At 67.8% G+C, this 42,609-nt stretch carries 8 protein-coding genes; 6 read left to right on the forward strand and 2 right to left on the reverse strand.

The genetic code is table 11. The annotated features are described in order from the left end of the window. Positions 1–67 precede the first annotated feature (67 nt). From A5747_RS23740 to A5747_RS23815, 6 genes are all read left to right on the forward strand, one after another. Positions 68–6,727, forward strand: a complete 6,660-nt coding sequence (locus A5747_RS23740; protein ID WP_369805187.1) for an amino acid adenylation domain-containing protein — start codon at positions 68–70, stop codon at positions 6,725–6,727. After that, entirely contained in the window at positions 6,724–35,316 is a 28,593-nt protein-coding gene (locus A5747_RS25840; RefSeq protein ID WP_142245714.1) for a non-ribosomal peptide synthase/polyketide synthase, read from the forward strand. Before A5747_RS23740 ends, A5747_RS25840 begins: the two co-directional genes overlap by 4 nt. Next, complete coding sequence (locus A5747_RS23800) at positions 35,316–35,666, forward strand: nuclear transport factor 2 family protein (protein ID WP_076128880.1); 351 nt, start codon at positions 35,316–35,318, stop codon at positions 35,664–35,666. The genes A5747_RS25840 and A5747_RS23800 overlap by 1 nt, the downstream gene beginning before the upstream one ends. Positions 35,667–35,689: 23 nt before the next feature. Next, entirely contained in the window at positions 35,690–36,826 is a 1,137-nt protein-coding gene (locus tag A5747_RS23805) for a branched-chain amino acid aminotransferase (RefSeq protein ID WP_083700612.1), read from the forward strand. Then, entirely contained in the window at positions 36,823–38,091 is a 1,269-nt protein-coding gene (locus A5747_RS23810) for a glycosyltransferase (RefSeq protein ID WP_076128882.1), read from the forward strand. Before A5747_RS23805 ends, A5747_RS23810 begins: the two co-directional genes overlap by 4 nt. 90 nt (positions 38,092–38,181) lie before the next feature. After that, complete coding sequence (locus A5747_RS23815) at positions 38,182–39,081, forward strand: FkbM family methyltransferase (RefSeq protein ID WP_158070289.1); 900 nt, start codon at positions 38,182–38,184, stop codon at positions 39,079–39,081. Between the two features lie 8 nt (positions 39,082–39,089). On the opposite strand, the gene A5747_RS23820 is transcribed toward A5747_RS23815, so the two are convergent. Beyond that, positions 39,090–39,890, reverse strand: coding sequence for a GAP family protein (locus A5747_RS23820; protein ID WP_076128884.1), 801 nt, complete (start codon positions 39,888–39,890; stop codon positions 39,090–39,092). 198 nt (positions 39,891–40,088) lie between these two features. Beyond that, positions 40,089–42,609, reverse strand: a 2,521-nt coding sequence (locus A5747_RS23825) for an SDR family NAD(P)-dependent oxidoreductase (protein ID WP_142245715.1), incomplete at its 5' end; no start/stop codon positions are given.

Genomic DNA, 42,609 nt, shown 5'->3' on the forward strand with positions numbered 1-42,609 from the left:
GGATCGCAACCGCCTCGACAACCTGACAACGCTCGTCACCGGAGGCGAGGCCTGCCCGGGAGGTTTGGTGGCGGCCTGGGCGCCGGGCCGGCGGATGTTCAACGCCTACGGTCCGACCGAGACCACCATCTGGGCTACCTGTGCGCCGCTGACGGCGGGACAGCCGGTGAATATCGGCGCCCCCGTTGCCGGGGTGTACGCGCTGGTGCTCGACACGCGGCTGAACCCCGTGCCGGTCGGGGTGGTCGGCGAGTTATACGTCGGTGGGCCGGCGCTGGCGCGCGGCTACGTGGGCCGGGTGGGATTGACCGCGGAACGGTTTGTGGCCAACCCCTTTGCCGGCGCGGGAGCGCCCGGAGCACGCATGTATCGCACCGGGGATCTGGTGCGCTGGACCGCCGCCGGTGCCCTGCAGTATCTGGGCCGCGCCGATGCCCAGGTCAAACTGCGCGGGCAACGCATCGAGCTGGGCGAAATCGAAAGCACCCTGCTGGCCTGCCCACAGGTCACCCAGGCCGCCGCCGCGGTGCACGAGGCCGCCACCGGCTCCCACCTCGTCGCCTACGTCACCCTCGAGCACACCGCCACCGCACAGGACGACGCCGAGGTCGTCGACCAGTGGCAACACCTGTACGACGAGCTCTATGGCGCCGCGGGAGAGGCACCGGAGTTCGGCATGGATTTCCGGGGCTGGAACAGCAGCTACACCGAGGAGCCGATTCCGCTGCAGGAGATGGTGCAGTGGCGCGGGGCCACCGTGGATCGGATCTTGGCCCTGCGGCCGCGGCGGGTGTTGGAGATCGGCGTTGGTTCGGGGCTGGTGTTGTCCCAGATTGCGCCGCACTGTGAGCAGTACGTCGGCACCGATATGTCGGCGGTCGCTATCGACAAGCTTGCCCGCTCGCTCGAGGACTTGCGGGTCGCGTGGCGTGATCGGGTGCAGTTGCTGGCCCAGCCCGCCCACGTCACCGAGGCGCTGCCGCAGGGCTATTTCGACACCATCGTTCTCAACTCGGTGGTGCAGTACTTCCCCAACGCCCCATACCTGCGCGAGGTCATCGACAATGCCATGCGGTTATTGGCGCCGGGTGGGTCGGTGTTTCTCGGCGATGTGCGCAACCACGCGCTGCAAGGTGCGTTTCAAACGGGGGTCGCGCTGGCGCGCACCGACAGCGCCGATGCCGCCGAGATCCGCCAACGCGTCCAGCGCGCGACGCTCGGTGAGACCGAATTATTGTTGGCGCCAGAGTTTTTCACCACCTTCGCCGCCGAGCATCCGGAGGTGGCCGGAGTTGACATTCAAGTCAAACGCGGTACGGCCGACAACGAACTGACCCGGTATCGCTACGACGTCGTCGTCCACAAATCCCCGGCAGCCGTTCGTTCGCTGGCCGACGCGCCCAGCTGGGCGTGGACCAACTGTGCGGGAGTGCGCGACCGGTTGGTATCGCAACATCCGGCCGCCGTTCGCGTCACCGGCATCCCCCGTGCGGGGGTGATCGGCGACGTTCAGGTCGAACACGCCCTCGCCGCAGGGGTATCGGTTGCCGACGCCCTGGCCCGAGCCCTCGCCACCGCCGATGCTGTTGTCCCCGAAGAGTTGTACCGCCTCGGTGAAACCGCCGGATACCGCGTCGCGGTCACCTGGGGCGCCCAACCGGGCACCCTGGATGCGGTCTTCATCGCGCCGACCGACGCCGACGGCCAGCACATCGCGCCGCTGGTGGACCTGTATCTGCCCTCCGCCGGAGCCGGGCAACAAACCGCTCACGCCAATGATCCCGACACCAATACCAAGATCGGAGCGGTGCGGCAGCGGTTGAGCGCATGGTTGCCCGACTACATGGTGCCCGCACACATCGTCGTGCTCGAGAAATTTCCGTTGACCTCATCGGGCAAGGTCGACCGAAAGGCGTTGCCGGCGCCGGTTTTTGCCGCCAGGGCGTTTCGGGCGCCGCAGACCCAGACCGAAAAGATCATCGCCGAGGCGTTCGCCGAGGTATTGGGCCTGGCCCGGGTCGGGCTCGACGACGACTTCTTCGCCCTGGGTGGCGATTCCCTGAGCGCCACCCGTGTCAGCGCGCGCCTGCAGCTCGCGTTGGGCAGGGAAGTGCCGGTGCGGTATCTGTTCGAGGCCGCCAAAGTCGCGGACCTCGCCGAGCACTTGCGACGGCATCGTGGCGCTTCTCCCCGCCCGCCCCTGGTGCCGATGGCACGCCCGCAACGGATCCCGTTGTCGTATGCCCAGCAGCGGCTGTGGTTCATCGACCAGCTGCAGGGGCCTTCCCCGATCTACAACATGGCGGTTGCCTTGCGGCTGTGTGGGCGGCTCGACGTCGAGGCGTTGGGGGCGGCGGTGACCGATGTGGTGGCCCGCCATGAGAGTCTGCGCACCCTGTTCGCCGCGCCCGATGGCGTACCGCAGCAGGTGATCATCCCCTCGGAGCGGGCCGATTTCGGATGGCAAGTCATCGATGCCACCGGCTGGCCGGGAGACCAGCTGTATGAGGCAATCAGCGCCGAGGCGCGTCACACATTTGATCTGGCCGCCGAGATCCCCTTGCGGGCAAGGCTTTTCCGCATCGGCGACGACGAACATGTGCTGATGGCCGTGGCCCACCACATCGCCGCCGACGGCTGGTCCATTGCCCCGCTGGTGCGTGATCTGGGCGTGGCCTATGCCAGCCGCTCTGCGGGACACGCTCCCGACACGCCGCCGTTGACGGTGCAGTACGTCGACTACACGCTGTGGCAGCGCGAGCACCTCGGTGATCTCGACGATCCCGAGAGCCCCATCGCCGCGCAGCTGGCCTACTGGCAGGAAGCCCTGGCCGGGATGCCGGAGCACCTGCAGCTGCCCACCGATCGCCCCTACCCGCCGGTCGCCGATTACCGAGGCGCCACTCTGGCGGTGGAGTGGCCGGCGGCGCTGCAGCAGCGGGTGGCTCAGGTAGCCGGTGAGCACAACACGACCAGCTTCATGGTGATCCAGGCCGCCCTGACGGCGCTGCTATCCAAACTCAGCGCCAGCCCCGATGTGGCGGTGGGGATTTCGATCGCCGGGCGCCGCGACCCGGCGCTCGATGAGCTGGTGGGGTTCTTCGTCAACACGTTGGTGCTGCGTGTCGATCTGGCCGGTGATCCCACCATTGGTGAACTGCTGGCCCAGGTGCGGGCGCGCAGTTTGGAGGCTTTCGAGCATCAAGATGTGCCCTTCGAGGTGCTCGTCGAGAGGCTCAACCCTTCTCGGTCGCTCACCCATCACCCCTTGATCCAGGTGATATTTGCGTGGCAGAACTTCACCGGTCAAGACAGTGACCCCGCCGTCGAACCGGCTCTGGGTGACGTGCAGGTCACGCCGCTCCCGGTGGGCATCCAGGCGGCCCGGATGGATTTGGTGTTTTACCTAGGGGAACGCTGGAACGAGGCCGGTGAGCCCGCCGGGATCGGCGGGGCGGTGGAATTCCGCACCGACGTGTTTGACGCGGCCAGCATCCAAACACTGATCGAGCGGTTGGAGCGGGTGTTGGCGGCGATGACCGCCGAGCCCACCCGGCGGCTGTCGTCGGTGGACCTGCTCGACGAGCCCGAGCATGCCCGCCTGGAGGGGTGGGGTAACGGGGCGGTGCTGGCGCGGCCCGCACCCGCCGCGGCGTCGATCCCGGCGTTGTTCGCCGCGCAGGTGGCCCGCACCCCGGATGCGGTGGCGCTGGTGTGCGAGGAGCATTCGTGGACCTACCGCGAGCTGGACGAGACCGCCAACCGGCTGGCGAATCTGTTGGCCGGATCTGGTATCGGTGCGGGACAGCGTGTGGCGCTGCTGTTTTCGCGGTCCGCCGAGGCGATCGTGTCGATTTTGGCGGTGCTGAAAACGGGGGCGGCGTATCTGCCGATCGACCCGGTGGTGCCGGATGCCCGTATCGCCTTCATGCTCGCCGATGCCGCCCCGATCGCCGCGATCACCACAGGCGAGCTGGCCGACCGACTCGACGGACGCGACCTGCTGGTCGTCGATGTCGACGATCCCCGCATCGAGGCCCAACCCAGCACGGCGCTGCCGGCGCCGGCCCCCGACGACATTGCCTACCTGATCTACACCTCCGGCACCACCGGTGTGCCCAAGGGCGTGGCGACCACCCACCACAATGTCACCCGGCTGTTCGACGGCATGGATGTCGGCGTGGAGCTAGCGCCGGGACAGGTGTGGACGCAGTGTCATTCCCTGGCCTTCGACTACTCGGTATGGGAGATCTGGGGTGCGCTGCTGCATGGTGGGCGGCTGGTGGTGGTGCCCGAGTCGATCGCCCGCTCGCCGCAGGACTTCCACGAGTTACTGGTCACCGAAAAGGTCAGCGTCCTAAGCCAGACCCCCTCGGCGGTGGGGGTGCTTTCGCCGAAGGGTCTCGACTCGGCGGCGTTGATGGTGGCCGCTGAGCCCTGTCCGGCCGAGGTGGTCGATCGGTGGGCGCCGGGGCGGGTGATGATCAACGCCTACGGCCCGACCGAAACCACGGTGTACGCGACGATCAGTGCGCCGCTGACGGCCGGGTCGGGCGTGGTGCCGATCGGCTCGCCCGTGCCCGGGGCGGCGCTGTTCGTGCTCGACGGCTCACTGCGGCCAGTGCCGGCCGGTGTGGTCGGTGAGTTGTATGTGGCCGGTACCGGTGTGGGAGTTGGGTATTGGCGGCGGGGTCCCTTGACGGCGTCGCGGTTTGTGGCGTGTCCGTTCACCGCGGGAGCACGGATGTATCGCACCGGGGATCTGGTGTGTTGGCGTGCCGACGGGCAGCTGCAGTATCTGGGGCGCGCCGACGAGCAGGTCAAAATCCGCGGCTATCGCATCGAGCTCGGTGAGGTCCAAGCGGCGCTGAATGCACTGGACGGGGTCGAGCAGGCGGTGGTGATCGCCCGCGAGGACCACCCCGGCGACAAACGCCTCGTCGGCTATATCACCGGACCGGCAGACCCAGCCCATGCACGTACCGCGCTGGCCGAGCGGCTCCCGACCTACATGATCCCCGCGGCGGTGGTGGCACTCGACACGCTGCCGCTGACACCCAACGGCAAGCTCGACACCCGCGCCCTGCCGGCACCGAGCTACGCGGACGTCGATGGGTACCGCGCCCCCGCCACCCCCACCGAGGAAATCTTGGCCGGCATTTATGCCCAGGTACTCGGGCTCGAGCGGGTCGGGGTCGACGACTCCTTCTTCGACCTGGGCGGGGATTCACTGTCCGCGATGCGGGTGATCGCCGCGATCAACACTTCCCTCGATGCCGGACTTTCGGTGCGCACCTTGTTCGAGGCGCCCACGGTCGCCCAGCTGGCGCCGTGTATCGGCGACGAGGGGGGCCGGCGTCAGCAGCTGGTGCCGGTCGAGCGGCCGGCGAGCGTTCCGTTGTCGTTCGCGCAGAGCCGATTGTGGTTCCTCGACCAATTGCAGGGTCCCTCACCGGTTTACAACATAGCGGCGGCGTTGCGGCTGAGCGGGGCCCTGGATGCCGCTGCGCTGGGTGCGGCGCTGGCCGATGTGGTCGGCCGGCACGAAAGCCTGCGCACCCTGTTCCCCGCGGTCGAGGGGACACCCCAGCAGCTGGTGGTGCCCCCCGAGCGCGCCGAGTTCGGTTGGGAGGTCGTCGATTCCACCGGCTGGCCGGCGGACCGGCTTGATGAGGCGATCAGCCACGCGGTGCGTCACAGCTTCGACCTGGCCACCGAGATCCCGTTGCGGGCAGTACTTTTCCGTGTCGCCGACGACGAGCACGTGCTGGTGGCCGTGGTACACCACATCGCCGCCGACGGCTCGTCGATCACCCCGCTGGTGCGCGATCTGGGCGTGGCCTATGCCAACCGGTGCGCCGGGCGCGCCCCCGACTGGGCGCCACTACCCGTGCAGTACGTCGATTACACGTTGTGGCAGCGCGAGCACCTCGGGGATCTGGCCGACAGCGAGAGCCCCATCGCCGCACAACTGGCCTACTGGGAAGACGCGCTGGCCGGAATGCCCGAACGCCTGCCCCTGCCCACCGATCGGCCCTACCCACCCGTTCCCGATCCGCGCGGGGCCAGCGTGCCCGTGGAGTGGCCGGCCGAGCTGCAGCAGCGGGTGCGCGATCTGGCCCGCGAACACAACGCGACCACGTTCATGGTCGTTCAGGCCGCGCTGGCGGTGCTCTTGTCCAAGCTCAGCGCCAGCCCCGACGTGGCCGTGGGAATCGCGGTCGCCGGGCGCGGCGATCCCGCCCTCGATGAGCTGGTCGGGTTCTTCGTCAACACGTTGGTGCTGCGGGTCGACCTGGCCGGTGACCCCACCGTCGGCGAACTGCTGGCCCAGGTGCGACAACGCAGCCTGGCCGCCTACGAGCACCAAGACGTCCCGTTTGAAGTGCTGGTGGAACGGCTCAACCCCACCCGATCGCGCAAGCACCACCCACTAATCCAGGTGATGGTGGCCTGGCAGAATTTCGCCGGGCACAACGATCCCGTGGCCGGGTTGAGTTTGGGTGATGTCCAGGTCGCGGCGCTGCCCGTGCGGCTTCAGACCGCCCGCATGGATTTGACCATTTCGCTCGCGGAACGGTGGACCGAGGCCGGTGAGCCCGCCGGGATCAGCGGGGAAGTGGAATTTCGGACCGACATTTTCGACGCGGCCAGAATCCAGGCCCTGATCGAGCGGTGGCAGCGAGTGTTGGTGGCGATCACCGCCGAGACGGGGCGGCGCGCATGACGGCCGATGCGGGGCCGCGGCTTTCGTCGATCGACCTGCACGACGAGGGTGAGCATGACCGGGTGGAGGAGTGGGGTAATCGTGCGGCGTTGACCGCGCCGGCCGCCGCTCCGGCGTCGCTTCCGGTGCTGTTCGCCGCGCAGGCGGCGCGGGCCCCGGGCGCGGTGGCGCTGACCTCTGCAGGCCGCTCCATGACTTACCTGGAGCTCGACGAGGCCGCCAACCGGTTGGCGCACCTGTTGGCCGGCCAGGGAATCGGCCCGGGAAAGTTTGTGGCGCTGCTGTTTTCGCGGTCAGCCGAGGCGGTCGTAGCGATTTTGGCGGTGCTGAAAACCGGGGCGGCGTATCTGCCGATCGACCCGGTTGTGCCGGATGCCCGTATCGCCTTCATGCTCGCCGATGGCGCTCCGGTCGCCGCGATCACCACTGCCGAGTTGGCCGATCGGCTGGACGGGCATGGGCTGCTGGTCATCGATGTCGACGACCCCCGTGTTGACACCCAGCCCGGCACGGCATTGCCGGCGCCCGCCCCGGATGACATGGCCTACCTGATCTATACCTCGGGCACCACCGGCACCCCCAAAGGCGTTGCGGTAACCCACCATAACGTCGCCCGGCTATTCGACTCGCTGGACGCCGGCTTCGAGCTGGGGCCGGAAAGCGTGTGGACGCTGTCTCACTCCTTGGCCTTCGACTACTCGGTGTTGGAGATCTGGGGCGCGCTGCTGCACGGCGGCCGGCTGGTGGTGGTGCCCGAAGAGGTGACGCGTTCTCCCGAGGACTTCCATGCCTTGTTGGTTGGCGAGAAGGTCAACGTTTTGGGCCAGACCCCGTCATCGGTGGGGACGCTGTCGCAGCAGGGTCTGGAGTCGGCGGCCTTGCTGATCGCCGCCGAGGCCTGCCCGGCCGACGTGGTGGATCGGTGGGCGCCGGGGCGGGTGATGGTCAACGCTTACGGCCCGACCGAGACGACGATATTGGCGACGATCAGTGCGCCGCTGACGGCCGGCTCGGGTGCGGTGCCGATCGGCTCGCCGGTGCCCGGGGCGGCGTTGTTTGTGCTCGACGGCTCGTTGCGCCCGGTGCCGGAAGGTGTGGTCGGTGAGCTGTATGTGGCCGGTACCGGTGTGGGAGTTGGGTATTGGCGGCGGCCGGGGCTGACCGGTTCGCGGTTTGTGGCATGTCCGTTCGGCGGTGCGGATGCGCCGGGAGCGCGCATGTATCGCACCGGCGATCTGGTGTGTTGGCGTCCCGACGGGCAGCTGGATTATCTGGGGCGCGTCGACGAGCAAGTCAAGATCCGCGGCTATCGCATCGAGCTCGGTGAGGTCCAAGCGGCGTTGAGCGCACTGGACGGGGTGGGGCAGGCGGCCGCGATCGTCCGCGAGGACCGCCCCGGCGACAAACAGATCGTCGGCTACGTCACCGGCGCCGTCGACGTGACCGACGTACGCGCGCGCCTGGCCGAGCGGCTCCCGGCTTACATGATCCCCTCGGCGGTCGTGGCGCTGGATCGAATGCCGTTGACCCCCAACGGCAAACTCGACAAGCGGGCCCTCCCGGCACCCGACTATCAGAACGCGTCCCGCTACCGCGCCCCCTCCAGCCCGGTCGAGCAGGCCTTGGCCGATATCTACGCCCGGGTCCTCGGGCTGGAACGGGTCGGGGTCGACGACTCCTTCTTCGATCTGGGCGGGGATTCACTGTCGGCGATGCGGCTGATTGCCGCCGTCAACACCGCCCTGGATGCCGGTCTTGCGGTGGGCACCTTGTTCGACGCACCGACGGTTGCCGAGCTGGCGCCGCGGATCGGTGAGGACGGGGCCCGCCGTAAACCGTTGGTCGCGGCCGATCGGCCGGCGAGGATTCCGTTGTCGTTCGCCCAGAGCCGGTTGTGGTTTTTGGACCGGTTCGAGGGCGGGGTGGCGACCTACAACATGCCGACCGCGTTCCGGATCGACGGACCGCTGGATGCCGAAGCACTCGGGGCGGCGCTGGACGATGTGATCGCCCGCCACGAAGCGCTGCGCACCATATTCCCCGACGTCGACGGGGTGCCGTGCCAGCAGGTGTTGCCGGCGCAGCCGGGAATGTGGCGGCACAAGGGCGCGGCGGTGCTGTCGCTGCCCGAGCGCGACGTGGCCGGCGAGTTGGTGGCGCTGGCCGGGTATCGGTTTGACCTGTCGACCGAGATCCCCATCCGTGCCCAGATCTATGCCGTGGGCCCCGAGCAGCATGTGGTGGGAATTGTGGTGCACCACATCGCTTTTGATGGCTGGTCGTTGGCTCCCATGTTCCGCGATGTGGCCGAGGCGTATCGGTCCAGGCGAGCTGGCCGCGCCCCCAGCTGGCCCGGTTTGGCGGTGCAGTACGCCGATTACACGCTGTGGCAACGGGATTGGTTGGGAGAGGAGACGGATCCCGACAGTGTGATCTCTTTGCAGTTGGCCTACTGGCGCCAGGAGCTGGCCGGGCTGCCCGAGGTGGTGTCGCTGCCGACCGACCGGGTGCGACCGCCGGTGCCCAGCTACCGCGGTGATCAGGTGCAGGTGCGCATCGACCCCCAGCTGTGGGCGGGGGTCAAGGCGCTGGCCGCGGCGCACAACACGACGGCCTCGATGGTGTTGCAGGCCGCGTTGGCTGTGGTGTTGCACCGCGCCGGCGCCGGTGAGGACATCGCGATGGGCACGCCGATCGCCGGGCGGTTGGACGAGGCACTCGACGATCTGGTCGGGTTTTTCGTCAACACCTGGGTATTACGGGTGGGCGTCACCTCCGCGCAGCGGTTCTCCGACGTCCTGGCGGCGGTGCGGCACAAGGCGCTGGCGGCTTACAACAGCCAGGACGTTCCCTTCGAGCGGCTGGTCGAACAGCTCAATCCGGTCCGCTCCACTGCGCATCACCCGCTTTTCCAAGTGGGCATGGCCTTTATGAGCAATGTGCGCCCCGAGGTAGCGCTGGACGGAGTCAGCGTCGAGCCGCTCGGAGTGTCCACCCAAACGTCCAAGTTCGACCTGGATTTCAACCTGGGTGAGGTGCTTGCCGAGGATTCGGGCGCCCCGATGGCCGCCGGGGTAGTGCTGTATGCCACGGATTTGTTCGAGCGGGCCAGCATCGAGCGGTTGGTCGGCTGGTTTGGCCGGGTGATCGAGGCGGTGGTGACCGATGCCTCGGTGATGGTGGGAGAGGTGTCGTTGCTGGATCGCGGTGAGCGTGATCTGGTGCTGCAGCGGTGGTCTGGCGTCGAGGTGGAGGCGCCGGTTGGGGTGGCGCCGCAGATATTGGCCGCGGCGGTGGCGGCCGCGCCGGCGGCGCCGGCGGTCATCGACGGCAGCCGCTCGATGTCGTATCGCGAGCTTGATGAGTGGTCGTCGCGCTTGGCGCGGGTGCTGATCGAGGCGGGGGTCGGTCCCGAGCGCGCGGTGGGCGTCGCGATGGATCGGTGTGCGGAGTTGGTGGTGGCCTGGTGGGCGGTGGTCAAGGCCGGTGGGGTTTATGTGCCGGTGGATCGGAGCCATCCCGTCGAGCGCATCGCCGCGGTGCTCGATGCCGCGGGGGCGGTGTGCGTGCTGACCTGTGGCGCCGACCCGATGGCCGGGGCGGGCCCGGTGCTGAGGGTCGACGATCTGGATGTCTCGGGGTATCGCGCGGATCCGGTCACCGACGCCGATCGGCTGGCGCCGCTGGGGCCCGACAACGGCGCGTACGTGATTTTCACGTCGGGCTCTACCGGGGTGCCCAAGGGGGTGGCGGTCAGCCACGCCGGTTTGGCGGGGATGGCCGCGGCGCAACGGACGGTGTTCGGCCTCGGCGCGGATGCGCGGGTGTTGATGGTGGCCGCACCGACCTTCGATGCGTCGGTGTTCGAAATGTTATGGGCGGCAGGATCGTCGGCGGCGGTGGTGGTGGCGCCACCGGACGTGTATGCCGGGCAGGCGTTGACCGAGTTGCTAGAGGACAACCAAGTCAGCGCGGCGGTGGTGACCCCGTCGGTGGTGTCGTCGCTGGACCCGGTCCGCCTGGAAACACTCGACGCGTTGGCCACCATGGGCGAGGCCTGCCCACCCGAGGTAGTGGCCGCTTGGGCGCCGGGCCGGCGGATGTTCAACCTCTACGGTCCGACCGAGACCACCATCTGGGCTACCTTTGCGCCGCTCGTGGCGCGGCAGCCGGTGAATATCGGCGCCCCCGTCGCGGGCGTACATGCGTGGGTGCTCGACGCGCGGCTACACCCCGCGGCGGTCGGGGTGGTCGGCGAGTTGTATGTCGGTGGGCCGGCGCTGGCGCGCGGCTACGTGGGCCGGGCGGGGTTGACCGCGGAACGGTTCGTGCCCAACCCCTTTGGGGCCCCGGGGGCGCGCATGTATCGCACCGGGGATCTGGTGCGCTGGACCCCCGCCGGCGCCCTGGAGTATCTGGGCCGCGCCGACACTCAGGTCAAACTGCGCGGGCAGCGCATCGAGCTGGGCGAAATCGAAAACACCCTCCTGGCCAGCCCGCAGGTCACCCAGGCGGCCGCCGCCGTACACGAAACCGCCACGGGTTCGCATTTGGTCGGCTACGTCACCTTCGACGACACCGCCACCGTCGAGGACGATGCCGAGGTCGTCGAGGGGTGGCAGCGGCTCTACGACGAGCTCTATGGCGCCGAAGGACAAGCGCCGGAGTTCGGCATGGACTTTCGGGGCTGGAACAGCAGCTACACCGAGCAGCCGATTCCGATCGAGGAGATGGCCGAGTGGCGCGCGACCACCGTGGATCGGATCCGCGCGCTGCGGCCACGGCGGGTGTTGGAGATCGGCGCCGGGTCGGGGCTGGTGCTCTCGCAGGTCGCTCCCGCGTGTGAGCGCTATGTGGCCACCGACATGTCGGCGGCGGCGATCGAGAGCCTGCGGGCGGCGGTGGCCGCACAGCCGTGGGGTGATCGGGTGGAATTGCTGTGCCGGCCTGCGCATGTCACCGATGCGCTGCCGGACGGATATTTCGACACCATCGTTTTGAACTCGGTAATCCAGTACTTCCCTAACGCCGCGTACTTGCGCGAGGTCATCGACAACACCATGAGGTTGTTGGCGCCGGGCGGGGCCCTGTTTCTCGGCGATGTCCGCAATCACAGCCTGCAGGGCGCGTTGCAAACCGGGATCGCGCTGGCCCGCACCGAATCCGCCGACGCCGCCGACATCCGTCAGCGTGTCCAGCGCGCTGTGCTCGGTGAACCCGAATTACTGTTGGCCCCAGAGTTTTTCACCGCCTGGGCCGCCGACCATCCCGCGGTGGCAGGGCTTGACCTCGAAGTCAAACGCGGGGTGGCCGACAACGAACTGACCCGGTATCGCTACGACGTCACCGTCTACAAGACGCCCGCAGCGGTGCGCTCGCTGATCGCCGCGGATAGCTGGGCGTGGGCCCGGTGCGCCGGGCTCGACGGACTGCGGGACCGGTTGACATCACAACGTCCGGGCGCGGTTCGGGTCACCGGGATTCCGCGTGCCGGGCTGATAAGCGAGGTCCGCCTGGAGGCCGGCCTGGCCGCGGGGTTGTCCGTCACCGACGCGTTGGCCGATGCCGCCGCCACCGCCGATGCCGTTGTGCCCGAAGTGTTGTACCGCCTCGGTGAGACCACCGGATACCGGGTGGCGGTCACCTGGGGCGACTCACCGGGCACCCTGGACGCGGTCTTCCTCGCACTCACCGACCCCGACCAGCGCGCCGCGTTGACCGACCTGTATCTGCCCCCGGCCGGGGCGCCCCAAGGCGGCGCCTGCGCCAACGATCCGCAGACCAACACCAAACTCGGCACCGTGCGCCAATGGCTCAGCGCATGGTTGCCCGACTACATGGTGCCGGCCCAGATCGTCGTGCTCGACGAGTTCCCGCTAACGTCGTCGGGCAAGATCGACCGTAAAGCTTTGCCGGCGCCGATTTTTGGTTCCACCGCGTTTCGGGCGCCGCAGACCCAGAACGAAAAGATCATCGCCGAGGTGTTCGCCGAGGTGTTGGGCGTTGCCCGGGTCGGACTCGACGACGATTTCTTCGCCCTGGGCGGGGATTCGCTGATCGCCACCCGGGCGAGCGCGCGCCTGCAACTGGCGCTGGGCCGACAAGTGCCGGTGCGGTACCTGTTCGACGCCGCCAAAGTCGGAGATCTGGCCGATTACCTGCACTCCCACCGCGGGGGCCCTGCCCGCCGGCGGCTTGAGGCGACGGCGCGGCCACCCCGAATCCCGCTGTCCTACGCCCAAAACCGGCTGTGGTTCCTGGACCAATTGCACGGGCCCTCACCGATCTACAACATGCCGACCGCGTTCCGGATCGGCGGGGCGCTGGACATCGACGCGTTGCGCGCGGCGCTGTCCGATGTGGTGGCCCGCCACGAGAGCCTGCGCACCCTGTTTCCCGCGACCGACGGGATACCCCGGCAGGTGGTGGTGCCCGCCGAGCGGGCCGACTTCGGGTGGGACGTCGTCGATGCCACCGGCTGGCCGGCGGAGCGGCTGGGCGAGGCCATTGCTGCCGCGGCTCGTCATCCGTTCGATCTGGCCGCCGAGATCCCGTTGCGGGCAAGGCTTTTCCGCGTCGGCGAGGACGAGCATGTGCTGGTGGCCGTGGCCCACCACATCGCCGCCGACGGCTGGTCGGTCGCTCCGCTGGTGCGTGATCTGGGTGTGGCCTATGCCAGCCGCTGCGCGGGACACGCTCCCGACACGCCGCCGTTGACGGTGCAGTACGTCGATTACACGCTGTGGCAGCGCGAGCACCTCGGCGATCTCGACGATCCCGACAGCGCGATCTCCGCGCAGCTGGCCTACTGGCAGGAAGCCCTGGCCGGGATGCCGGACCGGCTGCAGCTGCCCACCGATCGGCCCTACCCGCCGGTCGCCGATTACCGCGGCGCCAGTGTGGCCGTCGACTGGCCGGCGCAGCTACAGGAGCAGGTTGCCCGGATAGCCCGCGAGCACAACGCGACGAGCTTCATGGTCGTGCAGGCGGCCCTGGCGGTGCTCCTGTCCAAGCTCAGCGTCAGCAGCGATGTGGCGCTGGGCATCGCGATCGCCGGACGTGACGACCCCGCGCTCGATGACCTGGTCGGCTTTTTCGTCAACACCTTGGTACTGCGGATCGACCTGGCCGGTGACCCCACCGTCGCCGAGCTACTGGGCCGGGTCCGACAGCGCAGCCTGGCCGCCTACGAACACCAAGACGTGCCCTTCGAGGTGCTCGTCGATCGGCTCAACCCGACACGATCGCTGACCCATCACCCGCTGGTTCAGGTCATGCTGGCCTGGCAGAACCTGCCCGGGCAGGGCACCAACCCGGCCGCAGAGCCGGCCCTGGGGGATCTGCAGGTTAGCCCGTTGCCCGCCGAGACCCACACCGCCCGAATGGATCTGACGTTTTCGTTGGCCGAGCGCTGGAACGAGGCCGGGGAGCCCGCGGGGATCGGCGGGCTGGTGGAGTTTCGCACCGACGTGTTCGATGCGGCCACCGTTGAGGCGTTGGTTGAGCGTTGGCGGCGGGTGTTGGCGGCGATCACCGCCGAGCCCACCCGGTCGTTGTCGTCGGTGGATGTGCTTGATGCCGCCGAGCGGGCCCGCCTTGATGGCTGGGGTAACCGTGCGGTCTTGAGCGCGCCGGCGGCCGCGGGGGCGTCCATTCCGGAGTCGTTCGCCGCCCAGGCGGCGCGCACACCCGATGCGGTGGCGCTGACATGCGGGGAGCGTTCGTGGAGTTACCGCGAGGTCGACCAGGCGGCCAACCGGTTGGCGCACCTCTTGGCCCGCCACGGGGCGGGGCCGGGACAGTCTGTGGCGCTGCTGTTTTCGCGGTCGGCCGAGGCGGTCGTGGCGATGTTGGCGGTGCTCAAATCTGGGGCGGCTTACCTGCCGATCGACCCGGCACTGCCGACGGTGCGCATCGAGTTCATGCTCGGCGACGCCGCACCGGTTGCCGCGCTCACCACCGCCGGGCTGGCCGAGCGGCTCGACGGGCGCGGGCTGCTGGTCATCGACATCGACGAACCCGGCATCCAGACCTATCCGTGCACCGACCTGCCCGCACCGCAATCCGACGACATCGCCTACCTGATCTACACGTCCGGTACCACCGGGACGCCGAAAGGGGTGGCGGTCACTCACGGCAACGTCACTCGACTGTTAGAGACGCTGCATGCCGGCATGCCAGGGACCGGCGTGTGGTCCCAGTGTCATTCGCTGGCCTTCGACTACTCGGTGTGGGAGATCTTCGGTGCGCTGCTCGGCGGTGGGCGGCTGGTGGTGGTGCCCGACGCGGTGGTGCGCTCACCCGAAGACCTCTATGCCTTGCTCGTCACCGAACAGGTCAGCGTCTTCAGCCAGACGCCGTCCGCGTTTTACGCACTGCAGGCCGTCGATGCGGCAGCACCCGAAACGGGACGGCAGCTGAAGCTTGAAACGGTGGTTTTCGGCGGGGAAGCGCTGGAACCGAAACGTCTTGGGCCGTGGCTGCACAACCATCCGGGATCGCCCCGGATGGTCAACATGTACGGCATCACCGAGACGACGGTGCACGCCTCGTTCCGGGAGATTGTCGACGGCGACGTCGAAAGCAACGCCAGCCCCATCGGGGTGCCGCTGGCCCACCTCGGCTTTTTCGTGCTGGACGGCTGGTTGCGCCCAGTGCCGGCGGGGGTGGCCGGGGAGTTGTACGTGGCCGGCGCCGGGCTGGCGTGTGGGTATCTGCGCCGGGCGGATTTGACGGCGTCGCGGTTTGTGGCTTGCCCGTTCTCCGGAGCGCCAGGAGCACGCATGTATCGCACCGGGGATCTGGTGCGTTGGGGGGCCGATGGTCAGCTGCGGTACGTCGGCCGCGCCGATGAACAGGTCAAGATCCGCGGCTACCGCATCGAACTCGGTGAAATCCAGGCGGCATTAAGCGGTTTGGCCGGGGTGGAGCAGGCGGTGGTGATCGCCCGCGAGGACCGCCCCGGCGACAAGCGCCTCGTCGGATATGTCACCGGAACGGTGGATCCGGTCGGGATCCGCGAGCAGCTGACCGAGCGGGTGCCGGCGTATATGGTGCCGGCCGCGGTGGTGACGTTGGAGGCGCTGCCGCTGACCCCCAACGGCAAACTCGACACCCGGGCCCTGCCGGCGCCGGACTATGCGGACGTCGATCGCTATCGCGCCCCTGCCACCCCCACCGAGGAGATTCTGGCCGGCATCTACGCCCAGGTGCTCGGGCTCGAGCGCGTCGGGGTCGACGACTCGTTCTTCGAGCTGGGCGGGGACTCACTCTCGGCGATGCGCTTGGTCGCCGCCGTCAACGCCAACCTGGAGGCCGGGCTTGCGGTACGCGCCGTGTTCGAGGCGCCCACCGTTGCCCAATTGGCGCCCCGCATCGGTGGGGACGCGGATCGGCTGGGGCCGGTGGTGCCGGTTGAGCGGCCCGCGGTGGTGCCGTTGTCGTTTGCGCAGAGCCGGTTGTGGTTCCTGGACCAGTTGCAGGGGCCGTCACCGATCTACAACTTGTCGGTGGCGTTGCGGCTGGGCGGGCGCCTTGATGCCGACGCGTTGGGTGCGGCCCTGGCCGACGTGGTCGACCGGCATGAGAGCCTGCGCACGCTGTTCCCGGCGCCCGACGGGATACCCCGGCAGCTGGTGGTGCCGGCAGACCGGGCCGACTTCCGCCTCGAAGTCATCGATGCCACCGGCTGGCCGGCAGAGCGGCTGGGCGAAGCCATCGGCGCGGCGGCGGGTCACAGTTTCGATCTGGCCGCCGAGATCCCGTTGCGGGCAAGGCTTTTCCGCGTCGGCGAGGACGAGCATGTGCTGGTGGCGGTGGTCCACCATATCGCCGCGGATGGACTCTCCATCGCCCCGTTGGTGGGCGACGTGGGGGTGGCGTACGCCAGCCGGTGTGCCGGCCAAGCCCCCGGGTGGGCGCCATTGGCGGTGCAGTATGTCGACTACACGCTGTGGCAGCGTGAGCAGCTAGGGGACCTCGACGATAGCGAGAGCCCCATCGCCGCGCAGCTGGCCTATTGGGAACAGGCCCTGGCCGGGCTGCCCGAGCGCCTGCAGCTGCCTACGGATCGGCCCTACCCGCCGGTTGCCGATCACCGTGGCGCCAGTGTGGACGTGGAGTGGCCGGCCGAGCTGCAGCAGCGGGTGCGTGATCTCGCCCGCGCGCACAACGCGACCAGCTTCATGGTGGTTCAGGCCGCGCTGGCGGTGCTGCTGGCCAAGCTCAGCGCCAATAGCGATGTGGCAGTGGGGATCACGATCGCCGGGCGGCGTGACCCCACGCTGGATGACTTGGTCGGGTTCTTCGTCAACACCTTGGTGCTGCGCGTCGGCGTGACGGGCGATCCGACCGTAGCCGAGCTGGTGGACCAGGTGCGCCAGCGCAGCCTGGCCGCCTACGAGCACCAAGATGTGCCCTTCGAGGTGCTGGTGGATCGGCTCAATCCGACCCGGAGCCTGGCCCATCACCCGCTGATCCAGGTGCTGCTGGCCTGGCAGAATTTCGCGAAGCAGGACACCGAACCCGAGGGCTCGGCCTTCGGCGATTTGCGGGTCACGCCGCTGCCGGCGCGCACTCAGACCGCCCGCATGGACCTGGTATTCACCTTGGCCGAGCGTTGGGACAAGGCGGGCGAGCCCGCCGGGATCCGCGGGGCGGTCGAGTTTCGCACCGACGTGTTCGACCCAGCCAGCATCGAAACGCTGATCGACCGGTTGGAGCGGGTATTGGTCGCGATGACCGCCGATCCCGCCCGGCGGATCTCCTCGGTGGACCTACTCGAAGAGGGCGAGCGCACCGGCTTGGATCGGTGCGGTAACCGGGCGGCGTTGACCGCGCCGGCAGACACAACGGGGTCGATTCCGGCGCTGTTCGCTGCCCAGGTGGCGCGCACACCCGAGGCGGTGGCGCTGGTGTGCGGGGGGCGCTCTTCGACATACCGCGAGCTTGACGAGGCGTCTAACCGGTTGGCGCACTTGCTGATTGGTCAAGGCGTGGGCCCGGGACAGCGGGTGGCCCTGGTGATGTCGCGCTCGGCCGAGGCGATCGTGTCGATCTTGGCGGTGCTGAAAACCGGGGCGGCCTATCTCCCGATCGACCCGATGGTGCCGGCGACACGGGTGCGGTTCATGCTCGACGACGGCGCGCCGATCGCCGCGCTCACCACCACCGAACTGACCGACCGGCTGGACGGCCTTCAGTTGCCGGTCATTGATGTCGACGACCCCCGCATCGATGTCCAGCCCAGCACGGCGCCACCGGCGCCGGCCGCCGACGACATCGCCTACATCATCTACACGTCGGGCACTACCGGTGTTCCCAAGGGCGTGGCGATCACCCACCGCAACGTGACCCAGCTGCTGGAGTCGGTGGACGGCGACGTCGAGCGCGCGGGCGTGTGGACGCAGTGGCATTCTTTGGCCTTCGACGTCTCGGTGTGGGAGATGTGGGGCGCGCTGCTGGACGGGGGACGGCTCGTCGTCGTGCCCGAAGAGATCGCCCGCTCGCCGCAAGACTTCCACGCCTTACTCGCCGCTGAACAAGTCACCGTCCTCAGCCAGACGCCATCGGCGTTCTACGCGCTGCAAACCGCCGAGGCCCTGCAACCTGAGGTGGGACGGCAGCTGAAGCTCGAGACCGTGGTGTTCGCCGGCGAAGCGCTGGAACCTCAGCGGCTTCGCACCTGGCTCGACAACCACCCCGGACTGCCGCGGCTGATCAACATGTACGGCACCACCGAGACGACGGTGCACGCCTCGTTCCGCGAGATCGCCGACGAAGACGTCGAGGGCAGCGCGAGCCCCGTCGGGGCACCGTTGGTCCGTCTCGCCTTTTTCGTGCTCGATGCGTGGTTACGTCCGGTGCCGACCGGTGTGGTCGGCGAGCTGTACGTCGCCGGTGCCGGTGTGGGAGTTGGGTATTGGCGGCGGCCGGGGCTGACCGGTTCGCGGTTTGTGGCATGCCCGTTCGGCGGCGCGGGTGTGCCGGGAGCACGCATGTACCGCACCGGGGACGTGGTGAGTTGGGGCGCCGACGGGCAGCTGCGGTATGTGGGCCGCGCCGACGAGCAGGTCAAGATCCGCGGCTACCGCATCGAACTCGGCGAAATCCAGGCGGCACTAAGCGATTTGGCTGGGGTGGAGCAGGCGGTGGTGATCGCCCGCGAGGACCGCCCCGGCGACAAGCGTCTGGTGGGTTATGTGACCGGGAGCGTCGATGTCACCGGCATACGTGCGCAAATGGCCGAGCGGCTCCCGGGATACATGATCCCCGCGGCGGTGGTGGCGCTGGACACCTTGCCATTGACGGTCAACGGCAAACTCGACAAGCGGGCCTTGCCGGCACCGGAATACAGCGATGTCGATCGTTATCGCGCGCCGTCGGGCCCCACCGAGGAGATCCTGGCCGGTATTTATGCCCGAGTCCTCGGGCTGGAGCGGGTCGGGGTCGACGACTCCTTCTTCGACCTGGGCGGGGATTCGCTGTCGGCCATGCGGGTGATCGCGGCGATCAACACCGGTTTGGATGCCGGCCTTGCCGTGCGCACCTTGTTCGACGCGCCCACGGTGGCCGAGCTGGCACCGCGGATCGGTCAGGATGGCGACCGGCGCAAGCCATTGGTCGCGGGGGCGCGGCCGGCACGGATTCCATTGTCGTTCGCGCAGAGCCGGTTGTGGTTCTTGGACCGGTTCGAGGGCGGGGTGGCGACCTACAACATGCCGATCGCGTTCCGGATCAACGGGCCGCTGGATATCGAGGCGCTCGATACCGCACTGGACGATGTGATCGCCCGCCACGAAGCGCTGCGCACCATATTCCCCGACGTCGACGGTGTGCCCTGCCAGCAGGTGTTGCCCGCTCAGCCGGGAATGTGGCGGCGCGGCGGCGCGGCGGTGGTGTCGTTGCCGGAGCGCGAGGTGGCCGGCGAGTTGGTGGCGTTGGCGGGGTATCGGTTTGACCTGTCGGGCGAGATTCCGATCCGTGGACAGATCTATGCCGTAGGCCCCGAGCAGCATGTGGTCGGGATTGTGTTGCACCACATCGCTTTTGACGGATGGTCGATGGCACCGATGGTCCGGGATGTGGGCGTCGCATATGCCAGCCGGTGCGCGGGGCAAGCCCCCAGCTGGCCTGACTTGCCGGTGCAGTACGCCGATTACACGCTGTGGCAACAGGATTGGCTGGGAGATGAATCCGATCCCGACAGCGTGATTGCCTCGCAGTTGTCCTATTGGCGTCAGGAGCTGGCCGACCTGCCCGAGGTCATCTCCCTGCCCACCGACCGGCCTCGACCGCCGGTGGCCAGCTACCGCGGCGATCAGGTGCAGCTGCGCATCGACCCGCAGCTGTGGTCGGGGATCAAGTCGCTGGCGGCGGCGCACAACGCGACCCCCTCGATGGTGTTGCAGGCGGTGTTGGCGGTGGCGTTGCACCGCGCCGGAGTCGGTGACGACATCGCGATCGGCTCGCCGATCGCCGGGCGGTCGGACGAGGCACTCGATGACCTGGTCGGGTTTTTCGTCAACACTTGGGTACTGCGGCTGAATGTCGATCCGGCGCAGCGGTTTTCCGACGTCCTGGCGGCCGTGCGGCACAAGGCGCTCAACGCCTACAGCAACCAGGACGTTCCGTTCGAGTTGCTGGTCGAGCAGCTCAACCCGGTGCGCTCCACCGCGCATCACCCGCTGTTCCAGGTTCTCACGGTCCTCCAAAACAACGCGCGCCCCGAGGTGTCGCTGGCGGGGGTCGACGTCGAACCCCTGACGATGTCTACCGGCACCGCCAGGTTCGACCTGGATTTCGATCTGCGGGAGGTGCCCGGCGAAGATGCGGCGGCACCGATGGCCGCCGGGCTGGTGACCTATGCCACGGACTTGTTCGAGCGGGCTAGCATCGAGCGGTTGGTCGGCTGGTTTGGCCGGGTGATCGAGGCGGTGGTGACCGACGCCTCGGTGACGGTGGGAGAGGTATCGCTGCTGGATCGCGGTGAGCGTGATCTGGTGTTGCGGCGGTGGTCTGGCGCCGCGGTGCAGGCGCCGGTGGGCGTGGCGCCACGGCTGTTGGCGGCGGCGGTGGCCACCGCCCCCGACGCATTAGCGATCATCGACGGTCCGCGAACCATGTCCTATCGCGAGCTTGACGAGTGGTCGTCGCGCCTGGGGCGGGTGCTGATCGAGGCGGGCGTCGGTCCCGAGCGCGCCGTGGGCGTCGCGATGGATCGGTGTGCGGAGTTGGTGGTGGCCTGGTGGGCCGTCGTCAAGGCCGGCGGGGTCTACGTTCCGGTGGATCGATCCCATCCCGTCGAGCGCATCGCCGCCGTCCTCGATGCCGCGGGGGCGGTGTGCGTGCTGACCTGTGGCGCCGACCCGGTGGCCGGGGCCGGGCCGCGACCGCTGCTGCGCATCGACGATCTGGATGTCTCGGGATACCGCGCGGATCCGATCACCGATGCCGATCGGTTGGCGCCGCTGGGGCCCGATAACGGCGCGTATGTGATTTTCACGTCGGGCTCCACCGGTGTGCCCAAGGGCGTGGCAGTGAGCCACGCGGGTCTGCTGGGCTGGGTTGCGGCGCAACGCGAACTGCTCGGGTTCGACGCCGATGCGCGGATGTTGATGGTGGCCACCCCGACCTTCGACGCATCGATCGGAGAGTTGCTGTCGGCGACGGGATGTCGCGCCCCCTTGGTGGTGGCGCCACCGGGAGTGTATGCCGGGGAAGCGTTGACCGACTTGCTGCAACGCCAGCGAGTCAGCGCGGCCATATTGACCCCGACGGTGGTGGCGTCGCTGGACCGGAACCGCCTCGACGACCTGACAACGCTGATCGCCGTGGGGGAGGCCTGCCTGCCGGGATTGGTCGCCGCTTGGGCGCCGGGCCGGCGGATGTTCAATGGCTACGGTCCGACCGAGACCACCATCTGGGTGACCTGCGCGCCGTTGGTAGCCGGGCAGCCGGTGGCCATCGGCGCCCCGATTGCGGGGGTACGTGCGCTGGTGCTCGACGCCCGGTTGAACCCCGTGCCGGTCGGGGTGGTCGGCGAGTTGTATCTGGCCGGACCGGCGGTGGCGCACGGCTATGTGGGCCGGGTGGGGCTGACGGCGGAACGGTTCGTGCCCAACCCCTTTGGGGCCCGGGGGACTCGGATGTATCGCACCGGGGATCTGGTGCGTTGGCGTACTGATGGGCAACTGCAGTATCTGGGCCGCGCCGATGCCCAGGTCAAATTGCGCGGGCAGCGCATCGAGCTGGGCGAGATCGAAAACACCCTGCTGGCCTGCCCGCAGGTCGTCCACGCCGCTGCCACCGTCCACCACGGCGACGCCGGCACCAACCTGGTTGCTTATGTCACTCTCGAGCACAACGCCACCGCCGATGACGACGCCGAGGTCGTCGAAGAGTGGCAACACCTGTACGACGAGCTCTATGGCGCCGAGGGCGAGGCGCCGGAGTTCGGCATGGATTTCCGGGGCTGGAACAGCAGCTACACCGAGGAGCCGATTCCGCTCGAGCAGATGGTGGAGTGGCGTGCGGCCACGGTGGATCGGATCATGGCCCTACGGCCGCGGCGGGTGTTGGAGATCGGCGTTGGTTCGGGGCTGTTGCTGTCCCAGATCGTCCCGCACTGTGAGCATTACGTCGGCACCGATTTCTCGGCGGTGGTTGTCGACCGCCTGGCCCGTTCGCTGCAGGAGACGAAGTGGCGTGATCGCGTCGAGCTGCTGACCCAGCCCGCCCACCTCACCGAAACTCTGCCGCAGCACTATTTCGACACGGTCGTTCTCAACTCGGTGGTGCAGTACTTCCCCAACGCCACATACCTGCGCGAGGTCATCGACAACGCGATGGATCTGCTGGCCCCCGGCGGTTCGGTGTTTCTCGGCGATGTGCGCAACCACGCGCTGCAGGGCGCGTTTCAGACCGGGGTCGCGCTGGCGCGCACCGACACCGCCGATGCCGCCGAGATCCGCCAACGCGTCCAGCGTGCGATGCTCGGTGAGACCGAATTGTTGTTGGCGCCAGAGTTTTTCACCACCTTGGCCGCCGAACATCCGGAGGTGGCCGGAGTTGACATTCAAGTCAAACGCGGTACGGCCGACAACGAACTGACCCGGTATCGCTACGACGTCGTCGTCCACAAATCCCCGGCACCCGTGCGGTCGGCGGCCGACGCACCCAGTTGGACGTGGACCAACTGCGCGGGACTGCGCGACCGGTTGATATCGCAGCGCCCCAACATTATTCGCGTCACCGGCATCCCCCGCGCCGGAGTGATCGGCGACGTCCACATCGAAGGAGCCGTGGAGGCCGGACTGCCTCTAGAGGCAGCCCTCGCCGAAGCGGCCGCCACCGCGGATGCCGTTGTCCCCGAAGAGTTGCACCGTCTCGGTGGAACCGCCGGATATCAGGTGGCCGTTACCTGGGGGGCCCAGCCCGGCACCCTGGACGCGGTTTTCACCATGCTCTCCGATCCCGAGCGCACGGCGTCGCTGACAGATCTGTATCTGCCCGCTGCCCAGCCCGATCGCCGCGTCGCCTACGCCAATGATCCGCAGACCAACACCAAGCTCGGCGCGGTCCGTCAGCGGTTGAGCGCGTGGTTGCCCGACTACATGGTGCCCGCACACATCGTGGTCCTCGACGAATTCCCGTTGACCTCGTCGGGCAAGATCGACCGTAAAGCGTTGCCGGCGCCCGTTTTTGCCGCCACCGTATTCCGGGCGCCGCAGACCCAGACCGAAAAGATCATCGCCGAGGCGTTCGCCGAGGTATTGGGTATGGCCCGAATCGGGCTCGACGACGACTTCTTCGCCCTGGGTGGCGATTCGCTGACCGCCACCCGGGTCAGCGCGCGGCTGCAACTGGGACTCGGCCGGGAAGTGCCGGTGCGGTATCTGTTCGACGCCGCCACCGTCGCGGGCCTCGCCGAGTATCTGCACCGGCATCGTGGCGGTCCTGCCCGTCCGCCGTTGCAGGTGATGGCGCGCCCGGAGCGGGTGCCGTTGTCGTTTGCGCAAAACCGGTTGTGGTTCCTGGATCAGTTGCAGGGACCCTCACCGGTCTACAACATGGCGACCGCGTTCCGGATCAGCGGGACGCTGGACGTCGACGCGTTGGGTGCGGCGCTGGCCGACGTGGTGGCCCGCCACGAGAGCCTGCGCACCCTGTTTGCCGCAACCGACGGCATACCCGAGCAGGTGGTGATGCCCGTCGAACGGGCTGACTTCGGCTGGGACGTCGTCGATGCCACCGGCTGGACGGCCGAGCGGCTGAGTGACGCCGTCAATGCGGCCGTGCGTCACAGTTTTGACCTGGCCGCCGAGATCCCCCTGCGGGCAAGGCTTTTCCGCGTCAGCGACGGCGAGCACGTGCTGGTGGTCGTGGTGCACCATATCGCCGCGGATGGCTGGTCGGTGCGGCCGCTGGTGACTGATCTGGGTATGGCGTATGCCAGCCGGTGCGCGGGGCGGGCCCCCGACACGGCGCCCTTGGCGGTGCAGTATGTCGACTACACGCTGTGGCAGCGTGAGCACCTCGGTGATCTCGACGATCCCGACAGCGCGATCGCCGCACAGCTCGCCTACTGGGAGCAGGCCCTGGCCGGGCTGCCCGAGCGGCTGCAGCTGCCGACCGATCGGCCCTACCCACCGGTCGCCGACTACCGCGGCGCCAGTGTCGCCGTCAATTGGCCGGCCGGGCTGCAGCAGCAGGTCGCCCGGGTGGCCCGCGAGCACAACGCGACCAGCTTCATGGTGATCCAGGCCGCCCTGGCGCTATTGCTGTCTCAGCTCAGCGCCAGCAGCGACGTGGCGGTGGGTATCGCGATCGCCGGGCGCCGCGACCCGGCGCTCGACGACCTCGTGGGATTTTTCGTCAACACGTTGGTGCTGCGGGTCGATCTGGCCGGCGATCCCACCGTCGGCGAACTGCTGGCCCAGGTGCGGGCGCGCAGCCTGGCCGCCTACGAGCACCAAGACGTCCCGTTTGAAGTGCTGGTCGAGCGGCTCAACCCCACCCGAAGTCTCGCGCATCACCCGCTGATCCAGGTGTCGTTGTCCTGGCAGAACCTTCCCGGGCAGGACGACAAAGCCGCCGCCGAGCCGGCCCTGGGTGACCTTGAGGTCACGCCGCTGTCCGTGGAGACCCAGACCGCCCGCATGGACCTGACGCTTTCCCTCGGCGAACGCTGGGACGAGGCCGGTGACCCCGCCGGGATCAGCGGAACGGTGGAATTTCGCACCGACGTGTTCGACGCGTCCAGCATCCACGGGCTCATCGAACGCTGGCAGCGAGTGCTGGCGACGATCACCGCCGAACCCACCCGGCGGCTGTCGTCGGTGGACCTGCTCGACGACGTTGAGCGCGCCCGCCTGCAAGGGTGGGGTAACCGGGCGGCGTTGACCCGGCCCGCACCCGCCGCGGCGTCGATGCCGGCGTTGTTTGCCGCGCAAGTGGCACAGATACCGGATGCGGTGGCGCTGGTGTGCGGGGAAAACTCGTGGACCTACCGCGAGCTGGATGAGGCCGCCAACCGGCTGGCGCACCTGTTGGCCGGCCAGGGGGCGGGCCCGGGTGAGCGTGTGGCACTGCTGTTTTCGCGATCGGCCGAGGCGATCGTGGCGATCTTGGCGGTTTTGAAAACCGGGGCCGCGTACCTGCCGATCGACCCGGTGACGCCGGATGCCCGGATCGCCTTCATCTTCGCCGATGCCGCCCCTATCGCCGCGATCACCACCAGCGAGCTGGCCGACCGGCTTGACGGGCATGACGTCGGGGTCATCGACCTCAACGACCCCCGCATTGACGCCCAACCCAGCACCGCACCGCCCGCGCCGGCTCCCGACGACATCGCCTACCTGATCTACACCTCGGGCACCACCGGTGTCCCCAAAGGCGTTGCGGTCACTCACCGCAACGTCACGCAGCTGCTGGCCTCATTGGCCGCGGGCCTACCGGCGGCCGGGGTGTGGACGCATAGTCACTCGTTGGCGTTCGACGTTTCGGTGTGGGAGATCTTCGGCGCGCTGCTGCGTGGCGGGCGGATGGTGGTGGTGCCCGACGAAGTGGTCCGCTCACCGGAAGACTTCCACACCTTGCTCATTGGTGAAGGGGTCAGCGTCTTGACCCAGACCCCGTCGGCGGTGGGGGTGTTGCCGACTGAGGGCCTGGAGTCGGTGGCTTTGGTGGTGGTCGGTGAGGCTTGCCCGGCCGAGGTGGTGGATCGGTGGGCGCCGGGGCGGGTGATGGTCAATGCCTACGGCCCGACCGAGACGACGATGTGTGTGGCCATCAGCGCGCCACTGACGGCCGGGTCGGGTGTGGTGCCGATCGGTTCGCCGGTACCGGGGGCGGCGTTGTTTGTCCTCGATGGATGGTTGCGTCCGGTGCCGGCCGGTGTGGTCGGTGAGTTGTATGTGGCCGGCGACGGTGTGGCGTATGGATACGTGGGCCGGTCGGGGTTGACCGGGTCGCGGTTTGTGGCGTGCCCGTTCAGCGCGGGAGCACGGATGTATCGCACCGGGGACCTGGTGCGCTGGGGCGCCGACGGGCAGCTGCACTATCTCGGGCGTGCCGACGAGCAGGTCAAGATCCGCGGCTATCGCATCGAGCTCGGCGAAGTCCAAGCGGCGTTGAACGCACTCGACGGGGTCGAGCAGGCGGTGGTGATCGCCCGCGAGGACCGGCCCGGCGACAAACGCCTCGTCGGCTACGTCACCGGGACCGTGGACCCGGCCAAGATGCGCGCCGCGCTGGCCCACCGGCTCCCGGCCTACATGGTCCCCGCGGCGGTGGTGGCACTCGACACGTTGCCGCTGACCCCCAACGGCAAACTCGACACCCGCGCCCTGCCGGTACCGGAATACACCGGCGGTGGGTATCGGGCCCCGAGCAACGCGGTCGAGGAGATCCTGGCCGGCATCTACGCCCAGGTGCTCGGGCTCGAGCGAGTCGGGGTCGACGACTCGTTCTTCGATTTGGGCGGGGATTCCCTGTCGGCGATGCAGGTGATCGCCGCGATCAACACCGGAATGGGCGCCGGCGTTTCGGTGCGCAGCGTGTTCGAGGCGCCGACCGTTGCTCAGTTGGCGCCGCGTATCGGTGAGGAGGGGGCTCGGCTCAAGCCGTTGGTGCCGGTCGAGCGGCCCGCGCGGGTCCCGTTGTCGTTCGCGCAGAGCCGATTGTGGTTCCTCGACCAATTGCAGGGTCCCTCACCGGTTTACAACATCGCGGCGGCGTTGCGGCTGAGCGGACGCCTCGACGCCGAAGCGTTGGGCGCGGCGCTGGCCGACGTGGTGGGCCGGCATGAAAGCCTGCGCACACTGTTCACGGCACCCGAGGGCATACCCCAACAGCTGGTGGTGCCTGCCGAGCGCGCCGAATTCGGTTGGGACGTCGTCGATTCCACCGGCTGGCCGGCGGACCGGCTGGGGGATGAAATCGGCGCGGCCGTACGCCACGGTTTCGATCTGGCCACCGAGATCCCGTTGCGGGCAAGGCTTTTCCGCGTCGGCGACGACGAGTACGCGCTGGTGATCGTGGTACACCATATCGCCGCCGACGGGTTGTCGCTGAGGCCCCTGGTGCGTGATATGGGGCTGGCGTATGTCAGCCGGTGTGCCGGGCAAGCCCCCGATTGGGCGCCATTGCCGGTGCAGTACGTCGACTACACGCTGTGGCAGCGTGCACAGTTCGGTGATCTTGACGATCGCGAGAGTCCCATCGCCGCGCAGCTCGCCTACTGGGAAGACGCCCTGGCCGGGCTGCCCGAGCGGCTGCAACTGCCCACCGATCGGCCCTACCCGGCGTTTGCCGATCAGCGCGGCGCCAGCGTCGCGGTCGATTGGCCGGCCGAGCTGCAGCAGCGAGTGCGCGATCTAGCCCGCGAACACAACGCGACGACGTTCATGGTGGTGCAGGCCGCGCTGGCGGTGCTGTTGTCTCAGCTCAGCGCCAGCAGCGATGTGGCAGTGGGATTCCCGATTGCCGGGCGCCGCGACCCCGCACTGGACGAGCTGGTGGGATTTTTCGTCAACACCTTGGTGCTTCGTGTCGACCTGGCGGGCGATCTGACCATCGGCGAACTGCTGACCCAGGTGCGACAACGCAGCCTCGCCGCCTATGAGCACCAAGACGTCCCGTTCGAGGTGCTCGTCGAGCGGCTCAACCCCACCCGAAGCCTGACCTTCCACCCCGTGGTCCAGGTGTTGTTGGCGTGGCAGAACTTCGCCGGGCAGGACACCGAGCCCGCCGGGCTGAGTTTGGGTGATGTAGAGGTCACGCCCCTGCCGGCGGACACCCGCACCGCCCGCATGGACCTGATGTTCACCCTGGCCGAACGCTGGGGCGAGGCCGGCGAACTCGCCGGGATCGGCGGGGCGGTGGAATTCCGGACCGACATTTTCGACGCCGAGAGCATCGCAACGCTGATCGAGCGGTTAGAGCGGGTGTTGGTCGCCATGACCGCCGACCCCGCCCGGCGGCTCTCGTCGATGGACCTACTCGATGAGCACGAGTACGCCCGGTTGCATGAGATCGGTAACTGGGCGGCGTTGACCGCGCCGGTGAGCACGTCGGCGTCGATCCCGGAGTTGTTCGCCGACCAGGTGGCGCTCGCCCCGGACGCGGTGGCGCTGACCTTTGCAGGCCGCTCCGCGACCTACCGGGAACTCGATGAGGCCGCCAACCGGTTGGCGCACCTGTTGGCCGGCCAGGGGATAGGCCCGGGACAGTCTGTCGCCCTGCTGTTTTCGCGTTCAGCCGAGGCGATCGTCGCGATGTTGGCGGTCCTCAAGACCGGGGCGGCCTATCTACCGATCGACCCGGCGCTGCCCACGACCCGGATCGCCTTCATGCTCGCCGATGCCGCGTCGGTGGCGGTGCTCACCACCTCCGGGATGGCCGACCGGCTGGACGAGTGCGACCTGCCCGTCATCGACGTCGATGACCCGCGCGTCGACACCTACCCATGCACGGGCTTGCCGGCCCCGGCCCCCGGCGACATCGCCTACGTCATCTACACCTCCGGCACCACCGGCGTGCCCAAGGGCGTGGCGATCACCCACCACAACGTCACCGAGCTGATGGCGTCGATGGACGCGGATCTGGCGGCGCCCGGGCAGGTGTGGGCGCAATGGCACTCCTACAGCTTCGACATCTCGGGCTGGGAGATCTTCGGTGCGCTGCTGCACGGCGCGCGGCTGGTGGTGGTGCCCGAGTCCGCGACCCGCTCACCGGACGACCTGCATGCCCTGCTGGTCGCCGAAAAGGTCACCGTGCTGAGCCAAACCCCAACCGCCGCAGGCGTTCTCTCGCCCGAGGGTCTGGATTCCGTGGCCTTGCTCGTGGGCGGTGAACCCTGCCCCGCCGAAGTGGTGGATCGCTGGGCACCCGGCCGGGTGATGATCAACGAATACGGCCCGACCGAGACCACGATGTGGGTGGCGACCAGCGCGCCGTTGACGGCGGGGGCGGGCGTGGTGCCCATCGGATCGCCGCTGCCGAGGGCCGCCCTATTCGTGCTCGACGGTTGGCTGCGTCCGGTGCCCGCCGGCGTGGTCGGCGAGCTCTACGTGGCCGGCGCCCAGGTCGGGTGCGGCTATTGGCGGCGGCCCGGTTTGACCGCGTCGCGGTTCGTGGCGTGCCCCTTCTCCCCGGGAACACGGATGTATCGCACCGGGGACCTGGTGTGTTGGCGCCCCGACGGGCAGCTGCAGTACCTGGGGCGCGCCGACGAGCAGGTCAAGATCCGCGGCTATCGCATCGAGCTGGGTGAGGTCGGGGCGGTGCTGGCGGCTCATCCCCGGGTGGCACAGGCGGCGGTTGTCGCCCACTCCGCCGCGTCCAACGCGGGTGCCGGCGACGGGGCAAGCGACAAGCTGCTGGCCGGTTATGTGGTGCTGGATCAGCAGATGAAGCTGGTGCGAGAGCCCGAGCGCGAAGCGCGGCTGGTCGAGCAGTGGCAGCGGGTGTGGGGCGACGTGTATTCGGGGTCGACGCCCGAGGCGGCCGCGCCGGCGGAGCTCGGGGAGGACTTCTCGGGCTGGAACAGCAGCTACACCGGGGCACCGATCCCGCTGGAGGAGATGCGGGAATGGCGCGCGGCCGCGGTGGAGCGGATCCGCGGATTGGGCGCGGCCCGGGTGCTCGAGATCGGGGTGGGCGCTGGGTTGCTGCTTTCTCAGCTGGCCCCGGATTGCGTCGAGTATTGGGGTACGGACTTGGCCGCCCCGACGATTCAGACGCTGCGGGCGGCGGTGGCATCGCAGCCGTGGGCTGATCGGGTGCGGTTGCGGGTGCAGCCGGCGGATGTCGCCGACGGGTTGCCGCAGGGGCATTTCGACGTGGTGGTGCTGAACTCGGTGGTCCAGTACTTCCCGAGCGCGGGCTATCTGCTTGAGGTGCTGGCAATGGCGATGCGCCTGCTGGCGCCGGGCGGGGCGGTGTTCATCGGTGACGTGCGCAACCTGTCGTTGCTGCAGGCATTTACCACGGGGATTCTGTGTGCCGACGCCACAGCCGGTGAGGATCCGGCCGCGGTGATGCGGGAGCGGGTGCGCCGGGAAATGCTCGCCGAGCAAGAATTGTTGTTCGCGCCAGAGTTTTTCGCGGCACTGCCGCAGCACCTTGCCGACGTCGCCGCGGTGCAGGTGCAGCTCAAGCAGATGCGGGCGGTCAACGAGCTCAGCGGTTACCGATATGAGGTGGTGCTGCGTAAGGCGCCCGTGGCGGTGCGCTCCGCGGCGAGCCTGCCGTCGCTGCCGTGGCAGCGCTTCGAAAGCCTGGCCGCGTTGGGTGAATACCTGCGCTCGCAGCAGTTGCCGGAGGTGCGGGTGACCGGGGTGCCGCACGGCGGGATATCCCCCGATGTGGCATTGGCGCGGGCGTTGGCTTCGGCCGGTGATCGGGTGCCCGTCAGCGCGTTGCGTGCCGATACGTCCGCACCGGATCCGGTTCTGCCGCACCAGTGCTATCAGTTGGGGCGGGAGCTGGGCTACGCCACCGCGGTGACCTGGTCGCCGGGGGCCGGTTTGGTCGATCTCATCTTCACCCGCGCCGCCGAGGGCTCCGACAACACCTCCGACGGCTCCTCGCCGGAGGTGTTGTCGGATCTGTATCTGCCCCCCGCCGGGATCGGTTCGCTGGCCGGGTACGTCAACGACCCGGCGGTGATCGAGCGGGTGGCGGAGCTGCGCGGTTTTGTCGCCGAGCGGTTGCCGGAGTTCATGGTGCCGGCGGCGGTCATGGTGGTGGAGGCGTTGCCGTTGACGGTCAACGGCAAGCTCGATCGGCGGGCGTTGCCAGCCCCGGAGTTCGTGAGTGCGGCCGCCTATCGGGGGCCGCGTGATCGGCGCGAACAGGTGCTGGTCTCGTTGTTCGCTGAGGTTCTCGGGGTGACACGGGTTGGTATCGATGACGGGTTCTTCGATTTGGGTGGCCATTCACTATCCGCGACACGGCTGATCGCGCGGGTGCGGGCCGAGCTACGTGTCGAGGTCCCGATCCGGGTCTTGTTTGATTCGCCCACCGTGGCCGGATTGGCCGAATGGATGAGTACCCACGGCGGGGACCGCGCCAGGGCGGCGTTGACGGCCCAACAGCGCCCCGCGGTGCTTCCGTTGTCGTTTGCGCAGCAGCGGTTGTGGTTCCTCGACCAGTTGCAGGGGCCCTCCCCGATCTACAACATGCCGACCGCTTATCGGATCAAGGGGCCGCTGGATGTCGAGGCGTTGGGCGCGGCGCTTCGCGATGTGGTGGCCCGCCAAGAGAGCCTGCGGACCATGTTTGCCTTGGCCGAAGGCGTACCCCAGCAGGTGATCATCCCCGCGGAGCGGGCCGAATTCGGTTGGGACGTCGTCGATGCCACCGGCTGGCCGGCGGACCGGCTGGGTGAGGCCGTCGGCGCCGAGGTGCGTCACTCGTTTGATTTGGCGAGCGAGATCCCGTTGCGGGCAAGGCTTTTCCGCGTCGGCGACGACGAGCATGTGCTGGTGGCCGTGGTGCATCACATTGCCGCGGACGGCTTGTCGATCGCCCCGCTGGTGGGTGATCTGGGGGCGGCGTATGCCAGCCGGTCCGCCGGCCACGCCCCCGGGTGGGCGCCGTTGGCGGTGCAATACGTCGACTACACGCTGTGGCAGCGCGAGCAACTGGGCGACCTGGCCGATCCCGAGAGTCCCATCGCCGCGCAGCTGGCCTACTGGCAGGACGCCCTGGCCGGGATGCCCGAGCGCCTGCAGCTGCCCACCGATCGGCCCTACCCGCCGGTGGCCGACTACCGCGGCGCCACCGTCGCGGTGGAGTGGCCGGCGGCACTGCAGCAACGGATCGCCCGGGTGGCGGCCGAGCACAACGCGACCAGCTTCATGGTGGTCCAGGCCGCCCTGGCGGTGCTGCTCGCAAAGCTCAGCGCCACAAGCGATGTGGCGGTCGGGTTCCCGATCGGCGGACGGGGCGACCCGGCGCTGGATGCGCTGGTGGGGGTTTTCGTCAACACCTTGGTGCTGCGTGTCGATCTGGCCGGCGATCCCACCGTCGGTGAAGTGTTGGCGCAGGTGCGACGGCGCGGACTGGCCGCCTACGAGCACCAAGACGTGCCGTTTGAGGTGCTCGTCGAGCGACTCAACCCGATCCGGAGCCTGAGCCAGCACCCACTGATCCAGGTGTTGTTGGCCTGGCAGAACCTTCCCGGGCAGAACGCCGACCCGGCCGGGTTCGCGTTGGGCGACCTCGAGGTCGCGCCGCTGTCGGCGGACACTCACACCGCGCGCATGGACCTCACATTTTCGCTGGCGGAACGGTGGGACGAGGCCGGTGAGCCCGCCGGGATTTCCGGCGCGGTGGAATTCCGCACCGACGTGTTCGACGCGGAAAGCATCGAGACACTGATCGAGCGGTTGCAGTGGGTGTTGGCGGCGATCACCGCGGATCCGGCACGGCGGCTCTCGTCGGTGGATCTGCTCGATGCCGGTGAGCATGCCCGCCTGCAGGCCTGGGGTAATCGGGCGGCGTTGACGGCACCGGCGACGACGTCGGCGTCGATTCCGGCGTTGTTCGCCGCGCAGGCCGCGCGTGCCCCCGACGCGGTGGCGTTGGTGTGCGGTGAGGTCTCGTGGACCTACCGCGAGCTCGACGAAGCGTCTAATCGGTTGGCGCACCTGCTGATTGGCCAAGGTGTGGGCCCGGGACAATGCGTGGGGCTGCTGTTGCCGCGGTCGGCCGAGGCGATAGCGGCGGTTTTCGCGGTGCTCAAAACCGGCGCCGCTTACCTGCCGATCGACCCGGGGCTGCCGCCGACCCGTATCGGATTCATGCTCGACGATGCTGCGCCGATCGCCGCGATCACCACCGCAGGGCTGGCCGACCGGCTGAACGGACGCGGCGTTCTGGTCGTCGATGTCGATGACCCCGCTCTCGACGCCCAACCCAGCACGGCGCTGCCATCGCCGGCCCCCGACGACATCGCCTACCTCATCTACACGTCGGGTACTACCGGTGCCCCCAAGGGGGTGGCCGTCACCCACCGCAACGTCGCCCAGCTGCTCGCGACACTGGACTCGGCGCTGGAGCTGTCGGCGGGACAGGTGTGGACGCAGTGCCATTCCCTGGCGTTCGACTACTCGGTGTGGGAGATCTTCGGTGCGCTGCTGCACGGTGGGCGGCTGGTGGTGGTGCCCGACCCGGTGGTCCGCTCACCGGAAGACCTGCACGCCTTGCTGATTTCCGAACAAGTCAGCGTGTTGAGCCAGACGCCGTCGGCGTTCTATGCGCTACAAACGGCCGACGCGCTCGCGCCCGGGTCGCAGCTGAAGCTGGAAACGGTGGTGTTCGGCGGTGAAGCGCTAGAGCCACAGCGCCTTGGAGCCTGGCTAGCCAACCATCCGCGAGCACCGCGACTGATCAACATGTATGGCATCACCGAGACGACGGTGCATGCCTCGTTCCGCGAGATCGTCGACGGCGACGTCGAGAGCAACGCCAGCCCGATCGGGGTGCCGCTGGCGCACCTTGGCTTCTTTGTGCTCGATGGGTGGTTGCGTCCCGTGCCGGCCGGCGTGGTCGGGGAGTTGTACGTGGCCGGTGCCGGACTGGCATGCGGGTATGTGGGCCGGTCGGGTTTGACGGGAACGCGGTTCGTCGCCTGTCCGGATGGGCCGCCGGGAACACGGATGTATCGCACCGGAGATCTGGTGCGGTGGAGCGCCGATGGGCAGCTGCACTATCTCGGCCGTGCCGACAAGCAGGTCAAGATCCGCGGGTACCGCATCGAACTCGGCGAGGTCCAGGCGGCGCTGGCAGGGCTGGACGGGGTGCAGCAGGCGGCGGTGATCGCGCGTGAGGACCGCCCCGGCGACAAGCGCCTGGTCGGCTATGTCACCGGCACCGCCGACCCCGGCACGGCGCGTACCGCGCTGGCCGAACGGCTACCGGCCTACATGGTGCCGGCCGCGGTGGTGGCGCTGGAGACACTGCCGCTGACGGTCAACGGCAAACTGGACACCCGGGCCCTGCCGGCACCCGAATACACCGACGCCGATCGGTACCGCGCCCCAGCCACTCCCACCGAGGAGATCCTGGCCGGTATCTACGCCGAGGTGCTCGGGCTCGAGCGGGTCGGGGTCGACGACTCGTTCTTCGACCTGGGCGGGGATTCGCTATCGGCGATTCGGGTCATCACCGCAATCAATGCCCGCCTGGATACGCACGTTGCGGTGCGCACCCTGTTCCACTCGCCGACGGTGCGAAGTCTGAGCCAGCAGTTGGACAGCCCTGCCAGCGCGGTGGAAGTAGTCCCCGTTGAGGTCCTCAAGGATGGGACTGGTATTCCGCTGTTCTGCATACATCCCGGAGCCGGGATGAGTTGGGCGTATCAGGCGCTCGGCAGTTACCTGGACTGCCCGATCATCGGGATTCAACAGATCCTGCAGGACGGAGAAGCCGAACCGCGGTCGATTCGCGATATGGCGAAAAACTACGCCGACCGGATCCAACGAATCTGCCCCGCCGGGCCTTACCACCTTCTCGGCTGGTCTTTCGGAGGGGTCGTCGCCCACGAACTCGCCATCGAGCTGCGGCGGCGCGGATGCGTGGTCGAACGCCTTGTCCTTCTGGACGCTCAACCCCATCTCGACGACAGCGTCGCGCTACCAAGCGATGCTTTAGACAGGCAGCAGATCCTGGCAGAGGTCTTGCGGCTCTATGGCATTGATATGCCAGAACAGGATCCGTCGCTTACCTACGAGCAGTTAGCGGAACTGGCGCGCAAACGAGCGGCGGTCGAATTTCCGCAATATAAACAGCTGCTGGATCCGCTGGTTGAAAACCTGGATTTGCTCGTTCGAAACGTCGTTGACAACAGGACGTTGCAGCGAGCTCACGAACCCGCCGTTTTCGATGGTGACATGACCATATTTTCCGCAGCGCAAGACGAGAGCGATAAGAGTTTGTCTGCTCTGCAGAGTTGGCGCCCTTATGTCACCGGCGACGTCACTGAGTACGCGACGGGCTGTGCACATGCAGTCATGCTGAGTCCCGAATCGCTCAGCAGCTATGGCGAGCAACTCAAATCTTCGTTGGAAGGCGGTCTCTGATGTTTACGGATGTCGTTCAGAAGTACTACGTGGCGGTCGATAACGCGGATGTCGACGGCCTTGTGGCACTCTTCGAAGCCGACGCCGAGTACTCACGGCCGGGCTATGCGTGTCTGAGCGGAAGAGAGGCGATCAGGTCCTTCTACGTGGATGACCGCATCATCGAGTCGGGTATGCACAACATCGAGTCGATCGTTTGCGATTCCGGAGTGGTCGCGGTCGAAGGCTGCTTCAAGGGCACCGTGCGTGGGGGAGCCAATGCCGAAGTTGAGTTTGCCGACTTCTTCTGGCCCGGCCCACATGGGCTCATCAAGAAACGACGGACGTATTTCTATACGCCGCTTATATAGATCGATCTCGTCAGGTGGAACAAATGTCGGTGGATCGGGAAGTCGCGCTTTTGCCCGGGGGTTTTCGACTCGATGTGGCCCTATCGCGATCGTCGGACGCTGAGCGGGCCGAAATCTTAGCGGACCCGGGGTTCGGTCGTTTTTTCACTGACCATATGTCGATCATTTACTGGGATGCAGACAAAGGTTGGCACGGGGCGCGTGTAACGCAGCTCAGCTCGTTCACCATTCATCCGGCATGTGTTGTGCTCCACTACGCCCAGGGAGTCATCGAGGGCTTGAAAGCTTACGGTCGGGCGGACGGAAGCGTTTGGCTGTTCAGACCGTTGCTCAATGCTCGCCGGTTCCGCAAATCGGCTGCCAGGCTGGCCCTTCCGCAGCTCGGCGACGACCTTTTCCTCGCGAGCCTGATTTCGCTGGTGCAAGTAGACCGCGCGTGGGTGCCTACCAATGGTCGTGAATGCAGTTTGTATCTCCGGCCATTCATGTTCGGTGCGGAAGTGGGACTCGGGGTCCGGCCAAGTCCGTCCGTGACCTACGCGGTCATCGCGAGCCCGTCAGGCCCATATTTTCCGGGCGGAACCGCCGGAATGCGGCTATGGGTGGGGAAGTACCCCCGCGCCTGGGAGGGTGGCACCGGGAGCGTCAAATTCGGTGGTAACTACGCGTCGAACCTCTTGGCAGAAATCGAGGCCAAAGAGTATGGCTGCGATCACGTGTTGTTCCTCGACGACGATGGCTGTGTCCAGGAATCCGGCACGATGAACATATTTGCCATCACAGCTGAGGGCGAGCTTGTAACCCCAAGCCTGGGAACGATTCTCGAGGGGGTGACACGGGCGAGCGTTCTTTCGCTGGCGACCGCCCACGGGTTGGCCCCCACCGAACGTCGATTCCCGTTCGAGGAATTGAAGCAGGGCTGCGTTTCCGGCAAGATTCGCGAGGTCTTCGCGGTCGGGACTGCGGCCGTCGTCAACCCGATCGTTGGATTCAAGGGCCCGCGGTGTGAATTCGCGGTGGCCGACGGTCTGCCAGGTCCCAAGAGCCGAGCGCTGCGCGACCACCTCCTCGACATTCAATACGGTCGGCGGCCGGACCCGTTCGACTGGATGGTTGAAATCCCCGACTTGGCTCAAGTGAAAGGCGAGGAACCGCGATGATATTTGTGTTGGCCTGCTACGGAACTCGCGGCGATGTCGAGCCCGGCGTCGCTGTCGGCCGCGAGCTGTTGCGCCGGGGGCACGAAGTGCGCATGGCCGTCCCGCCCGACATGGTGGGCGACACCGAGGCGGCCGGGCTTGCGGCGGCCGGCTACGGGGTGGACACGCAGACGTGGATGGACGTGCACCGCGATCTGTGGGCGTGTCTGTCCCGCAGTCCCTGGAGGATCCGGGAGCTGATCAGGTTGGGACGCGAACTTTGGCGGCTCTTCATGCAGAGCTGGGGGGAGGCGAGCGCCACGCTGAGATCGCGGGCAGGCGGGGCCGACCTGCTCGTCACCGGCCGCAGTTTGGAGGAGACCGCGGCCAACGTCGCGGAGTATCACGACATTCCGTTGGCCACACTGCATTACGCGCCGGCGCGGCCCCACGGCCAGGTCCTTCCATTCCTGCCGCCGTTGTTCGGGCGCTCCTTGATGACCCTGAACGAGTGGGTGTATTGGCGCACGACGAAAAGGGTCGAGGACACGCAGCGGCGTGAACTGGGCCTGCCGAAGTCGACAGCCCCCTCGTCGCGGCGGATCGCCGAACGCGGGTCGCTGGAAATCCAGGCCTACGACGAGGTTTGCTTTCCCGGGCTGGCAGCCGAATGGGCGAAATGGAACGGCCGGCGGCCCTTTGTCGGCGCACTGACCATGGAGCTGCCAACCGACGCCGATGACGAGGTCGCGTCGTGGATTGCCGCGGGAACACCGCCGATCTATTTTGGGTTTGGCAGCATCCCGGTCGAATCCGCCGCCCGCACAGTCGAAATGATCAGCGCCGCTTGCGAGCAGCTAGGCGAGCGAGCGTTGGTTTGCTCCGGCGGCACCGACTTCAGTGACGTCCCCCAATTCGCGAACGTCAAGGTGGTGGGCGCGGTGAACCATGCGGCCGTCTTCCCCGCATGCCGCGCCGTCGTGCACCATGGCGGCGCGGGCACGACGGCCGCCGGGCTGCGCGCCGGAGTCCCCACCTTGATCCTCTGGGCGGCGGCCGATCAGCCGTATTGGGGAGCTCAGATCAAACGACTGAAGGTTGGCACTGCCCGCGGATTCGCGAGCACTACCCAGCAATCGCTGGTCGCGGACCTGCGCACCATCCTCGAGCCCGAGTACGCCGGACGGGCCCGTGAGATCGCCACTCGGATGAGCAAATCCGCCGAAAGCGTTGCGGCCGCCGCTGATCTGCTCGAGAATTTCGCCCGCACGCGGCGTGAGGGCTGAGCCGGTCAAAAGGGCCGCGGAATGATCGGGGCTCGGATCCTAGGGCTGTGGCGCTGGTACATACGATTCCTTCGCACCGGCAAGGAGCGCGTGGGCCTCACCGAGCGCTGGATCCGGGCGCTGCTGCTGATCGTGCCGTACTACGGCATGGCTTTGCCGCTGTTGATCCGCGCCGCGCTGTGGGGACCGGTGACCGTCGAGGGCGTCAGTGAAGACGGAACCCATTTTCGGTGCCGGCTCCCGGATTTCATCCCGATGTACATCTACCTGTTCGGCACCTGGGAACCCGATCTCGCGGCGTTCCTGCGCCGCCGGCTCCGGCCGGGCGACGCCTTCGTCGACGTCGGTGCCAACATCGGATGTGTAAGCGCGTTAGCCAGCGGACTGGTTGGACCGCACGGCGTCGTTGTCGCTATCGAACCGTGCCCCACCGCGATCGCCGCGCTGCAGGAGACCGTGGCCAGGAACGCCCTGACGAACGTTCGCCTGGTGGCCGCCGCTGTGTCGGATCGCGTTCAGGAACTCCCACTGTTCGTCGGACCAAGCTACAACCTGGGCATGACCTCGACGGTCGCCCACTGCAGCCTGCGGGAACGGGGCCGGGCGCCGGCGGCGCCGCTCGGCTCGCTCGCCACTCGTGCGGAGCTGGCCAGCGCGCGCCTGATCAAGATCGATGTGGAGGGCGGCGAGGACCGAGTGCTGGCAGGCATTTTGGCGTCCGTCGACGCGCTCGGCGCCGATGCCGAGTTGGCGGTTGAACTGTCGCCGAAATGGTGGAGCGATCCGCAGCTGCGGCCAATTGATGTGCTGCAACCGTTCCTTGACCGCGGCTTCCATGTCTTTCTGCTGCCCAGCGATTACACGCCGTGGCGCTACCTGTGGCCCCGGGATGTCGGCGCCCCGCTGCGGCTGCGCGACTTGACCGTACTGAAGCGGCGCATGCGGCGGCTCGACGTGGTGCTGTCGCGCAGCGACGCCGACATGCTTTGAAGCCGAGGTTAGGTGCCGGCCATGCCCTGCGCCACCAGCGAGACGCCGACGACGGCGATGATGACCAGCACGATCTTTCGACGATGGGTCCAGGCCCAGTCGCGCAGCACTCGCACTGCCGCTTGGGTTTTCGCCGGCGCCACCAGATAGCTGACCAGGATGATCTCCTCAACCGCAAGCATCCCGACGACGAACGCGATGGCGGCGCTGATCTGCGTGCCGATCGCGGCTCCCGAAGCGACGATGATCGCGTCGACGATCAGCACCCCTTCGAGCGATGGCGCCATCAAGACGCCGATCAGGAACGCCACCCACAGGGATCCGTTTTGCCACACGTCGTGGCCGCGGCGCAGCAGCCGCCGGAAAACGGATTCGCCCTCCGTCGGCGGATCCTGCGCGTGACCGATCAGCCGCGAGATCGTTTTCGGTGTGTTCGATTCCAACACAAGCGTCGAGCCGTCGCCTGCCGCAACCGGCACCTTCTCGCGCTGACGCGACGAGAAGCGCACTGCCATCAATGCGGCGATCGACAGAGCCAGCACACCCAGGCCGATTTGAATGTAGTGGGCGGTGGAGTTCGCGCCCGTGCCCGGCGTGGCCAAATCTCGGGTAAGAGAAGCGAACGTCGGCGTCACGTGCAGCACGATCAGCGGAACGAGATAGGAGGGAACATTCACCGCAATGCAGCCGAGCCAGTAGGCAAACAAGTTTTGCACGGGCCGCGGCCGGGAGATCACGAGAAGGATGATGCCGAGACGCAACGGATGGAGCGTCACAAAAATCGCAAATCCCAACAACGAGCTCCACATGATCGGCACACTACCTTGTTGGCTTTTGTCTGTTGGCTCTTTTTAGGCGTCCCAGAGGTGTGTTGTGTGCGGCAGGCGCACAATTTTGTGCCGGGCGCCGGAATTGCTCAACATCGGTGCAATAAGCCTTCGCATCGAATGGCTCGCGAATTGATATCAGCACTCGCATCGCCCTAATTCCGAACGCATTTTCTGGCTTCATGCGCCAACGCCCTCGGCGGGCGTCAGCCTTTCGCAGAGCAGCTCCGCCAAACCTCGAATGGTGCCAATGGTGGTGAAGTCGGTGGGATTGATCCGTATTCCCGTTTCCGTCTCGATGCGGGTGCGCAGTTCAAGCGCGCCCAGCGAGTCGATGCCGTACTCCGAGAGTGGCCGGTCCGGATCGATGCTGCGATGCAAGATCAGGCTGACCTGATCGGAGATCAGGCGCCGCAGCCGGGTGGGCCATTCCTCGAGCGGCAGCTCGCTGAGCTCGGCGCGCAGCTTGCTTGTGCCCGTTGGGTTTTGTCCGTTGGAGCGGAATGCTTCGGCAAACGGGCTGCGTTGCGCGAAGCTGGTCAACCACGGGGCGCCGGTGATCGGTGCATACCCGGTATAGCCTCGGTCGTGGCGCAGCAGCGCTTCGAACGCATACGCGCCCTCCTCGGGAGCGATAACTCCGTCGGCGCCCTCCGCCAGCGGGGCGGCGCGCCCGACCTGCGCCCATGCGCCCCAGGCGATTGCGGTCGCCGGCAGGCCTTGAGCCCGGCGCCACAGGCTGAAGGCGTCCAGCCAACTGTTGGCCGCCGCGTAGGCGCCCTGCCCGGGCGAGCCAACTAGCGCGGCCGCCGAGGAGAACCAGCAGAACCAGTCCAACGGCTGGCCGGCGGTGGCCGCATGCAGGTTCCACGCACCGTAAACCTTTGGCGCCCAGTCACGCTCGATGAGCTCATCGGTGATATTCGTCAGTGTCGCATCCTCGATCACCGCCGCGGCATGCAGCACACCGCGCAGCGGAAGGCCGGTCGCGGTCGCGACCGTCACCAACCGCTCTGCCGTCCCGTCCGCGGCGATATCGCCACACTCCACCACGACGTCGGTACCGGTGGCGCGGATGCGTTCGATGGTCTGCGACGCATCGACGGTTGGTTGCGAGCGCGAGCACAACACGAGACGCCCGCAGCCTGCCGTCGCCATCTTCTCGGCCAAGAACAGCCCCAGGCCCCCCAGCCCGCCGGTGACGATGTAGGCGCCGTCGGGGCGGAAGACCCGAGTCTGGCCCGGCGGCACCACCACGCGGCTGGACCCGGCGTGCGGAACGTCGAGCACGAGCTTCCCGGTGTGCTGGGCCCCGCTCATCAACCGAATGGCCGTAGCGGCGTCCGCAAGCGGGTAGTGCGTGCTCTGCGGCATCGGCAAAACGCCGTCGGCGGTGAGCCGGTACACCGTTTTCAACAGCTCCTGCAGGCGCTCGGGATGGCTGTAGGACAGCAATCCTAGGTCGACGCCGTAGAAGGCGAGGTTGCGCCGGAACGGAAAGAGCCCCAGCCGGGTGTCGCCGTAGATGTCGCGTTTGCCGATTTCGACGAATCGTCCACCGAGCGCGAGCAATTCGAGACCGGCGCGTTGGGCGGCGCCGGTAACCGAATTGAGGACGATGTCTACGCCATATCCCTGGGTATCACGGCGTATTCCCTCGGCGAACTCCAGGCTTCGCGAGTCGTAAACGTGCTCAATACCCATGCCGCGCAGCAGGTCTCGGCGCTGCTCGCTGCCGGCGGTGGCGAAGATCTCGGCACCCGCGGCCCGGGCGATGGCAATCGCCGCCTGGCCCACGCCGCCGGTCGCGGAATGGATCAACACCTTGTCGCTGCCGCTGATGCGGGCCAGGTCGTGGAGGCCGTACCACGCGGTGGCGTGCGCGGTTGTCACCGCGGCCGCCTGGCCGTCGGAAAGACCGGCCGGCACCGATACGGCCAGGCGCGCGTCGCAGGTGATGAACGTACTCCAACAGCCGTCGGCGCATAGGCCTGCGACGTGATCGCCCACCTTGTGGCCGGTCACGTCGGGCCCGACCGCGGTGACGACACCGGCGAAGTCGGTGCCGAGCTGCGGGAGTCGCCCCTCGAAGGCTGGGTAGCGTCCGAACGCCAGTAACACGTCGGCGAAGTTGATGCTGGACGCGCTGACCGCGACCTCGATCTGTCCGGGCCCCGGCGGAATCCGGTCGCAGGCAACGAGTTCCATTGACTCCAGGTCGCCCGGTGTACGGATCTGCAGACGCATCCCGTCGCTCTCATGGTCGGCGACGGTCGTGTGCCGTTCCTCCGGCCGCAGGGGAGTCGAACGCAAACGCGCCGTATACCACTGGCCGTTTCGCCAGGCGGTCTCGTCTTCGTCGGATCCGCTGAGCAGTTGCTGCGCCAGGTGCTCGCTGTCGGTGTCGGCGTCCAGGTCGATCTGGGTGGCGTGCAGGTGCGGATGCTCGGCGCCGATTACGCGCAGCAAACCCCGCAGCCCGGCCTGCTCGAGGTTGGGCCGGTCGCCGGCCAGCACCGCCTGAGCGCCGCGGGTGACGACGCACAGGCGCGGCGGCTGGCCGGCGATGTCCGGCAATCCGCGGGCGATACGCACCACATGCTCCACGTACTCGCGGCCAAGCAGCGGGGAGTGGTCGTCGGAGTGACCGTTTTTGGGTCCGGCGAGGATCACCACGCCGGTGAATCCCGCTGCGCGCAAA

This window comes from Mycobacterium sp. IS-836, assembly GCF_001954275.1.
Lineage (GTDB): Bacteria > Actinomycetota > Actinomycetes > Mycobacteriales > Mycobacteriaceae > Mycobacterium.

Excerpts from the sequence above, each read along its gene's own strand:
- A5747_RS25840 (WP_142245714.1), top strand. The coding sequence starts at position 6,724 with ATGACGGCCGATGCGGGGCCGCGGCTTTCGTCGATCGACCTGCACGAC.
- A5747_RS23800 (WP_076128880.1), top strand. The coding sequence starts at position 35,316 with ATGTTTACGGATGTCGTTCAGAAGTACTACGTGGCGGTCGATAACGCG.
- A5747_RS23805 (WP_083700612.1), top strand. The coding sequence starts at position 35,690 with ATGTCGGTGGATCGGGAAGTCGCGCTTTTGCCCGGGGGTTTTCGACTC.
- A5747_RS23810 (WP_076128882.1), top strand. The coding sequence starts at position 36,823 with ATGATATTTGTGTTGGCCTGCTACGGAACTCGCGGCGATGTCGAGCCC.
- A5747_RS23820 (WP_076128884.1), bottom strand. The coding sequence starts at position 39,890 with ATGTGGAGCTCGTTGTTGGGATTTGCGATTTTTGTGACGCTCCATCCG.